The following is a 43,425-nucleotide window of genomic DNA, read 5'->3' as shown; positions in this document are numbered from 1 at the left end:
ATATATCCTTTTTTTTTTTTTCTTTTACGCGGTCACGCCCGCTCTTACTGTAAGGGCGGGGACCTTGGTGGTGCGGGCTTGCCCGCGAAGCTTTTGTATACAAAAACGCTTGATCTGTGGCATCCAATAGACAAAACGCATGGTCATGGCCGTGCCTTTTGCGCTGGCGTCTGAGAAAATGCCCGCACTATTTTTCCGGATGCCGACATGACTGCCCTGAAGAACGATCGTTTCCTGCGTGCACTGCTCAAGCAACCCGTAGACGTCACCCCGGTGTGGATGATGCGCCAGGCCGGCCGCTACCTGCCGGAGTATCGCGCCAGCCGCGCCAAGGCCGGTGATTTCATGAGCCTGTGCATGAACCCGCAGTTCGCCTGCGAGGTCACCCTGCAGCCGCTGGACCGCTACCCGCTGGACGCAGCGATCCTGTTCTCGGACATCCTCACCATCCCCGATGCCATGGGCCTGGGCCTGTACTTTGAAACCGGCGAAGGCCCGCGTTTCAAGAAGGTCATCAGCACCCCGGCCGATATCGAAGCGCTGCCGATCCCTGATCCGCAGAAGGACCTGGGCTATGTCATGGACGCGGTCAGCACCATCCGCCGCGAACTGAACGGGCGCGTGCCGCTGATCGGCTTCTCGGGCAGCCCGTGGACCCTGGCCACCTACATGGTCGAAGGCGGTTCGTCGAAGGACTTCCGCAAAACCAAGGCCATGGCCTACGACAACCCGCAAGCCCTGCACCTGCTGCTGGACAAGCTGGCCCAGTCGGTCACCAGCTACCTCAACGGCCAGATCCTTGCCGGCGCCCAGGCTGTGCAGATCTTCGACACCTGGGGCGGCAACCTGTCGGCGGCGGCCTACCAGGAATTCTCCCTGGCCTACATGCGCAAGATCGTCAGCGGCCTGATCCGCGAGCACGAAGGGCGCAAGGTGCCGGTGATCCTGTTCACCAAGAACGGTGGACTGTGGCTGGAAAGCATCGCCGAAGCGGGTGCCGACGCGCTGGGCCTGGACTGGACCTGCGAGATCGGCGATGCCCGCCGCCGCGTGGGTGACAAAGTGGCCCTGCAAGGCAATATGGACCCGACGGTGCTGTACGCCAAGCCGGAGGCCATTCGCCAGGAAGTGGCGCGTATTCTGGCCAGCTATGGCAAGGGCACGGGCCATGTGTTCAACCTCGGCCACGGCATTACCCCGGAAGTCGATCCGGCGCATGCTGGCGTGTTCATCAATGCCGTGCATGAGTTGTCGGCGCAGTACCACCAGTGAATTGATCGCTGAAAACAGTAAGCCCGGCCATGTGCCGGGCTTTTTGTTGCATTAAGTTTTAATTCAGCGATCGTCGCTAATCTGGTCCCATCGAAACCGAAACAGGACCCGATCCTCATGAAAGCACGTTACCTCGCCCTGATCCTTGCCCCGCTGTTCAGCACTGCTGCCCTGGCGGCTGGCTACACCGGCCCTGGTGCGCAGTCGGTCACCACCGTCGCTGCTGCCAACGATGCCGCCGATGACACCCCGGTGGTGCTGCAGGGCTTCGTGACCAAGAAGATCAACAACGACGACAAGTACGAGTTCAAGGACAACACCGGTACCATTACTGTTGAAATCGACGATGAAGACCTGCCGCCGACACCGTTCAATGACAAGACCAAGGTCAAGTTGACCGGTGAGGTGGAGAAGCACCTGATGAGCCGGGAGGTGGATGTGGATAGGGTTGAGATCATCAACTGAGCCACAGGCCACTTCGCGGGTGAACCCGCTCCCACAGGTACAGCGCCGCCCTCGGATGTTGCGCGGTCCCTGTGGGAGCGGGTTTACCCGCGAAAGGGCCTCAAGCAGTTTTCGGCGGTAACTTGCTCAGGCGCAACGCCACCAGCAACGCCACCGCCAGCAAGCTGCCAATGAACAGCCCGATGCCATTCCAGCCCCACTGGTGCCAGAACACTCCGCCCGCAGTACCAGCCACGCTCGACCCGGCGTAGTAGCTGAACAGGTAAAGCGACGACGCCTGCCCCTTGGCCTTCAACGCCCGGCGGCCGATCCAGCTGCTGGCCACCGAGTGCGCGCCAAAGAAGCCGAAGGTAAACACCAGCATGCCAATGATCACCACCGCCAGCGGGCTGGCCAGGGTCATCAGCAAGCCGCCGGCCATCACCACGATACTGGCCCAGAACACCTTGCGCCGGCCCAGCTTGTCGGCCAGGGCGCCGACCTGCGCGGAGCTGTAGATGCCCGACAGGTACACCACCGACAGCAAACCGACCAGCGCCTGGTTCATGTGGTACGGCTCGGCCAGCAGGCGGTAGCCGATGTAGTTGAACAAGGTGACGAAGGCGCCCATCAGCAGGAAGGCTTCAAGGAACAGCCAAGGCAGGCCGGCATCCTTGAAGTGCATGACAAAGCCATCCAGCAGGCTGCGCGGGTTCATCATCTGCGGGCGGAAGTTGAGTGATTCCGGCAGCACCTTCCAGAACACCAGCGCGGCCACCAGGGCCAGGCCGCCGATGGTCAGCATCGCCGTGTGCCAGCTGACGAAGTCGATCAGCACGCCGGTTATCAGCCGCCCGCTCATGCCGCCAATCGCGTTGCCGCCGATGTACAGGCCCATGGCCAGGCCGATGTGCTGCGGGTGGATTTCTTCGCTCAGGTAGGTCATCGCCACCGCAGCCAGGCCACTTAGCGACAGGCCCACCAGGGCGCGGGTGGCCAGTACCAGCTCCCAGCTCGGCATCACGGCGCTGGCCAGGGTGGAGAGGGCGGCGCACACCAGGGCGAACACCATCACCGGCTTGCGCCCGATACGGTCGGAGATGGGGCCGGTGATCAACAGGCCGAACGCCAGCATGGCGGTGGACACCGACAACACCAGGCTGCTCTGCGCCGCGTTGATGGCAAATTCCTTGGACAACAGCGGCATCATCGGCTGCACACAGTACAGCAGGGCGAAGGTGGCGAAGCCGCCGCTGAACAGCGCCAGCACGGTCTTCATGAAGGCGGGGGTGCCTTTTTCGATCCACATCTCGTTCAGGGGAGCAGCTTCTGGCTCGGCAGGAAGGGGGGCTACAGCAGTTTTCACGGCGGGTACCTCGGGCGCAATGAAAAAAGCATATAGCTGGCTAATGATTAGATCCAATATATTGTTCGACCTATTTAAGACGTTTTTCGACCTGTTCGGAGCCGATCATGGAACTGCGCCACCTGCGTTACTTCATTGCCGTGGCCGAAGAGCTGCACTTTGGCCGCGCCGCCCAGCAGCTGGGTATTTCCCAGCCACCGCTCAGCCAGCAGATCCAGGCGCTGGAGCAGGAGTTGGGCGCGCGGTTGTTCGAACGTACCAATCGTCGGGTCGAGCTGAGCGAGGCGGGCAGGCTGTTCCTTGAAGAGGCACGCCAGGTGCTGGCGCAGGTCGATAAAGCCGCAGATGTAGCCCGGCGCGCTCAGTTGGGCGAGTTGGGCGAAATGAAGATCGGTTTTACCTCGTCGGCGCCCTTCACTTCGAAGATTCCCAAGGCCATCCACGCCTTTCGCCAGCGCTTTCCGGCGGTGCACCTGAACCTCAAGGAAATGAGCAGCCGGGATGTCGCCGAGGGGGTGTTCGACGAATCCATCGAAGTGGGGCTGATGCGGCCGATGCCGTTGCCTGAGGGGTTGCTGGCCACCGAATTGTTTCGTGAGCCGCTGGTGGCGGTGATCAACGCTTCGCATCCGCTGGCCGAAGGCACTGAGCAGGGCGTGCACATGGCGGCTCTGGCCCATGAGCCGTTCGTGTTCTTTCCGCGCAGTTATGGGAGTGGCTTGCATGCGCAGTTACTTAGCCTGGCGCGCCAGGCGGGGTTCAGCCCGCATTTTGCCCAGGAGGCGGGGGAGGCGATGACCATCATCGGCCTGGTGTCGGCGGGGCTGGGGGTATCGGTGCTGCCGGCCTCGTTCCAGCGGATGCGCATTGAAGGGGTGGTGTACCGCACCTTGCTCGACGAAGGGGCCACGTCGGCGGTGTGGCTGGTGCAGCGCGAGCGCGGTGGGTCGGCAATGGCCAGGGCGTTTGCCGAGTTGGTCACTGGGCAGGCCTATGAGTGACAGGCGGCCTGTGCAGGCCACACGGCAAATGGCACTGGCCATTGCTGCGGCGCCGCCACATACTCGGGCATTCGTTGAAACACGGAGGTCAATCATGCGGCGCGTGGTGTTCAATCAGAAGGGTGGCGTGGGCAAGTCGAGCATCGCCTGCAACCTGGCGGCGGTCAGTGCCAATGAAGGCTACCGGACCCTGTTGATCGACCTGGATGCCCAGGCCAACTCGACCCAGTACCTCACCGGCCTTACCGGCGAGGACATCCCCATGGGCATTGCTGACTTCTTCAAGCAGAGCTTGTCGAGCGGGCCGTTCAGCAAGAAGAACAAGGTCGATATCTACGAAACCCCGTTTGACAACCTGCACGTGGTCACGGCTACTGCCGAGTTGGCCGACCTGCAGCCCAAGCTGGAGGCCAAGCACAAGATCAACAAGCTGCGTAAGTTGCTGGACGAGCTGGACGAGGATTACGAGCGCATCTACATCGATACCCCGCCCGCGCTTAACTTCTATGCGGTTTCGGCGCTGATCGCTGCCGACCGTGTACTGATCCCCTTCGACTGCGACAGTTTCTCGCGTCAGGCCCTGTATGGCCTGCTGGCCGAGATCGAAGACCTCAAGGAAGACCATAACGAAGACCTGATGGTCGAAGGCATCGTGGTCAACCAGTTCCAGTCCCGCGCCAGCTTGCCGCAGCAGATGCTCGACGAACTGCTGGCCGAAGGCCTGCCGGTGCTACCGGTGTACCTGGGCAGCTCGGTGAAGATGCGCGAATCGCACCACGCCAGCCTGCCGCTGATTCACCTGGAGCCGAAGCACAAGCTGACCCAGCAGTTTGTCGAGTTGCATGATTTGCTTGAGGAGAATGGTTGAAGATCATCAGCGCCTATGAGATCGAGCGCCGCGCGGGCGGCGCTCAATCTCATAGGCGCCACCTCGCTTAAGGTGTTCGCCTGGTTGCCCTGATGCAGTCCGAAGTGGAGCAAATATTCTGAATATTAAGTTGATTCGAACTGACGACGATCTTCGAGCAGCGTTCCAGCGACTTGAAGCAATTTTTCAGGCAGACGCGGCTACGCAGGATGGTTTGGAAAGGGATGAACTCGTCACCGCAATAGAGCGATATGAAGATGCGCATTACCCTATCCCAACAGAGCCCTAAACCCCCTGCCCACGCAGCCACTCCAGCAACGACTGGAGTGGAAACGCCCCGGCCTGGCGGCTGACTTCGCGGCCGTTCTTGAACAGCAGCAGGCTGGGGATCGAGCGGATGCCCAGTTGCCCGGCCAGGTTGCGGTTGGCTTCGCTGTCGAGCTTGGCCAGGCGGCAGCGGCCGGCCAATTGGCGGGCGGCTTGTTCGAAGGTGGGGGCGAAGGACTTGCACGGGCCGCACCAGTCGGCCCAGATGTCGACCAGCAGCGGCAGGTCGCCCTTGATCTGGCTGGCGTAGTTGGCTTCGCTGAGCTCAAAGGAGCTGCTCAGCAGCACATCCTGTTTGCAGCGGCCGCATTTTGGTGAGTCGCCCAGGCGCTCGGCGGGCAGGCGGTTTAGTCCGTTGCAGTGCGGGCAGGGAATAACCAATGGGTCAGACATGTTGTTACCTCGAGATTTTTGGGGCTGCTTTGCAGTCCATCGCGACACAAGGCCGCTCCCACAGGGTTCGGCGTTAATCAGGAAGAACAGCTGATTTCCAGGTGCTTGCCCCACTCCGGCGGGCGCTCGGCATAGGCCTGCATTCCGGGCTGTTCTTCAAAGGGCTTGGTCAGCACCTGATGCAGCCGCCGCACTTCACTGTAATCCCCCGCTTCTGCCGCTTCGATGGCTTTCTGCGCCAGGTAGTTGCGCAGCACATACAGCGGGTTCACTGCATGCATGCGCTCTCGCCGCCCGTCGGCATTCCCGGACTCCCGGTCGCAACGGGCCAGGTAATCGGTGCCCCAGGCATCGAAACCGGCCAGGTCGATGAAGTCGTCGCGCACCACTTTCAATGCATCGGTGACGGGCTGCTCGCCCAGCTTGCGGAAGAACAGGTTGTAGTCCACACCGCCACTCTGCATGCGCTGCAGCAGGCGCTCGACCAGTGCCATGTCGTCGTCCTCGGCGCTGGTCAGGCCCAGGCGCCGGCGCATCAGGTCCAGGTAATGGGCCTGGTACAGCGGCAGGAACAGACCCAGCGCCTCCTTCAGCGGCTCCACTTCGATCACCGTGGTCAGCGCCTGGGCCAGCGCGCTGAGGTTCCAGTGGGCGATGGGCACCTGGTTGGCGTAGCTGTAGCGGCCACGGTCGTCGGAGTGATTGCAGATGAAATTGGCGTCGAAGTCGTCGAGGAAGGCGTACGGGCCGAAATCGAAAGTGATGCCGAGGATCGACATGTTGTCGGTGTTCATCACCCCGTGGCAGAAGCCATACGCCTGCCAGCGGGCGATCAGTTCGGCATTGCGCTCGACGATGGTGCGGAACATGGCCAGGTAGGGCTGTTCGGCATCGCGGCATTCGGGGTAGTGCTGCTGCAGCACGTGGTCGATCAGTACCCGCTGCTGTTCGGGCTGCTTGGTGTAGTAGAAGTACTCGAAATGGCCGAAGCGCACGTGGCTCTGCGCCAGGCGCGTAAGCATGGCGGCACTTTCACGGGTTTCGCGCCACACCGGGGTACTGGAGCCTATCACGCACAGCGCGCGGCTGCTGGGGATGTTCAGGGCATGCAGGGCTTCGGAGGCGAGGAATTCGCGGATCGACGAGCGCAGCACGGCGCGGCCGTCGCCCATGCGCGAATAGGGCGTCTGGCCGGCACCCTTGAGGTGCAGGTCCCAGTGTTTACCGGCGTCGTTCAGTACTTCGGCCAGCAACAGGCCGCGGCCATCGCCCAAACGTGGGTTGTACGAGCCGAACTGGTGGCCGGAATACACCATCGCCCGTGGGTCGGCTTCTTCCCACAGCTTGTGGCCGCTGAACAGTTCGGCGAACAGCGGCAGCTCGGCCTGTGCCGGGTCGAGGTCGAGCAGGGCCATGGCCGACTCGCTCGCTACCACCAGGCGCGGGTCTGCGATGGGTTCGGGCAGCACCTGGGTGGAGAACGCGTCGCCCAGGCGGGCGAAGCGGTTGTCGAAGGTGAGTTGGTCGAGGGCTTTCACGGGGCCGGCTCCTGGGTATCGGTGGCAAGGGGCCGCTTGGCGGCCCTTCGCGGGTGAACCCACTCCCACAGGGATGATGTTGAGCCGGAAAGCGGCGCGGTCCCTGTAGGAGCGGGTTTACCCGCGAACGAGGGCGAAGCCCTCGCAAGGTATTCGCACAGGATAAAGTATTCGAGCCTATTCAGGCCGAAGCAGTGCCATCCAGTTTCGGCTGTTCCATCGGAATCAATTGCTGCTTGCCGCCTTTCGGGTCCATCAGGAACACCTCGACCTGGCGTACCGAGATCTTGATGTCGTGCGCCTTGAACTCACGGCTGATGTAGCGGTTGAGCTCGTCCAGCGTCGGGTTGCGGTCACCCAGGTCGCGTACGTGCATGCGCAGCTCGTGGTCCAGTGAGCTTTCGCCGAAGTTGAGGAAGTACACGATCGGCTCGGGGTCCTTGAGTACCCGTGGGTTCTCATGCGCGCCCTTGAGCAGCAGGTCGCGCACCAGGTCGAGGTCGGAGCCGTAGTCGATGCCTAGCTTCAGCGTCACCCGGGTAACCGTGTCGGTCAGCGACCAGTTGATCAGCTGGCCGGTGATGAAGGTTTTGTTGGGGACGATGATGTCCTTGCGGTCGAAGTCGGTGATGGTGGTGGCGCGGATGCGGATCTTGCTCACCGTGCCGGACAGGTTGCCAATGGTGATGGTGTCACCAATGCGCACCGGGCGCTCGAACAGGATCATGATGCCGGAAATGAAGTTGGCGAAGATTTCCTGCATGCCGAAGCCCAGGCCTACCGACAGCGCGGCTACCAGCCATTGCAACTTGTCCCAGCTTACCCCCAGGGTCGACAGGGTGCTGACGATACCGATGCCGACGATGATGTACGACAACAGCGTGGTGGTGGCATAGGCGCTGCCCTGGGCCAGGTTCAGGCGTGACAGCACCAGCACTTCCAGCAGGCCTGGCAAGTTGCCAGCCAAGGCGAAGGTAATACCGACGATCACCAGCGCGCCAAGCAGGTCGCCGAGGCTGATCGGCACCATGCTGGCAGCGGCACCGGTGCCGCTGGTGTACTCGTACAGGGTGAAGTTGTTGAGGTAGGCAAACACCGAGATCAGGTCGGACCACACCCAGTACAGGCCGGCGATGAAGCCGCCGAGCAGGGCCAGGCGGATCAGGCGCAGCGACTGCTGGTTGACCTGGTCGATGTCCAGCGTGGGTTCTTCGGTAATGACCTCGCCATCCAGCCCTTCCTTGGCCGCCGCACGCTTGCTCAGTGCACGCTGGTAGGCCAGGCGCCGTGCCGCCACCGACAGGCCGCGCACGAATGCGGCCTCGATCACCAGCCAGAACAGCAGCAGGTAGAGGGTGTAGATCAGTCGGTCGGTGAGCTTCAGCGCGGTGTAGTAGTAGCCGAAGCACACGGCGACGAACAGGGCGATGGGCAGGGCGGTGAACGCCACGCCCACAGCCCTGCGGAACAGTGAGGTGTCGCGGTGTGCCGGGCTACTGAGCAGCAGGCGGCTGAGCAGCCAGGCCATCAATGCGTAGCAGGTCAGTACCACGCCGATACCCAGCACGTCGTCGGCCAGTGCAGAAGGCTGGTGTTCGGCCACCGCCACCACGCCGACCAGCGCCAGCACCACGGTGCCCAGGCGGCGTACCCAGCCGCGCAGGAACTCGACCTGCGGCTTATGCCAGCGGAAGTGGATTTCCGCCACGCCGCCAGGGGCGAGGATGCGGTAGGCGGTGTAGAACACCAGCCAGGCCTGGGCCAGTTGCCAGAGTGCGGCGCCCAGGTTGGCGTTCTGCCCGCGGGCGTCGATCTGCAGGGCATAGCTGCACAGCGCCAGGCCCAGGCTTACTGGCATCGCCAGCAGGATGTTGATGAGGATTGCCTGGGGCGTGTGCCACTGGCTGTCACGGCGGAAGTGGCCGATGTCCTGATGGACTTTGCCCAGCCGTTGGTACAGGTATTTGCGCCGCCACAGCAGGGCGCCGATCACCAGTAGCAGTGGCAGGAACAGCAACGGGCGCTGGCTGAGGCCGTCGGCCAGCTCTTTCAGGCCTGAGCCCCATGGCAGGTTGGCGACCTGGTCGGCCAGGCGCTCTGGCACATAGCGCAGCCAGTCCCAGTCCAGCGGTTTGTTGCTGGGGATCCAGAACATCTGCTCGTCGAGAGTGGTGCGCAGGCTCTGCGCGGTGCTCAGCAGCTGCTTCTGGTTCAGTTGCAAGGTGATCGATTCGTTAAGCAGTGCCGACAGCTCGCGGTTCAGCCGTTCCAGCAGGTCGCTACGGGTGATGGCCACTTCCAGCAGGGCCTTGCGCAGCTGTGGGGTCACCTCTTCCTGCGGCTGGGCGGCCAGCAGCTTGTCGACGTAGGTGACCGGGCTGCTCATCTGCTCGCGTTGCTGGTTGACCTCGAACTGGTACAGGCGGGTGTCGGCGATCTGGTCGGCCAAGTCGCGGTCGACCTTCAGGTGCGGCAGGGTCTGCTTCTGCTTGTAGAGGATCTTCGACAGCAGCAGGCTGCCCTTGAGCACGTTGATCTGCTCATCCAGCGCCTGATCGGCCTGGGTCAGGCTGTCGAGCTGCTGTTTGCTGCGCAGGTTCTGCTGGGTCAGTTCGTTGAGGCGGTCGGTACTTTTGAGCAGGTAGTCGGAGAGCTTGAGGTTGACCGCGCTTTCGGTGGCCAGCAGGCTGCTGCCGCCAGCCTTCTGGGCTTCGATCGACTGCTGGGTTACCGCCTCCTGGGACTGGGCCAGACGCTTGTCGTTGATCAGGGTCTGCAGGTCCTGGATTTCCTGCTCCAGGCGCGCGGCGCGCTCGATCAGCAGGTCGTGGCGGGCGTTGCCCAGGTCTTGCAGCAAGCTGTTGCCGGCCAGTTCCTGGCGGCGTAGCAGGGTCAGCGCGTTGAGCGAGGCGAGTTCGGCATTGAGCTGGTTGCGCTGATCGGCGGTGATCGGTTTGCCAGCATCTTTGCCGGTCTTGAGGATGTTGTTGATCTGCTGGGTGCGTGCCTGGCTGTTGCTGATTTCAGCCTGGGCGCGTTCCGGGCGGGTTTGCGAATTGATGATCAGGCTGTTGGCTTCGGACAGCGCCTTTTGCAGCTCGCCCTGTTGGGTGTTGCGCTCGCTGAGCATCTGCTCGAGCTGCGGCACTGTGAGGTTGGCGTAGCGCTGGGCCACGGGCTGCGCCTTGCTTTCCTGGAGCCTGGCGAGTTCTTTCTGGCTGTCACTGGTTTCTTTGGGGGCACCGGTCAGCTGCTGCTTCAGCGCAGCGAGTTTCTTCTCGTTGTCTTCCTTGCTGGCCAGCAGGCTCAAGGTTTGTTCAAGCACCTGCTGCAGGGCCTTCTGGTCGGCTTCGGGCAGCTTGCGCTCGGCGATCTTGTCGAGGCTGTTCTGGATGCTGGCGGTGGTCGGGGCTTCTGCCGCGTTGGCGGCAAAAGTGAGGGACAGGCACAGCCCGAGCAGGGCTGTGCGGAGGTACACGCGCAGGGACATAGGCAGACTACTTGTGGATCCGGCAGAAACGAAGTTTAGAGGAACAATCCTGGTCCGGGTCGCGTTCCTTCGGGGAATCTGACGCCTACTTTCTGGATCTTGTTCCCGTCCATGGTGGCCACGGTCCAGATCGTGCCATGCCATTCGACCTGGTCGCCTACTACTGGAGCGCCTCCGACCTTCTGTCGGATGAACTGCGCCAGCGGCATTTTCGCGTCCAGGCCGTCGAGTTTCAGGCCATATAGCGCTGCCACCGCGCCAAGTTCGGCATCGCCTTCGAGCACGAAGTCGCCGAAGAAACGCAGGTCCAGGCCTCGCTGGGGGGCCTGGCTGAACAGTTTGCCCAGGGCCGGCAGGTTGTGCTCGTGGCCGATCACGCAGAGCATGTCGTTGACTTCCAGCACGGTACTGCCCGAAGGGTGTAGCAGTTGCTCGTTACGGAACAACGCGGCAATTCGCGTGCCTTCGGGCATTTTCAGCTCACGCAGGGCGGCGCCGATGCACCATTTTTCCGCACCCAGGCGGTAAACGAACATTTCCCACTCGCTGGTGACGTGCACTTCCAGGGCGGAGCGGGAGATGGGTGCCGGGTCTGGCGGAACGGTAACTTTCAGCAGCTTGGCCATCCACGGCAGGCTGGTGCCTTGCACCAGCAGCGACACCAGCACGATGAAGAAGGCCAGGTTGAAGAACAGTTGGGCGTCCGGCAGGCCGGCCATCAGCGGGAACACCGCCAGGATGATCGGTACTGCGCCGCGCAGGCCGACCCAGGAAATGAAGCCTTTTTCCCGGCCGTGGAAGGCCTTGAACGGCAGCAGCGCAGCGACCACCGACAGTGGCCGCGCCACCAGGATCATCCACAGCGCCAGGCCCAGCGCCGGCAGGGCGATGGGCAGCAGGTCGTGGGGCGTGACCAGTAGCCCCAGCACCAGGAACATGCCGATCTGCGCCAGCCAGGCCATGCCGTCGAGCATGTGCAGGATGCCGTGGCGGCTGCGGATTGGCTTGTTACCTAGCACCAGGCCGCACAGGTAAACGGCGAGGAAGCCGCTGCCGTGCAGGGCATTGGTCAGCGAGAACACTACCAGGCCGCCGGCGACGACCAGAATGGGGTACAGGCCGCCGGCCAGGTTGATGCGGTTGACCAGTTGCAGCATCAGCCAGCCGCCGCCCAGGCCTAGCAGCCCGCCGATGCCGAACTCGCGCAGCAGGTGGGTGAGCAGGCTCCAGTGCAGGCCGGTCTGGCCGCTGGCGATCATGTCGATCAGGGTGACGGTGAGGAACACTGCCATCGGGTCGTTGCTGCCCGATTCGATTTCCAGGGTGGCGGTAACCCGTTCGTTCAGGCCTTTGCCGCCCAGCAGCGAGAAAACTGCTGCGGCGTCGGTGGAGCCGACGATGGCGCCGATCAGCAGGCCCTGGATCAGGCTCAGGTTGAACAGCCAGGCGGCGACCAGGCCGGTGAGGGCGGTGGTGATCATCACCCCGACGGTGGCCAGCGATAGCGCCGGCCACAGCGCTACGCGAAAGCTCGCCACCCGCGTGCGCAAGCCGCCGTCGAGCAGGATCACGGCCAGTGCCAGGTTGCCCACCAGGTAGGCGGTCGGGTAGTTGTTGAAGATGATGCCGCCACCATCGACACCGGCGACCATGCCGACTGCGAGGATGATGACCAGGATAGGGATGCCCAGGCGCGACGACAGCGAACTGACCAGGATACTTGCACCCACCAGCAATGCGCCGATCAGGAACAGGCTGTTGATGGTGCTTGCATCCAAAGGCAGGTACTCCGGGACAGCGGGGAAAGGAACTCGATAGCATCTCGCTAGCAGGTCGCGTGCCAATCGATTCTAACCTGATGAATTGGCAGCATGTAAAGCGTTTCTGCAGATGTGCAAAAGGCACCGCGGTGGGTGCCTTTTGATGTGTTGCCTATGCGGGCCCTTTCGCGGGTGAACCCGCTCCTACAACGGCCCTTGAGGGCGGTGCGGGCTTACGCCTGCTTCACCTCACGCATCGGCTTGCCTTTCACCGGCGCATCACCTGCCACGTAGTACTTGGCGGTGCTGCGCGGCAACGGCTTACGGCCACGGATCTTGTCCGAGATTTTCTCGGCGATCATGATCGTGGTGGCGTTGAGGTTGCCGGTGATGATCAGCGGCATGATCGACGCATCGACCACACGCAGGCCTTTCATGCCGTGCACGCGGCCTTCGCTGTCGACCACTGCCATGTCGTCGGTGCCCATCTTGCACGAGCAGGACGGGTGGAAGGCGGTTTCGGCGTGCTCGCGGATGAACTTGTCCAGTTCTTCGTCGGTTTGCACGTGCGCGCCTGGGCTGATCTCGCGGCCACGGTACGGGTCCAGCGCCGGCTGGGCCATGATTTCGCGGGTCAGGCGGATGCCGTCACGGAATTCCTGCCAGTCCTGCTCGGTGGACATGTAGTTGAACAGGATGCTCGGGTGCTGGCGCGGGTTCTTCGACTTGGCCTGGATGCGGCCACGGGCAGGCGAACGCATCGAGCCCATGTGCGCCTGGAAGCCGTGTTCCTTCACGCCATTGGAGCCGTTGTAGTTAATCGCGACCGGCAGGAAGTGGTACTGAATGTTCGGCCACTTGAATTCAGGGCGGGTACGAATGAAACCACCGGCCTCGAACTGGTTGCTGGCGCCGATGCCGGTGCCTTTGAACATCCACTCGGCACCGATGGCCGGCTGGTTCCACCACAGCAGCGATGGGTACAGCGACACCGGCTGGGTGCAAGCGTATTGCAGGTACAGTTCCAGGTGGTCCTGCAGGTTTTCACCAACGCCCGGCAGGTCGTGCACCACCGGGATGTCGAGGCTTTCCAGCAGGGCGCGCGGGCCGACGCCGGAGCGCTGCAGCAACTGTGGCGAAGCGATGGCGCCGGAGCTGACGATTACTTCCTTGCGAGCGCGGGCTTCAACGCGTTCTTCGCTGTCACCGACCAGGTAGGTCACACCAACGGCACGCTTGCCGTCGAACAGCACGCGGTCGCTGAGGGCGTGGGTGACGATGGTCAGGTTCGGGCGCTTCTTGGCCTGGTCCAGGTAGCCACGGGCGGTGCTGGAACGGCGGCCGTTCTTGGTTACCGAGCGGTCCATCGGGCCGAAGCCTTCCTGCTGGTAGCCGTTGAGGTCTTCGGTGCGCGGGTAACCGGCCTGCACGCCGGCTTCGACCATGGCGTGGAACAGCGGGTTGTTGCCGGCTTTCGGCGTGGCCACGCTGACCGGGCCTTCGCCGCCGTGGTAGTCGTTCGGGCCGATGTCGCGGGTTTCGGCTTTACGGAAGTACGGCAGGCAGTCGAGGTAGGTCCAGTCTTCCAGGCCTGGCAGTTCTGCCCAACCGTCGAAGTCCATGGCGTTGCCGCGGATGTAGCACATGCCATTGATCAGCGACGAGCCACCCAGGCCCTTGCCGCGGCCACATTCCATGCGGCGGCCGTCCATGTACGGCTCCGGGTCGGTTTCGTAGGCCCAGTTGTAGCGGCGGCCCTGCAGCGGGAAGGCCAGGGCGGCTGGCATCTGGGTGCGGAAGTCGAAGCGGTAGTCGGGGCCACCGGCTTCCAGCAGCAGTACGGTAACGCCGGCGTCTTCGGTCAGGCGGGTAGCCAGGGTGTTACCGGCGGAGCCTGCTCCGACGATGATGTAATCGAATTCTTGGGACATGGAAGTACCCTCGTGTTGGCGGTGATCAGGGAGCGGAAACGCCCGTGCACGGCGGCACGGGCGTGGCTGGACAGGGCCTTAGAAGACCGAGTTGTAGCCGCCCAGCTCGACCTGGACCGACTTGATGCGAGTGTATTGAGCCAGCGAGCTGATGCCGTTCTCACGGCCGACGCCCGACTGCTTGTAGCCACCCACCGGCATTTCGGCCGGCGATTCACCCCAGGCGTTGATCCAGCAGATACCGGCTTCCAGCTTGTGGATGATGCGGTGGGCACGGGTGATGTCGTTGGTGCAGACACCGGCGGCCAGGCCGTATTCGGTGTCGTTGGCACGACGGATCACTTCTTCTTCGGTTTCGTAGGTGAGGATGCTCATCACCGGGCCGAAGATCTCTTCCTTGACGATGGTCATGTCGTCGCTGCAGTCGGTGAATACGGTCGGGGCGACGAAGGCGCCCTTGGCGAAATCACCTTCGGTCAGGCGCTCACCGCCGCACAGTACGCGGGCACCTTCTGCCTTGCCCTTGGCGATGTAGCCGAGCACGCTTTCCATGTGCTGGAAGCTGACCAGCGGGCCGAAGTTGGTGTTTTCGTCTTCTGGGTTGCCGGCACGAATGCGGGCAACGCGCTCGACGATCTTGGCTTCGAAGGCAGCCTTCATTTCAGCCGGGATGAACACGCGGGTGCCGTTGGTGCACACCTGGCCCGAGCTGTAGAAGTTGGCCATCATGGCGATGTCGGCGGCCTTGTCCAGGTCGGCGTCGGCGCAGATGATCAGTGGCGACTTGCCGCCCAATTCCATGGTCACTTCCTTGAGCGACGAGCTCGAGGCGCTGGCCATGACCTTCTTGCCGGTGGTGGTACCGCCGGTGAAGGAAACTTTTTCGATGCGCGGGTGCTCGGTCAGCCAGGTGCCGACTTCGCGGCCGCTGCCGGTCAGGACGTTGAATACGCCGTTCGGCAGGCCGGCTTCGGTATAGATCTCGGCCAGTTTCAGGGTGGTCAGCGAGGTGACTTCCGACGGCTTGAAGATCATTGCGTTGCCTGCGGCCAGGGCCGGGGCGGATTTCCACAGGGCGATCTGGATCGGGTAGTTCCACGCGCCGATACCGACGGTCACGCCCAGCGGTTCGCGGCGGGTGTAGACGAAGGACGATTCGCGCAGCGGGATCTGTTCGCCTTCGATGGCCGGTACCAGGCCAGCGTAGTACTCCAGCACGTCGGCGCCGGTGACGATGTCGACGTAGCGGGTTTCCGAGTACGACTTGCCGGTGTCCAGGGTTTCCAGCATGGCCAGCTCGTCGTTGCGCTCGCGCAGGATGTCGACGGCGCGGCGCAGGATGCGCGAACGCTGCATGGCGGTCATCGCGGCCCAGACTTTCTGGCCACGCTCGGCGCTTTCGACGGCTTTCTCGACGTCAGCCTCGGTGGCACGTTGCACGTGGGCGAGGACTTCGCCGGTAGCCGGGTTGATGGCTTCGAAAGTGGCATCGCTGCCAGCGTCGACGTAAGCGCCATCAATGTAGAGTTTTTGCGTTCCGAAACGGGCCATAGTGTCCTCGCAAGTGCAGTGTGTGGTTTGGCTTGCGCGTCACGCTCCTGCCGGGTTGGCAAGGGCCGTGCGCGCTTGGTCAGCGGCCTGGTCGTTTGTGCCCAGGGTGTGCTGCTTAGCCAGTTGTAGATCCATGTATTCGTAAGCAATCCGTATCGCCTGGTCGGTGTCGAATGCATCACCCGACAGGGCGCCACGCAGCCACAAGCCGTCGATCAGGGCTGCCAGGCCGCGGGCTGCCTTGCGCGCATGGTAGAGCGGCAGGGTGCGGCGGAACTGGCAGCACAGGTTGGAATACAGGCGGTGGTCGTTGATCCGCTGCAACCTGTGCAAATCGGGCTGGTGCATGCTGGAAGCCCAGAAGGCCAACCAGGTTTTCATTGCCGGGCCGTTCACCTGGCTGGCATCGAAGTTGCCCTCGATGATCACTTTCAGGTGGGCGCGCGGGCTGTCGTCCGTCAGGGCCTGGCGACGTGCTCTAACGCCCTCGTTGAGCATGTTCATGATGTAACCCATCGTCGCTGCGATCAGGCCGTTCTTGTCCTGAAAGTAGTGACTGATGATGCCGTTCGACACACCGGCCAAACGGGCAATCAGCGCAATGCTGGCGTCCCCCAGACCGACCTGATCGACCGCCTGCAACGTGGCTTCGATCAACTGCTGGCGGCGGATGGGTTGCATACCGACCTTGGGCATCTTGCTATCTCCTCAGGCCTGCGAGCAGACGACGGGCGGCTGACTCGGCGAAGGCCAGTCTATTTTGTTTTGATTGAACGTTCAATCAATAAAGAATAAGCTCTGCGACAATTTGTGCCATTGACAGTTTTCAGGCGGTCGAGAAGGCACGGATTGACACCCCAGGAAATCGCGTAACCCCCGGAATACAAGGCGTTGACGGGCAAGAGCGATGCGAAATGCAGATTCTGCCGTACGGTCTTTGACCCTGCGGCGGGCCCTTGGAGCGGGCGGGGTGATCTGTGACGAATGCGCGCACCTCAGCTGAGGTGTGGCATTTTCAGCAGGCCACCTGTCTGTTTTTTGCAACGTATCGATTCGGGATCACGGTTTCCAGGGTGCTTTTATAACACCTGATGCAGTGGGGATATTCCACCAATTGCTCGGGAAAGACTGATTAGCCTCCACAGCCGTACTGCCCGGAGCATTCGTGCAATGAGTTCTGCCTCACTTACCAAGCCCCCCGCCGAGAGGGTACGGGTCAACCGCGTGGTGTTTTTCACCTCCGCGCTGATGATCCTCGTTCTGACTGCCTTGTTGATCGCTGTACCCGAAACCGCCGGCCAGGTGCTGGGCGTGGCCCAGAAATGGCTGACGCGCACCTTCGGCTGGTACTACATGCTGGTGATCTGCGGTTACCTGCTGTTCGTCGTCTACCTGGCCTTCTCCGACTACGGCAGCCTCAAGCTGGGCGGCAAGGACGACCAGCCTGACTTCAGCTACGGCGCCTGGGCCGGCATGCTGTTCTCCTCCGGTATCGGTATTTCGCTGCTGTACTTCGGTGCTTCCGAGCCGCTTGACCATTACTTCAACCCACCGGAAGGCACCCCGGCCAGCCTCGAAGCTGCGCGCCAGGGCCTGCAGCTGACCTTCCTGCACTGGGGCCTGCATGGCTGGGCGATCTACGCCCTGGTCGGCCTGGCCGTGGGTTACTTCGCCTACCGCCACAACCAGCCGCTGGCGCTGCGTTCGGCGCTGTACCCGCTGGTCGGTGAGCGTTGGGTCAAGGGCGCTGCCGGCAATGCTGTGGACATCTTCGGCATGTTCGTCACCTTGCTGGGCCTGGTGACCAACCTGGGCATCGGTTCGATGCAAGTGTCGTCCGGCCTGGAATACCTGTTCGGCATGGACCACAGCAAGACCAACCTGCTGGTGGTGATCCTGGTCATGGCCGGTGTGGCCACCGTGGCGGCGGTTTCGGGTGTGGAAAACGGCATTCGCCGGCTGTCCAACCTGAACATCATGCTGTTCAGCGGCCTGTTGATCTTCGTGCTGCTGGGCGGCGAAACCCTGCACCTGCTCAATGGCTTCGTGCAGAACGTCGGCGACTACCTGAACGGCATCGTGCTGAAAACCTTCGACCTCTATGTGTACGAAGGCGAGGCCGGCAAGTCCGAGCGCTGGCTGGGCCTGTGGACCGTGTTCTACTGGGCCTGGTGGATTTCCTGGGGTCCGTTCGTCGGCATGTTCATTGCCCGTATCTCCAAGGGCCGCACCGTGCGCCAGTTGGTAATGGGCGTGCTGCTGATCCCGCTGGGCTTCACCCTGGCCTGGCTGTCGATCTTCGGCAACACCGCGTTGGACCTGGTGATCAACCAGGGCGCTGTGGAACTGGGCAAGACCGCGCTGGAACAGCCGTCGATGTCGATCTACCAGCTGCTGGAATACTTCCCGGCGGCGAAGATCGTGATCGGTGTGGCGGTGTTCGTCGGCTTCGTGTTGTTCCTCACCCCGGCCGACTCTGGCGCGGTGATGATGGCCAACCTGTCCTGCAAAGGCGGCAAGGTCGACGAAGATGCCCCGCACTGGATGGTGGTGTTCTGGTCGGTGGTCATCACCCTGGTCACCATCGGTTTGCTGTTTGCCGGTAACTTCGAAGCCATGCAGACCATGGTGGTGCTGGCAGGCCTGCCGTTCTCGGTGGTGCTGGTGCTGTTCATGTTCGGCCTGTACAAGGCCATGAAGCAGGACGTGGCGGTCGAGCAGGAGCGCGCCGAACTGGCCGCCCGTGGCCGTCGCGGCTTCAGCGAGCGCCTGACCCAGCTGGAGCTGCAGCCGACCCAGGCCGTGGTGCAGCGCTTCATGGACAAGCAGGTCAGCCCGGCGCTCAAAGACGCGGCCGCGCAGTTGCAGACCCTGGGCTTCGAGGTGGAAACCCGTGTGGGCCAGTCGCGCAACATGATGGGCCTGCGGGTGATGATGGAAGAGGGCAACCCGTTCGTTTACGAAGTGAGCCTGGACGGCTACATGGCTGCGCCGAGCGAAGCACCGGTGGAAGGCGAGCCGGAAGTGCGCCAGCGTTTCTATCGTGCCGAGGTTTACCTGCACGATGGCAGCCAGGAGTACGACCTGATGGGCTTTGCCCCAGAGCAGATCGTGCGTGACGTGCTGGACCAGTTCGAAAGCCACCGCCAGTTGCTGGGGCGTGTTTACAGCTGATTGTTGCAGCGCTGGGGATGACACCTCGGCTTCGAAGGGGATGGCGCCAGCCCCGATGCTGGCGCCACCTTTGCAGCAGCTGCACTCCCGCGACTGCTGTTGACCTGATCTATCTACCACGTTGCCTGGGCACTTATGGCCTAGGGTCGGCATCCCTTCAACAAGGATGCCCATCATGCCCAACACCTCTGCACCATCACTCGACTTCAAGTCGCTCGTCGCGTCTCAGTTTTCCAGCCGTCCGACTCTGCGCCAGGTCGCCAGCAAACGGATCATGGCGTTGCTGCACGAGTACTACCCACTCCTTGCCAGTTACCGTCCTGAGCTTACTGATGCTGATCGGCTGAAAGTGGCGACGCCACCTGCCGATGGAGGTTTAGTGAAAGTGCGCCCGCTTGTCGATGTGGTTCTACAGGCCTACCTCGATCACACGGTGCTGGATTTTGCCCCGCTGGGCATCTATCCACAGTTCCTGATGCTCGACCAAAAGCGCTTTTTCGTGAACCCGGATCCGTTTGCAAGCGCGCCAGGAGACAAGATAGAACTTGAAACATTGACCCAGCCGCTCAATGAGCTTGTCCTGGCGTTGTACGTCTATTTCAGCCAGGCCCTGATTGATTACTGGCGCGCACCAGGCAGCGTGGGGGTCAGTCGCGATCGCTGGCTGCAGCAAACCATCAAGTCGGCCTTGCTGCAGAACCTGCCGTTACAAGGCCTGGATGCTCAGCAGCAAGCCTGTGTTCTTGGTCTCTTGCAGGGTGGGGAAAAGCGGCCATCGATGTACCTGCTGCAGCTTGAGTCGACCGCTCACGGCCAGACAACCCAGAGCTTTCTGAGCGACCTGTTCATATACGGAAGTTGGGACCAGCAGGAAACGGTGCTTTGGTGCAAGCCGTCGGGTGTCATCTGGGCTTACCGCGGGTTCGACGAACTCGGGCTTGCCCTGCAGCGCGAACATGGCGAGCAGACGGGTTACGATAGCCTGGTCTGGCATCGTCATGAACTGGAAGGTGACCCGTTCCCCCAGCTCACGGCGATGCTGCAAGAGTGCATGCTTCAGAACGTACTCAACCTCTGGCGCCTACCCCTCGCCAGCATTGCCGACCTGGAGCAGGCTTGCCATGCCTGTACCGAGCCTGCGCAATGGTTCATCGAGGGTTACGCCGCTCAGCCCGATGTGAAAGGTAGCCTGCCGCCCTGGTTGTCGTCTCTCCCTGCCCGGGACAGCTTCGCGTACCAGGTCGGGCTTTTCGAGTTGGCACTGGCGCAAGCGGAGTCTGGCGGTATTGGTGCGCTGGACGGGGTGCTTAACCTGTACGACTACGCCAGCCAGCGGCTACGCCGTGAGTTGTTGGCGGACCATCCGGTTGACGCCAACTACTTCCCGGACGACCTGCAACTGGAGCTGACATCGGCCGTGGGCGTGCCGGGTGGCGCGGCCATAGGCACCGGTGACGGCGTGGTGACCAGACGCAGCGTCAGCCTTACCGAGTTTGCGATCGCCAACCTTAGCTCCCTGCAGGGGGCGACGATCACTGCCATCTTCCATCGTGACGGGCAGCTGATCATGGACTGGCTGACCGCCGACTACGTCAAAGCGCTGGTCACGCGCGTAGATATCGGTCGCAACTACCCAGCCTATGTTGCCGAGCAACTCAACGAACCGAAGGGACTGGAACAGCGTGTCATCCGGTTCGGTCGCGAGTGGCGCTGTTCGTTTTTGCTCAGTGCCTTGCAGGCAAAGCGTGACGGCAAGCTCGGTGACGCCAGCCTGCAGGCGATCTGTGACTATTGCGCAGGGCATATCGACACTGATTTGCCTGCCAGCATGCTGATGCCGTTTGCTCTGCGGCGCGAACCGCTGGGCAAGGACTACGACCTGGTACGTGGCATGTATGTGTTGTTCAACGCATCAGCTGGCTGTGTGGTGCTGTACCGGCCGCTCTACGGCGAAGCGGCGATACGTGAATTCGACACAATCGGCTCGATGATGAAGGCGGTACGCTCGGAAACGAGCCTGCAAACCAGCATGCTGGACTGGATGTCGCCGCAAGTACGTCCGGTATATGCCCACGGTGGTTTCAGCGAGCCGCATCTGGGGCGGCCTATTGTCGATACATCAATACTCCCGGCACCCGTTTCGCCAGCGCAATTCTGGCCACGGTACTGGCGCACCGAAGTAGACCTGCAGCTCTACGCTGCCAATCGTGATTTGCTGGTCGAACTGGCCGAGCGCAATTCGGTGTCGAATGCCGAAAGCCGCTGGGCAATCCTTACGCGAGGTGCCTGGCTGTTGTTCGATGTGGCAACCTTGCTGTTGCGCGGCCCGGTGGCCTCCGCGGCGTGGCTGGTTCAGATGTTCAGCGTAGCAAGTGCCGATATCCAGGCCATTCGCGATGGTAGCCCGTTCGAGCGTTCTGCTGCAGTCGTCGACATGCTGCTCAACCTGGTCATGGTCGTTAGTCATGCGCATGCGCCGAGGCCTGTTACCGGGGCGGCCGTAGACCGCCGGCCTGCTGCGGCCTGGCCTGAGGGCCTGGTGCCAGAGCCGGTGATACCTTCAGGGACGCAGGCAGCTTCGCTAAAACCCGGAGAGGTGTATTTGCCAGGGAGTCCAGGGATGAAGCAGACGCTGCTGGACTTCTCTTTTGTGGGTGGTGAAGGCTTCAATGTTTTACCGATCGAGCAGCGCAAGGCGCTTGAGGCCATGCGCTCGGCCGTAGTGCTCGATGGCGTAGTGCCGGAAACGACAGGCCTGGCCGCTGGTCTGTATCACCACGGCGGCCAGTATTACGCAGCATTGCGCGGCGATAACTACAGGGTGGCCGTCGACGAGCAAGGCGTTCGTATCATCGATGCTCACGGCAAACCAGGGCCTTGGTTGCAGGAGGTAAACGGGGCATGGCGCATCGATGGCGGCCAGCGCTTGTTGGGTGGAATGCCGAAAAGCCGGGTCCAGAAGCAGCGAGAAGCAAACAGCGCTCAGGAAGAGAAGATCAGAGAAATGGACAGGGAAATGGTAGAGCAGCGCCGGCCTCTGTCAGACACCTATAAAATGCATTTCGACAAAGTCGAGGAAACGACAACAAAAATTGAAAGCTTGCAGCAAGCCGGTGGTCGCGAAGAAGAACTCAGCCTGCAGCTACAGCTCAGGAGGGCTCAAAGGCAATACCTGCTCAACGATACGAAAGCACTGATCGATCACGATATCGCTCACGAAGAAATACTGAAGCAACTTGGCGCAGTCAGGCTGTCCAGTGCAGATATGACGCAGGCGCTGGCCGAGCAACGCAGCATCATCAGGGAGGGGGTGGTCGCTACCTGCGAGTATCGCTACAACCTGCTGGCCACAATGATCAATGAGGAAGACATCGCCAGCCAGCGTAACGCCATCGCGGTATTACCCGAGACCGAGGAGGAAATACAGCAGTATCGACGGCTGGTCGATTCTCTGGAGCGGGTCCGGAAGTGGGGCGCCGACCTCGTTTCATTGGCGGCCCAATTCGACCCGCTGCTTGAAAGCACGCTCAACGATAACGATATCGTGTTCAGGGACAACAACGGGCGGGTGACAAATAAACACGCCGAGCTTGGTCTGATAATCAGACAGCGCCGTTTGAACGCTGTTGACCTTGAGTTCCGGCTGCTGGAGAACCTCGGTGAACTGAGTCTGGATCGTTTAAAAGGGACCAGTGAAGCGCAGGTGGCAGATTACGACGAACGGCTGGTTGGGGCTGCGCTGCGCAGTGCCGGCAGTGCACATGGTGATCTGGCTAGCAGCATCTCGGATGAGGAGCGGGGGGCTGTACTAAGTGATGTGATCAATGCGTATGAAGAAAGCATCGGTCGCGCCGAGTACTTGGCAAGCAGCCAGCCTATTGAAATTCGCCTGGATAAGCTGGAATTGTTCCTTCAGGTGTTGCGCAAGCTCAAATCCCGGGCAGTCGAGGAGCTTTCAGCCATCGAGCGTGAAAAGGCCTCGGTCGAAGTGCGCCCCCAGCGTACGCCTGTCTACGCCCCTCGCGGCGGTACTCGTCGTGTCGTCAAGACCCACCAGGGACATAATGTGGTGGGTGTTGAGTCTGTGGACAACGACGGCGTTGCAGTAGTTCAACAGAAGGACAGCTACGACAACGTCATCAGGACGTTCCGTCGCCAGAACAGCCAGTGGCAAGAGGTGGGCGCGCTTGATAGGGAGGAGCCGGCGCCTATACCGACGCCTCTGCCGAAAGTGCTGCGAAGAAGAATCAGGGAGCTGATTGGCAAAGTCGACGATACCGTTAAAACAGCCCAGCGCTTTTTGAGCAACGATGAACCGCTCGGCTTCGCCACCATAATCGATCAGCATGTTGCTGACCTTGAAAAGGCTTTGTCCTATTTACCCCGCAGCGGCACAGATGCAGACCTGGCAGCGACGGGTAACACAGCCATCAGGAGGCTAGAGAACACCAAAGCCGAGTTTCTCAAAGCCTATTACCTGACCACGAAGACACCGACCTTGAATGCATTGAAGTTTCTCCACCGTGCAGGGGAAATCAGCATCTTGCGAAGTGAGCGGCGGGTACAGCTATCGGTAGCCGACTACCTGGATGTCTATGAGGTCAAGCGGATATCCGGTGGGCCGCTATGGGAGGCGCACTTCCATTATCCTGCAGAAAACAGCACTGACCGGGACTTCCTTAGGGGGCACCTGAAGCTGTGGAGCCAGCGCAAGTTGGGGCTGCAGGCCCAGTTGCGTGCGGCGAGGCGTAACGAGGTGCTGAATATCTATCGCGGGCAACTGCGTGCAGAGGATGTCGAGGGTATCATCCCGTTCACATGACGGTCGTCAACGGTTGCTGTAGCGGCCATGCTTACCATGCGCAGGCATGGCCTGATTGCTGCGCTCGGCGATCATCTGTGGCAGTTTGACCAAGGTGATCCCTTGGCTTTTCAAGCGTGGCAGCTCGCGTGCCAGCACTTCGAGCGTCTGTGGGTAAGGGTGCCCGATCAGCACCGCCGAACCTTGCTTGCGCGCCAAGGCAATACCCTGCTGCAGCTGCCCGGTAATTGCCTCGGTGGTGCGCACGTCATCGAGAAACACATCGCGCGAAACATGCGCCAACCCTAGTGCCTGTGCTTCGGCTGCCGCCACCGTGGCGGCACTGGTACGGCTGTCGACGAAGAACATATGGCGCCGCTGCAATTCGGCCATCAACCAGGCCATCGGTTCGCGCTGTGCTGTCATGCGGCTGCCCATGTGGTTGTTGATGCCGGCAGCGTAGGGCACCTTGAGCAGCGCAGCGTCCAGGCGCCGGGCCAGTTCATCGATGGGTAGGCCGGGGTGCCAGGCGTAGGGCCCGGTGGCCGGGTCCATGGGCATGTGCAGTATCACCGTCTTGCCGGCTTTGTGCGCCTGGCGGGCAAAGTCGGTGGCGTGCGGGGTGTCGGGCATGATTGCCATGGTCACTGGGCCTGGCAGGGCCAACGTGCGGCTGTCACGCTCGGGGCTCTGGCCCAGGTCGTCGATGATGATGCTCATGTAGGCCTTGCCAGCCGGCGCCGCTTGCGCGACCCCGGCCAACAGGCAGAACAACAGACACAGCAGATAACGCATGGGGTGGATCAGTCGCCCTTGGTGATGTTCAGGCCCTTGAGCAGGCTCAGTGCCTGGCTCAGCTGGAAGTCGTCATCCTGCGGGCGCTCCTTGCGCTTGCTGCTGCCGGTTGGGCGGTCGGCACCGCCGTTGCCGTTGCCCAGGTGGCCCTGCAGGTCGGCTTCCTTGAAGTTGTCGGTGTCGGCTTCGGCAGTGAGCTTGGCCGGGCGCACTTCGATGTCGGGGACAATGCCCTGGGCCTGGATAGAGCGGCCATTGGGCGTGAAGTACAACGCGGTGGTCAGCTTCAGCGCTCGGTCGTTGGCCAGCGGCAGCACCGTCTGCACCGAGCCTTTGCCGAAGCTGTCGGTGCCCATCAGCACGGCGCGCTTCTGGTCCTGCAGGGCGCCGGCGACAATCTCCGAGGCCGAGGCGCTGCCGCCGTTGATCAGCACCACCAGTGGCACGCCGTCGCTGGCATCGGCCGGGTCAGCGGAGAAACGCAGCTCGGAGTTGGCGATGCGGCCCTTGGTGTAGACGATCAGGCCCTTGGTCAGGAAGTGGTCGGCCACTTCCACTGCCGATTGCAGCACGCCGCCCGGGTTGTTGCGCAGGTCCAGCACCACGCCGCGCAGCTTCTTGCCGTTGTCCTTGCGCAGCTTGGCCAGGGCCTTGCCCACTTCGTCGCCAGTCTTGACCTGGAACTGGGTGATACGGATGTAGCCGTAATCGTTCTCCAGCAGCTGGCTTTTTACGCTCTTGACCTGGATGACCGCGCGGGCCAGGGTCACGTCAAACGGGTTGCCGCCATCGCGCACCAGGGTCAGGGTGATTTTCTCTCCAACTTTGCCGCGCATCTTGTCGACCGCTTCAGTCATGGTCTGGCCGCGGGTCGGGGCACCGTTGATTTTGACGATCAGGTCGCCAGCCTGCACGCCGGCACGCGAGGCCGGAGTGTCGTCGATTGGCGAGACCACCTTGATGAAGCCGTCTTCCTGGCCCACTTCGATGCCCAGCCCGCCGAACTCGCCGCTGGTGCTTTCCTGCAGCTCCTGGAAGTCCTCGGGGCCGAGGTAGGCCGAGTGCGGGTCAAGGTTGCTGAGCATGCCCTTGATGGCGTTTTCCAGCAGGGTCTTGTCGTCCACCGGTTCGACGTAGGCCGCCTTGATGCGGTCCATGACCTCGGCGAAGGTGCGCAGCTCTTCCAGCGGCAGCGGCGCCTTGGCGGTTACCTCGGTGGCCGGGACTGCGGCGGCCTTGGCCGGCTCTGCGGCAGTGGCCAGGGGCGCGCCGACCGCCAGGGCGATGGACAGGGCCAGCTGGGTGAGACGAGGCGAGTGCAGCATGTCGAACGAACTCCTGATCCTGTAAGCGCTCCCTGGGGAGCATCGGCGTAGCACTCAGGCTACCCCGTATAAATTGACTAGCCCCGGCACCACTGCGAAGGGTCGGTCGGCCGGCCCTGTTGGCGGATGGCGAAGTACAAGCCTGCTGCGTCCTGGCCACCGCTGTCGCCAACGGTGGAAATGGCTTCACCGGCCTTGACGATATCACCGGCGCTCTTGAGCAGGCTCTGGTTGTGGCCGTACAGGCTCAGGTAACCGTTGCCATGGTCCAGAATGACCAGAAGCCCGGCGCCGCGCAACCAGTCGGCGAACACCACGCGGCCGCCATGCACGGCGCGTACCTGGGTGCCTGGGTTGGCGCTGATCATCACCCCGTCCCACTTGGCACGGGCATCGCTGCCGCGGGCATCACCGAAGCGTGCCAGCAATCGACCATTGACTGGCCACGGAAGTTTGCCCCGTGCAGCAGAAAAAGCGCCGCCGTAGTTCGCGCCGTCGCTGGAAACCATCGGGCCGAGGGTAGTACGGGCCTTTTTCGGCGGCTCTACAGGCTCGGCGGTCTCGCGGGCCCGGTCGCGGGCAGCGGCGGCGGCCAGGGCTTCCTGCTGGCGGCGCTTTTCTTCTTCCTGCTTCGCCAGCAAGGCCTTTTGACGTGCCTCTTCAGCCTCGCGGGCCTGGCGGGCCAGGGTTTCTTCGATGGTCTTGAGGACTTTGGCCAGGTCGGCCTGATCCTGCTCGCGCGATTGCAGCTTCTGGTCGCGGTCTTTCACGTCGCTGTTGAGCTTGGCCAGTACCTGCTGGCGCTTGCCGCGCTCGGTTTCCAGGGCCTGGCGGCGGCTGTCGAGGTCGGCACGCTGGGCCAGCAGCTGTTGCTGCTGGGTGGCGCTTTCCTGCTCGACGTTGGCCAGTTGGCGCAAGGTTTCATTGAAGGTGCGCAGTTGCTCCAGGCGCGCCTTGCTCAGGTAGTCATAGTAGGTAAGGGTGCGGGCGAACTTTTCGGGGTTCTGCTGGTTGAGCAGCAGCTTGAGGTATTCCTCGCGGCCGTTCTGGTAGGCCGAACGGGCCTGGATGGCGATCAGTCGCTGTTGTTCAACGCGGGCGCTCTGGAGTTTTTTTTTCTCGGTATCAAGGCGCTCCAGCTCGCCCTCGGTCTTTTTTAGTTCTTGCTGCAGTGCCTCCACCTGCTTTTCGAGGTTGCCGATGTCGGTCTCGGTGGCTTTGAGGTCCTTTTGCACACCGGCCTTTTCTTCCTGGAGCTTGCCCAGCGTCTTCTTGAGCTCGGCAATGTCCTGGCGGGTGGCGTCCAGTTGCTGCTGGGTCTGTGCACGCTCATCGGCGAAGGCCGGGCTGAGCAGGCAAGACAGGGCTAGGAGGATCAGGGCGCGAAGCATGAGGTTTGGCGTACCAAGGATGGAGACTGGCCTAGTATGCCCGCGCGGGCGGGCAAAAAAAACGCCTCGCTGCGGGTGCGGCGGGGCGTTTGTCTGGAATTCATGTGTTATCGGGGGCTGCTGCGCAGCCCGATCGCGACACAAGGCCGCTCCTACAGTCATCACGCGGTCCCTTGTAGGAGCGGCCTTGCGTCGCGATGGGTCGCAAAGCGGCCCCCTTCAACACCAGATCAGGCATCAACCAGGATCGAAGTACCGGTCATTTCCACCGGCTTCTCCAACCCCAGCAGCTTCAGCATGGTCGGCGCCACATCAGCCAGCACGCCGCCATCACGCACTTTCACATTGCGCTTGCCCACATAGATGAACGGTACCGGCTCGGTGGTGTGCGCGGTGTGCGCCTGGCCGGTGCACTCGTCTTCCATCTGTTCGACGTTGCCGTGGTCGGCGGTGATCAGCGCTTCGCCGCCGACCTTGTCCAGCGCTTCGACGATGCGGCCAACGCAGGTATCCAGCGCTTCGACGGCCTTGACCGCTGCTTCGAACACGCCGGTGTGGCCGACCATGTCGCCGTTGGCGTAGTTGACCACGATCACGTCGAAGCGCTGCTGCTCGATGGCTTCGACGATGCGGTCGGTCACTTGCGGGGCGTTCATTTCCGGCTGCAGGTCATAGGTGGCGACCTTCGGCGACGGGATCAGGATGCGCTCTTCGCCTTCGAACGGCTCTTCGCGGCCGCCGGAGAAGAAGAAGGTGACGTGGGCGTACTTCTCAGTTTCGGCGATGCGCAGCTGGGTCTTGCCATTCTTCGCCAGGTATTCGCCCAGTACGTTGTTCAGGCTGGAGGGTGCAAAGGCTGCCGGTGCCGGGATTTTCGCCGAGTACTGGGTCAGGCCGATGTAGGCCGCCATCTTCGGCAGGCGCGCACGGGCGAATTCAGTGAAGTCCGGCTCGACAAATGCGCGTGACAGTTCGCGAGCACGGTCGGCGCGGAAGTTCATGAAGATCACGGCATCGCCGTCTTCGACCTTGACCGCTTCGCCAATGCGCGTGGCCTTGACGAACTCGTCGCTCTCGTCGCGGGTGTAGGCCGCTTCCAGGCCGGCCAGGGCGGTGTCTGCAGTGTATTCGGCGGCGCTGTCGACGATCAGGTTGTAGGCGGCGCTGACGCGGTCCCAGCGATTGTCGCGGTCCATGGCGTAGTAGCGGCCGATCAGGCTGGCGATGCGGCCCTTGCCCAGCTTGGCGAAGGTGGCGTCGAGCAGTTCGATGGACGACTGCGCACTGCGTGGCGGGGTGTCGCGGCCATCGAGGAAGGCGTGCAGGTAGATCTTGTCGGCACCGCGCTGTGCGGCCAGTTCGGCCATGGCCACCAGGTGGTCCTGGTGGCTGTGTACGCCGCCATCGGACAGCAGGCCGAGGATGTGCACGGCCTTGCCGGCACCGGCGGCCTTGTCCACAGCGCCGGTCAGTACCGGGTTCTCGAAGAACTCGCCGTCGCGGATGGCCTTGGTCACCCGGGTGAAGTCCTGGTAGACGACGCGGCCTGCGCCGAGGTTCATGTGACCGACTTCGGAGTTGCCCATCTGCCCGTCCGGCAGGCCGACATCCATGCCTGAGCCAGAAATGAGGCCATGCGGCAGGGTAGCGCGCAGGCGATCATAGACCGGCGTATTGGCGGCATAGATGGCGTTGTGTTCGGGGATTTCGCTGTGGCCGAAGCCATCCAGGATGATCAGGACCAGGGGTTTGGGCGTACTCGTCATCAATCAAACTCACGGTTGTTCAAAGATGATAAAGAAACGCATTTTAGGGCAAATGCGCCACCCACGGCGAATATTCGTCCCATTCCCCCGACCGGCGCACCTGTGATAGCAACATGAAGGTGGCTTTGTCGCCGGCCCACCGGGCTTTGGTGGCACCAAGGGGCTGTGTATACTGGCCGGCATTTTCAATCGCCTGGAACACCGCTGATGGTTGCTCACCTGATTCAATTCGCGACAGATCACTACATCCTGGTTGCGATCTTCCTCATTCTGCTGGTCCTGCTGCTCATCAATGAAATCCGCCGTGGCGGCCAGAGCCTGAGCAATGGCCAGCTGACTGCACTGGTCAACGCCGACAAGGCGCTGGTGATCGACATTCGCCCGGCCAAGGAATACTCCGCCGGTCACATCGTCGGTGCGGTGAACATCCCGCAAGACAAGCTGGCCACCCGCATGACCGAGCTGGAAAAGCACAAAGAGAAGACCCTGATCATCGTCGATGCGATGGGCCAGCAGTCCGGTACGCACTGCCGTGAGCTACTAAAAGCCGGTTACAACGCCGCCAAACTGAGCGGTGGCGTTTCCAGCTGGAAAGCCGATAACCTGCCCCTGGTGAAGTGATATGAAGCCCGTCATCGTCTACTCCAGCGACTACTGCCCCTACTGCATGCGCGCCAAGTACCTGCTCGAGAGCAAGGGCGTGGCCTTCGAGGAAATCAAGGTCGACGGCAAGCCGCAGGTTCGCGCCGAGATGAGCCAGAAGGCCGGCCGTACATCGGTGCCGCAGATCTGGATCGGCAGCACCCATGTCGGTGGATGCGATGACCTCTATGCCCTGGAGCGCGCCGGCAAGCTCGACGCGCTGCTGGCGGCCTGATTTGCACTGCATTCAAAAACATTAGGATAAGGATCTGCCATGACTGACCAACAGACCAACGGCGCTGCTGCAGAAGACAACAGCCCTCAGTTCTCCATGCAGCGCATCTATGTGCGCGACCTGTCGTTCGAGGCCCCGAAAAGCCCGCAGATCTTCCGCCAGACCTGGGAGCCGAGCGTTGCCCTGGACCTGAACACCAAGCAAAAGGCCCTGGATGGCGACTTCCACGAGGTGGTGCTGACCCTGTCGGTTACCGTCAAGAACGGTGACGAAGTGGCCTTCATCGCTGAAGTGCAGCAGGCCGGTATCTTCCTGATCAAGAACCTGGACGCGGCTTCGATGAGCCACACCCTGGGTGCGTTCTGCCCGAACATCCTGTTCCCGTACGCCCGTGAGACCCTGGACAGCTTGGTGACCCGCGGTTCGTTCCCGGCGCTGATGCTGTCGCCGGTCAACTTCGACGCCCTGTACGCGCAAGAAATGCAGCGCATGCAGGAAGCTGGCGAAGTGCAAACCGTTCAGTAATCGCTGCCGGTATCAGGAAAGCGCCTCTCGGGGCGCTTTTTTGTTGCCTGTGCCGGCCCATTCGCGGGCGAGCCCGCGAATAGGCCAGCACAGGCGATAATCAGCTCCCGGCAAACCCATTCTGCCGCCACGCCTCATACACCGTCACCGCCACAGTATTGGACAGGTTCAGGCTCCGGCACCCCGGCCGCATCGGCAGGCGCAGGCGCTGTTCGGCCGGCAGGCTGTCCAGCACCTCGGTTGGCAAACCGCGGCTCTCTGGCCCGAACAGGAAGGCATCGCCTGGCTGGTAGGCCACTTCGTGGAACGGGTGCGAGCCCTTGGTGGTAAAGGCGAACAGCCGCGGGTTACCCAGGCTTTCCAGGCATCCAGCCAGGCTCTCGTGGCGCTTGAGCGTGGCATACTCGTGGTAGTCCAGCCCCGCACGCCGCAGGCGCTTGTCATCCAGTTCGAAGCTGATGGGTTCGATCAGGTGCAGGTCGCAGCCGCTGTTGGCGCACAGGCGAATGATGTTGCCGGTATTCGGCGGAATTTCTGGTTGAAAAAGGATGACGTGAAACATGCACGGCTCCAAGCGTGAAGATGACGGGCATTCTACCCCTGAACCGGACGTGCGTTCGAAGGCGTTCCCGCGGGTAATGTTGTCCTTGGCGATTGTCGGCTTGATGGTGGGGCTGATGATTGGCCGCCTGACCACGCCCGACGAGCGCGAGCTGCAGCAGGTGGAGGTAGTGCAGGACGGCCTGGCGCTGTGGTTCAACGAAGAGCCGCAACTGCATGGCGAGAATGTGGATGGCACCGTTGCATTGCTGTTCCAAGCCCAGGGCAAGGTTCAGCAGGGGCAATTGAGCCTGCAGGGCAAGCCGGTGAGCTGGCGGGTGCAGAAGAGCAAGGAAGGTTTGTTGCTGACGGTGGTGGCTGCGCGCCCCCTGCACGGCGAGTGGGCCGGTGCAGAGGACGCGGGGCGCTGGCGGGTGCAGGTGAAACTGCACGAATAAAAGAGGGGATTTCCCGGCCTGCCTGTACCAGGGTCCCCAAAAGGGCTACGGCGTACTGCGTGTAAAGGGGGGATGGCCCGGCCTGCCTGTACCGAGGTCCCCAAAAGCGGCGGTGCTGCAAATAAAAGAGGGGTTCACCCGGCCTGCCTGTACCAGGGCCCCCGAAACGGGTTATGTATGAGTTATTGCAGGGGGCGTGCCAGTTTTGCAAAACCCGCGAATACTGGGCTTTGAGGGGGATTTGGCCGGGTTTGGAGGGGATTTGTGCCTTGAGGCGGTGCGTTGGGCACAGGATCGGTGCATCGGAAGGCTGAAATAGCTGGGGCCGCTTTGCGGCCCATCGCGACACAAGGCCGCTCCTACAGGTAAACGCAATCTCCTGTAGGAGCGGCCTTGTGTCGCGATAGGGCTGCGCAGCAGCCCCAGAGATCTTGTGGGTTAAACTAGAGCTCAGTGCTCATCACCTTCCTCTTCATCCCCCCCAGCCACATTCATCCCCAGCTCCTTGATCTTGCGCGTCAGGGTATTGCGCCCCCAACCCAGCAGCAGCGCGGCATCCCGGCGGCGCCCGGCAGTGTGCTTGAGCGCCGTCTCGATCATGATCCGTTCAAAGCTCGGTACCGCGCTGTCCAGCAGGTTGGTCTGCCCACGCGCCAGCGCCTGGTCGGCCCATTGGCGCAGGGCCTGCTCCCAGTTGGTCACCGGCGCGGCGTCCTGTGGCAGGTTCAGCAGCTCGGGCGGCAGGTCGCCGATCAGTACCTCGCGGCTGGAAGCCATGACGGTGATCCAGCGGCAGGTGTTCTCCATCTGCCGCACGTTGCCTGGCCATGGCAGGTTGCGGATGAACTCTTCGGTCTCCGGCTTGAGGATTTTCGGCTCCACCGCCAGTTCCTGGGCGGCACGGGCGAGGAAGTGGCGGGCGAGGGCGGGGATGTCTTCGCGGCGGTCGGCCAGCCGTGGGATGTGAATGCGGATCACGTTCAGGCGGTGGAACAAGTCCTCGCGGAACTTGCCGGCCTGCACCAGCGACTCAAGGTTCTGGTGAGTGGCGGCGATGATGCGCACATCGACCTTGACCGGCACATGACCGCCCACGCGGTAAAACTCGCCATCAGCCAGCACCCGCAGCAGGCGGGTTTGGGTGTCGGCTGGCATGTCGCCAATTTCGTCGAGGAACAGCGTGCCGCCATCGGCCTGCTCGAAGCGGCCGCGGCGCAGGTTGGCAGCGCCAGTGAAGGCGCCTTTTTCATGGCCGAACAGCTCGGACTCCATCAGGTCCTTGGGGATGGCGGCCATGTTCAGGGCGATGAACGGTGACGCCGCGCGCGGGCTGTGGCGGTGCAAGGCATGCGCCACCAGCTCCTTGCCAGTACCCGATTCGCCGTTGATCAGCACGGTGATGTTGGAGTGGCTGAGGCGGCCGATGGCGCGAAACACCTCCTGCATGGCCGGTGCTTCGCCGATGATTTCCGGGGTGCGCGCCAGGTTCTGTGGCACGTCCAGCCCTTGTTGCTCCTGGGCGTGCTGGTTGGCGCGTTTTACCAGCGAGACTGCTTCGTCGACGTCGAACGGCTTGGGCAAGTACTCGAAGGCACCGCCCTGGTACGACGCCACCGCACTGTCCAGGTCGGAATGGGCGGTCATGATGATGACCGGCAGGCGCGGGTGTTGGTCGCGGATCTGTGCCAGCAGGTCGAGGCCACTGGTGCCGGGCATGCGGATGTCGGAAATGATCACGTCTGGCTGCTGGCGCGCCAGGCGCCCCATGACGCCATCGGCGCTGTCGAAGCTCTGGGTGGTCATGCCTTCCTGTTGCAGGGCTTTTTCCAGGACCCAGCGGATGGAGCGATCATCGTCGACGATCCATACGGTTTCACTTCGGCTCATGAGGCGGTGGCTCCTTGTTCCAGGGGCAGGTAGATCGAGAAAGCGGTGTGGCCTGCATGGCTTTCACACTCGATCAGGCCCTGGTGCTGGCTGATGATGTTCTGGGTAATGGCCAGGCCCAGCCCGGTACCGTCCGGGCGACCACTGACCATGGGATAGAAGAGGGTGTCCTGCAGTTCCGCCGGGATGCCCGGGCCGTTGTCGATGATCTCGACACGCGCCACCAGGCGATGACGCACATGGCCGATGGTGAACTGGCGCAGGGCCCGGCTGCGCAAGGTGATACGGCCTAGGCGCAGTTCGTTCTGCGAGCTGATCGCCTGCATGGCGTTGCGCACGATGTTGAGTACGGCCTGGATCATCTGTTCGCGGTCGATCAGCACGTCTGGCAGGCTTGGGTCGTAATCGCGCACCAAAGTGATGCAGCCTTGGCTTTCGGCCTCCACCAGGCTGCAGACCCGCTCCAGCACTTCGTGGATGTTGGTCATGGCCAGCGACGGCAGCTTGTTCGAGCCGAGCATGCGGTCGACCAGGTTGCGCAGGCGGTCGGCCTCTTCGATGATGACGTTGGTGTAGTCGCGCAGGCCTTCCTCGGGCAGTTCGCGCGCCAGCAGCTGGGCTGCGCCGCGGATACCGCCGAGCGGGTTCTTGATTTCGTGGGCCAGGCCGCGCACCAGCATCTTGGTAGTTTCCTGCTTGCTCAGCTGGGCTTCTTCCTTGGTGATGCGCAGCAGCCGGTCACGTGGGTGCACCTCCAGCAACAGCAGGGTCTGGCCCTGGTGCAGGATAGGCGTTACCGCGTAGTCGACGGTGATGGTCTGCCCGGTCAGCGAGGTGAGCTGCGCTTCACGCTTGGTGAATGGGTGCGCCTGCTCGACCGCCTGGCGCAGCGAGCTGAGCGCTTCGGTCGACTCGGTGAACAGTTCACTGATGAACTGCCCATGGCTGCGCTGGCCACTGACGGCCAGCAGCATTTCCGCGGCCGGGTTCATGTACTCCAGGCGCAGCTCTGCGTTGAGCAACAACGTGGCGGTGGTCAGGTTGTCCAGGAGCAGACGGTGCTGTGCATCGCTGATGGTCATAAGGCGTCGTTGACCTCTTTTGGCGCTTGCCTGGCACTGCTTTGGCCAGGGCCGGACGCGGGTGGGTCCGCTGGTGCGAGACTCTCTACCTCAAGAAAATGCAAGAAACAAACCAAAGCTCCGAAAAGAAGCGGGATTGGCCGATAAAGGCCTGAGTCTGCGCAAATTCGGAACATAAACTCTGGATGAATCGTTTCACTTGAACCAGATTGGGGAGCAAATGGGGGCACGACGTTCAGCTGTGCACCAAGATAGAGCATAGCGTGGCAGTTGAGGTTACTGTGGCCGCTATGTGGAGCAGAAACGAAAACGGCCTCCCGAAGGAGGCCGTCTCGTCTTGATCATGTCAGCGGCGCGAGGCGCCGATCAGATCAGCAGCTGTAGTACAGCTCGTATTCCAGCGGGTGCACGAAGGTACGGACCTTGATCTCTTCTTCGCTCTTCAGTTCGATGAAGGCATCGATGAAGTCGTCGGAGAACACGCCGCCCTTGGTCAGGAACGCACGGCCTTTGTCCAGCTCTTCCAGAGCTTCTTTCAGGCTGCCGCACACTTGCGGGATGTCCTTGGCCTCTTCTGGTGGCAGGTCGTACAGGTTCTTGTCGGCAGCATCGCCAGGGTGGATCTTGTTCTGGATGCCGTCCAGGCCAGCCATCAGCAGGGCCGCGAAGGCCAGGTACGGGTTGGCCGATGGGTCTGGGAAGCGTGCTTCGATACGGCGGGCTTTCGGGCTGCCGACGTAAGGAATACGGATCGAGGCGGAACGGTTGCGAGCCGAGTAGGCCAGCATTACCGGGGCTTCGAAGCCTGGGACCAGACGCTTGTACGAGTTGGTCGACGGGTTGGTGAAGCCGTTCAGGGCCTTACCGTGCTTGATGATACCGCCGATGAAGTACAGGGCGGTGTCGGACAGGCCGGCATAGCCTTCACCCGAGAAGGTGTTCTTGCCGTCTTTCCAGATCGACATGTGCACGTGCATGCCCGAACCGTTGTCGCCGTACAGAGGCTTCGGCATGAAGGTGGCGGTACGGCCGTAGGCGTCGGCAACGTTGTGCACGACGTATTTCAGGGCCTGTACTTCGTCAGCTTTCTTCACCAGGGTGTTGAACTTGACGCCGATTTCGTTCTGGCCGGCAGTCGCCACTTCGTGGTGGTGAACTTCAACGGTCTGGCCCATTTCTTCCAGAGCGTTGCACATGGCAGTACGGATTTCGTGGTCGTGGTCGAACGGCGGAACCGGGAAGTAGCCGCCTTTCACGCCTGGACGGTGGCCTTTGTTGCCGCCTTCCACGTCAGCGTCGGTCATCCACGAGCCTTGCTCGGAGAAGATCTTGAACATCGAGCCGGAGATGTCCGACTTGAACTTCACTTCGTCGAAGATGAAGAACTCAGGCTCTGGGCCGGCGAATACGGTGTCACCGATACCGGTGCTCTTCAGGTACTCTTCGGCGCGCTTGGCGATGGCGCGTGGGTCGCGATCGTAGCCCTGCATGCTCGACGGGTCGACGATGTCGCAGGTGATGATCAGGGTTGGCTCTTCGGTGAACGGGTCCAGTACGGCGGTGTCGTCGACCGGCATCAGGATCATGTCGGAAGCTTCGATGCCTTTCCAGCCAGCGATGGAGGAACCGTCGAACATCTTGCCGACTTCGAAGAAGTCTTCGTCCAGAGCGTCACGCGACGGCATGGTCACGTGGTGCTGAATGCCTTTGGTGTCCGTGAAACGCAGATCAATCCACTTGACGTCATGATCTTTGATGAGTTGAACCGACTTCGACATGTTGTCCTCCGGATGGTCTAGAGCGCGGTGGGCCGCTGCCCTGGAAAAAGGGTGTTGCCGGGCGCGGATAGTCGGCCAAGCTTACCTGCCTCACAAGGGAGCAAATTGCATGCCAGTGCCCGAAAATGGCGAGCGCGGGATAAAAGGGGGCGTTTGCGGGCATTTTGCGCTGGGCTATGCGGGAAAAATGCACCCTTAAGATGCGAATTTTGGTATCAGTGCACCGCTATGGTGCACGGCTTGAGTGGTGTGCTTTTTTTGAGGGCCTCTTCGCGGGTGAACCCGCTCCCACAGGAATTACACCCCTTCGAAATCTGTGCGGTCACTGTGGGAGCGGGTTCACCCGCGAAAGGGCCGGAACAGGCGGTACAAAAACCGGCCCCTGCATTTATCTGAAAGCTTCTGATCAAAAGTTGGTCAAATCCTGAGCAATTTCCGCTATAATTCGCGCCCCTCATTTTCGGCAGGCCCTGCGCGCGCTGTTAACCAATGAAACTTATCGTCAAAGTCTTCCCAGAAATCACCATCAAGAGCCGGCCGGTGCGCAAGCGCTTCATCCGCCAGCTCGGCAAGAACATCCGCAACGTGCTCAAGGACCTCGACCCTGAGCTCGCGGTCGATGGTGTCTGGGACAATCTCGAAGTGGTCACCCGCGTCGAAGACGAAAAAGTCCAGCGCGAAATGATCGAGCGCCTCACCTGCACGCCGGGTATCACCCACTTCCTGCAGGTAGAGGAATACCCGCTGGGCGACTTCGACGACATCGTCGCCAAGTGCAAGCACCACTTCGGCCACTTGCTGGCCGGCAAGCGCTTCTCGGTGCGCTGCAAACGCGGCGGCCACCACGACTTCACCTCGATGGACGTCGACCGCTACGTCGGCAGCCAGCTGCGCCAGCAGTGCGGCGCCGCCGGCATCGATCTGAAGACGCCTGAAGTCGTGGTGCGCATGGAAATCCGCGACCAGCGCCTGTACGTGATTCACAACCAGCACAACGGCATCGGCGGCTACCCGCTGGGTGCCCTGGAGCAGACCCTGGTGCTGATGTCCGGTGGCTTCGACTCCACCGTGGCGGCCTACCAGATGATGCGCCGCGGCCTGATGACCCACTTCTGCTTCTTCAACCTTGGCGGCCGTGCCCACGAGCTGGGCGTGATGGAAGTGGCCCACTACCTGTGGAAAAAGTACGGCAGCAGCCAGCGCGTGCTGTTCATCAGCGTGCCGTTCGAAGAAGTGGTCGGCGAGATCCTCAACAAGGTCGACAACAGCTACATGGGCGTGACCCTCAAGCGCATGATGCTGCGCGGTGCCGCGCACATGGCCGACCGCCTGCAGATTGACGCGCTGGTAACCGGCGAGGCGATTTCCCAGGTGTCCAGCCAGACCCTGCCGAACCTGTCGATCATCGACTCGGCCACCGACAAGCTGGTATTGCGCCCGCTGCTGGCCAGCCACAAGCAGGACATCATCGACCAGGCCACCGAAATCGGCACCGCCGATTTCGCCAAGCACATGCCAGAATACTGCGGCGTGATCTCGGTAAACCCGACCACCCACGCCAAGCGTCACCGCATGGAGCATGAAGAGAAGCAGTTCGACATGGCCGTGCTGGAGCGCGCCCTGGAACGTGCCAAGTTCATTTCCATCGACCATGTGATCGATGAGTTGGGCAAGGACATCGAGATCGAGGAAGTGGCCGAGGCGTTGCCAGGCCAGATCGTCATCGACATTCGTCACCCCGATGCCCAGGAAGACGAACCTCTGGTGCTGGAAGGTATCGAAATCCAGGCCATGCCGTTCTACGCGATCAACAGCAAGTTCAAGCACCTGGACCCAACGCGCCAGTACTTGCTGTATTGCGACAAAGGTGTGATGAGCCGTTTGCACGCACACCACCTGCTCAGTGAGGGACATGCCAATGTGCGTGTTTATCGTCCGACATAAGACGCCGGGGCTGTATGGCGGCAGTATCCGCCATCGCCCTCCCGACCGCCGGGCCCGCTGAGCCTTAAACAGTACATATTGGCCGCCTACACTGGGCGGCAACCGAATCCTCTGATCGAGATACACTTGTGATCGAAAATCTGCGTAACATCGCCATCATCGCCCACGTTGACCATGGTAAAACCACCCTGGTCGACAAACTCCTGCGTCAGTCCGGCACCCTGGAGCGTAACGAGCTCAACGACGAGCGCGTCATGGACTCCAACGACCAGGAAAAAGAGCGCGGTATTACCATTCTGGCGAAAAACACCGCCATCAACTGGAACGGCTACCACATCAACATCGTCGACACCCCCGGCCACGCCGACTTCGGTGGCGAAGTTGAGCGTGTAATGTCGATGGTCGACTCCGTGCTGCTGCTGGTCGACGCCCAGGACGGCCCGATGCCGCAAACCCGCTTCGTGACCAAGAAGGCGTTCGAAGCCGGCCTGAAGCCAATCGTCGTGATCAACAAGGTTGACCGCCCGGGCGCGCGTCCTGACTGGGTTCTGGACCAGATCTTCGACCTGTTCGACAACCTCGGTGCCACCGACGAACAGCTGGACTTCAAAGTCGTCTACGCCTCGGCCCTGAACGGCATTGCCGGTCTGGACCACACCGAGATGGGCGAAGACATGACCGCGCTGTACCAGTCGATCGTCGACAACGTACCAGCACCGTCTGTTGACCGTGACGGCCCGTTCCAGATGCAGATCTCTGCACTGGACTACAACAGCTTCCTCGGTGTTATCGGCGTTGGCCGTATCGCCCGTGGTCGCGTGAAGCCGAACACCCCGGTTGTCGCCATCGACACCAACGGCAAGAAGCGTAACGGCCGTATCCTGAAGCTGATGGGCCACCACGGCCTGCACCGTGTAGACGTCGAAGAAGCCCAGGCTGGCGACATCGTCTGCATCAGCGGTTTCGACGAGCTGTTCATCTCCGACACCCTGTGCGCCCCGGACGCGGTCGAGGCGATGAAGCCGCTGACCGTTGACGAGCCAACCGTTTCGATGACCTTCCAGGTCAACGACTCGCCGTTCTGCGGCAAGGAAGGCAAGTTCGTCACCAGCCGTAACATCAAGGACCGTCTGGACAAAGAGCTGCTGTACAACGTAGCCCTGCGCGTTCAGGAAACCGATTCCCCTGACAAGTTCAAGGTATCGGGCCGTGGCGAGCTGCACCTGTCGGTACTGATCGAAACCATGCGTCGTGAAGGCTTCGAGATGGCTGTAGGCCGTCCTGAAGTGATCATCCGCGAAGTCGACGGCGTCAAGCAGGAGCCGTTCGAGAACGTCACCATCGACATCCCTGAAGAATCCCAGGGCAAGGTCATGGAAGAGATGGGTCTGCGTAAGGGCGACCTGACCAACATGGTGCCGGATGGCAAGGGCCGTGTTCGCCTGGAATACAACATTCCAGCCCGTGGTCTGATCGGTTTCCGTAACCAGTTCCTGACCCTGACCAACGGTGCAGGCATCCTGACCTCGATCTTCGACCGCTACGACACCATGAAGTCGGGCCAGATGTCCGGCCGCCTGAACGGTGTACTGGTTTCGGTCGAGACCGGCAAGGCGCTGACCTACTCGCTGGAAACCCTGCAGGCTCGCGGCAAGCTGTTCGTTGAACACGGCCAGGAGATCTACAACGGTCAGATCATCGGCCTGAACAGCCGCGACAACGACCTGGGCGTGAACCCGACCAAGGGCAAGAAGCTGGACAACATGCGTGCTTCGGGCAAAGACGAAGTCATCGCCCTGGTACCGCCAGTTCGCCACACCCTGGAACAGGCCCTGGAATTCATCCAGGACGACGAGCTGTGCGAAGTGACGCCTAAGTCGATCCGCCTGCGCAAGAAGATCCTGGACGAAGGCGAGCGTACCCGCGCTGCCAAGAAAGCCAAGAACTGAGTTAGCTCAGGCTGAATGAAAACGCCCCCGGTCGAAAGGCCGGGGGCGTTTTTTTGCCTTGGGATTTTTGGGGCTGCAAAGCAGCCCCAAAATCTCAAGCAGGAAACATATTCAGCGCCCAACCACCTTGGGCTTGTAAGCACAATACCCTGGCCGTGGCCCGACCTTGGGGTGGTTGCGGCAGGTATCCGGGCGCTTGTCATAAATGGTGCACAGCCGGCTTTTACGATCCAGGTACAGGCAGTCGTCGTTGCTCATCCGGGTCAGGGTGAAGATCCCCGACTTCTGGTTGAAGCGTTCGATGATGCCGTCCTTTTGCAGGCGCTTGGCGATGTTCTTCGGCGGTTCGTCTTTTTCGAACTCGTCGACCACGCCGATACGGATCAGATCCTTGATCTTCACCTCCACCGGCAGGGTGCAGCAGGTCGAATGGCAGCCATGGCACATGTTGCTGGTGTAGCGCTGCCAGGTCTCCAAGCGGTCGACTTCGGCCGCGGCGATCAGGGTCGTTTTCATCTTTATAGGGGGGTGAATCACGGTCTTGGGGCGCGCGATCATACCGGAATTGCTCAATTAATGAACAACCTTTTGACCGAATGCGCAAACGATCATGAAAACCACGAACCCAGGCTTTCGCTCTCGGTCGAAGCGTCTAGGCTGAACAATCTCCCTCCGCTTTCGTCAACTTGCCCGAGGATGCCGCATGTCCCAGGAACCCAAAGCACGTGACGCCGAAGTCGCGGATTTTCGTGCCGCTGTACTCAACAAGCTGACCTATGCGGTTGGCAAGGACCCGGAGCATGCCTTCGATCATGACTGGTTCGAAGCCATCGCCCTCGCTGCGCGCGATCACATGGTCGACCATTGGATGGACCACACCCGTCGGGCCTATCGACGTAGCCAGAAGCGGGTCTACTACCTTTCCCTGGAATTCCTCATCGGCCGCCTGCTCTATGACAGCCTGAGCAACCTGGGCCTGCTGGACATCGCCCGCGACGCGCTGGAAGGCCTGGATGTGGACCTGGAGCGAATCCGCCTGCTCGAGCCAGACGCCGCGCTGGGCAATGGTGGCCTGGGCCGCCTGGCGGCCTGCTTCATGGAGAGCATGTCGACCCTGGGCATCGCCGCCCATGGCTACGGTATCCGCTACGAACATGGCTTGTTCCGCCAGGCGGTAGTCGATGGCTGGCAGCAGGAGCAGACCGAGAACTGGCTGGACTTCGGCAACCCCTGGGAGTTCGAGCGGGCCGAGGTGATCTACCCGATCAGCTTTGGCGGCAGCGTGGAAACGCTGCACGACAGCCACGGCAATCAGCGTCAGGTGTGGTGGCCGGGCGAGACCGTGCGAGCGGTCGCTTACGACACGCCGGTGGTCGGCTGGCGCGGGGCCAGCGTCAACACCCTGCGCCTGTGGCGGGCGCGTGCGCTGGAGGAGCTGCACCTGGAGCGCTTCAATGCCGGTGATCACCTGGGCGCGGTGGCCGAGGTAGCGCGGGCCGAAAGTATTTCGCGGGTGCTGTACCCGGCGGACAGCACCGAAGCCGGCCAGGAACTGCGCCTGCGCCAGGAGTACTTCTTCGTGTCGGCGTCGCTGCAAGACCTGCTGCGCCGCCACCTGAACATGCATGACAACCTGCTCAACCTGCCTGACGCGGCGGCCATCCAGCTCAACGACACCCACCCGTCGATCGCCGTGGCCGAGTTGATGCGCCTGCTGGTGGACCAGCACGAAATCCCTTGGGACACGGCCTGGGCGCTGACCGTCGGCACCCTGGCCTACACCAACCACACCCTGCTGCCGGAGGCCTTGGAAACCTGGCCAGTGGCACTGATGGAGCGCATGCTGCCGCGGCACATGCAGATCATCTACCTGATCAACGCCTACCACATCGACAGCCTGCGCGCCAAAGGCCTGCACGACTTCGATGTACTGCGGGCGGTGTCGCTGATCGAGGAGGACAACGGCCGCCGGGTGCGCATGGGTAACCTGGCGTTCCTCGGCTCGCATAGCGTCAACGGCGTGTCGGCGCTGCACAGCAAGTTGATGAAGAGCACGGTGTTTGCCGAGTTGCACAAGCTTTACCCGCAGCGCATCAACAACAAGACCAACGGCATTACCTTCCGCCGCTGGTTGTACCAGGCCAACCCGCAACTGACCGGGATGCTGGTCGAAGCGCTTGGGCCGGAGCTAAAAGACGACCCCGAGGGGCGCCTGGCCGGCCTGGTGCCGTTCGCCGGCAAGGCCGATTTCCGCAAGCAGTTCGCTGCCCAGCGCCTGCACAGCAAGCGTGCCCTGGCCAGCATCATCCAGGACCGCATTGGCGTCACGGTCAACCCCGAGGCGTTGTTCGATGTGCAGGTCAAGCGTATACACGAGTACAAGCGCCAGCTGCTCAACCTGCTGCACACCGTGGCGCTGTACCAGGCCATGCGCAACGACCCGGGCACCAACTGGGTACCACGGGTGAAGATATTCGCCGGCAAGGCGGCGGCCAGTTATCACCAGGCCAAGCTGATCATCAAGCTGGCCAACGACATAGCCCGTGTAGTGAACAACGACCCGACCGTGCGCGGCCTGTTGAAGGTGGTATTCCTGCCTAACTACAACGTCAGCCTGGCCGAAAGCATCATCCCGGCAGCGGACCTTTCCGAGCAGATTTCCACCGCCGGTTACGAAGCTTCCGGTACCAGCAACATGAAGTTCGGCCTCAACGGCGCGCTTACCATCGGCACCCTGGATGGCGCCAACGTGGAGATGTGCGAGCAGGTGGGTGCCGACAACATGTTCATCTTCGGCCTTACCGCGCAGCAGGTGGAGGCACGGCGGCGTGCCGGGGACTTCGGCGCCAGCGCGGCGATTGCGGCCTCCAGCCGCTTGGCCGACGTGCTGCAGGCCATCCGCAGCGGGGTGTTCTCGCCGGACGACCCTTCGCGCTACACCGCGCTGATCGACGGCCTGGTGGCCCATGACCGCTTCCTGGTGTGCGCTGACTTCGATGCCTACTGGGATGCCCAGCGGCGGGTCGAGGAGCTGTGGCACACGCCGCAGGAATGGTGGCGCATGGCGGTGCTGAACACGGCGCGGATGGGCTGGTTCTCGTCGGACCGGACCATTCGCGAGTATGCGACCGATATCTGGAAGGCGTTGGATTGACAAGGGGGGCGCGGTCCTTGTGGGAGCGGCCTTGTGTC

At 61.9% G+C, this 43,425-nt stretch carries 29 protein-coding genes and 1 pseudogene; 13 read left to right on the top strand and 17 right to left on the bottom strand.

Annotation, left to right across the window (positions count from 1 at the left end):
* Positions 1-207 precede the first annotated feature (207 nt).
* Positions 208-1,272 (top strand): uroporphyrinogen decarboxylase, encoded by a 1,065-nt coding sequence (gene hemE / locus ABE456_RS18180; RefSeq protein ID WP_346645139.1) that lies wholly within the window; start codon positions 208-210, stop codon positions 1,270-1,272.
* Between the two features lie 117 nt (positions 1,273-1,389).
* Positions 1,390-1,737, top strand: a complete 348-nt coding sequence (locus ABE456_RS18175; protein WP_063912051.1) for a NirD/YgiW/YdeI family stress tolerance protein — start codon at positions 1,390-1,392, stop codon at positions 1,735-1,737.
* A gap of 100 nt (positions 1,738-1,837) precedes the next feature.
* On the opposite strand, the gene ABE456_RS18170 is transcribed toward ABE456_RS18175, so the two are convergent.
* On the bottom strand, positions 1,838-3,025 hold the full coding sequence (locus tag ABE456_RS18170) for an MFS transporter (RefSeq protein ID WP_346645140.1): 1,188 nt from the start codon (positions 3,023-3,025) through the stop codon (positions 1,838-1,840).
* Positions 3,026-3,189: 164 nt separating this feature from the next.
* Here ABE456_RS18170 and ABE456_RS18165 point away from each other — a divergent pair, with 164 nt between their 5' ends.
* Together ABE456_RS18165 and ABE456_RS18160 are read left to right on the top strand one after the other, a co-directional pair.
* Positions 3,190-4,083, top strand: coding sequence for a LysR substrate-binding domain-containing protein (locus tag ABE456_RS18165; RefSeq protein WP_346645138.1), 894 nt, complete (start codon positions 3,190-3,192; stop codon positions 4,081-4,083).
* Positions 4,084-4,177: 94 nt separating this feature from the next.
* Entirely contained in the window at positions 4,178-4,951 is a 774-nt protein-coding gene (locus tag ABE456_RS18160) for a ParA family protein (protein ID WP_346645137.1), read from the top strand.
* Positions 4,952-5,236: 285 nt separating this feature from the next.
* Here ABE456_RS18160 and trxC read toward each other — a convergent pair whose 3' ends face one another.
* The 7 genes from trxC to betI all read right to left on the bottom strand — a co-directional run bounded on the left by trxC (position 5,237) and on the right by betI (position 16,637).
* Positions 5,237-5,671: a thioredoxin TrxC gene (gene trxC / locus ABE456_RS18155; RefSeq protein ID WP_346645136.1), complete on the bottom strand. Its 435-nt coding sequence runs from the start codon at positions 5,669-5,671 to the stop codon at positions 5,237-5,239.
* Positions 5,672-5,748: 77 nt separating this feature from the next.
* Complete coding sequence (locus ABE456_RS18150; protein WP_346645135.1) at positions 5,749-7,209, bottom strand: protein adenylyltransferase SelO; 1,461 nt, start codon at positions 7,207-7,209, stop codon at positions 5,749-5,751.
* A gap of 181 nt (positions 7,210-7,390) precedes the next feature.
* A complete protein-coding gene (gene mscK / locus ABE456_RS18145; protein ID WP_346645134.1) occupies positions 7,391-10,699 on the bottom strand; it encodes a mechanosensitive channel MscK in 3,309 nt (1,102 codons plus the stop codon).
* Between the two features lie 35 nt (positions 10,700-10,734).
* On the bottom strand, positions 10,735-12,477 hold the full coding sequence (locus ABE456_RS18140) for a potassium/proton antiporter (RefSeq protein WP_346645133.1): 1,743 nt from the start codon (positions 12,475-12,477) through the stop codon (positions 10,735-10,737).
* Between the two features lie 215 nt (positions 12,478-12,692).
* Positions 12,693-14,390, bottom strand: a complete 1,698-nt coding sequence (gene betA, locus ABE456_RS18135) for a choline dehydrogenase (protein ID WP_346645132.1) — start codon at positions 14,388-14,390, stop codon at positions 12,693-12,695.
* Between the two features lie 78 nt (positions 14,391-14,468).
* The gene (gene betB / locus ABE456_RS18130; RefSeq protein WP_346645131.1) at positions 14,469-15,941 is read right to left on the bottom strand and encodes a betaine-aldehyde dehydrogenase; all 1,473 of its coding nucleotides are present in this window, start codon (positions 15,939-15,941) and stop codon (positions 14,469-14,471) included.
* Between the two features lie 39 nt (positions 15,942-15,980).
* Complete coding sequence (gene betI, locus ABE456_RS18125) at positions 15,981-16,637, bottom strand: transcriptional regulator BetI (protein ID WP_346645130.1); 657 nt, start codon at positions 16,635-16,637, stop codon at positions 15,981-15,983.
* Positions 16,638-17,168: 531 nt separating this feature from the next.
* Here betI and ABE456_RS18120 point away from each other — a divergent pair.
* Together ABE456_RS18120 and ABE456_RS18115 are read left to right on the top strand one after the other, a co-directional pair.
* Positions 17,169-18,694 (top strand): annotated as a pseudogene (locus ABE456_RS18120) (BCCT family transporter); the annotation flags it as partial.
* 596 nt (positions 18,695-19,290) lie between these two features.
* Positions 19,291-23,937, top strand: coding sequence for a DUF6543 domain-containing protein (locus ABE456_RS18115; protein WP_346645129.1), 4,647 nt, complete (start codon positions 19,291-19,293; stop codon positions 23,935-23,937).
* A gap of 6 nt (positions 23,938-23,943) precedes the next feature.
* Here the strand turns inward: ABE456_RS18115 and ABE456_RS18110 are convergent, their stop codons facing one another.
* The 4 genes from ABE456_RS18110 to gpmI all read right to left on the bottom strand — a co-directional run bounded on the left by ABE456_RS18110 (position 23,944) and on the right by gpmI (position 29,193).
* The gene (locus tag ABE456_RS18110) at positions 23,944-24,711 is read right to left on the bottom strand and encodes a divergent polysaccharide deacetylase family protein (protein WP_346645128.1); all 768 of its coding nucleotides are present in this window, start codon (positions 24,709-24,711) and stop codon (positions 23,944-23,946) included.
* A gap of 8 nt (positions 24,712-24,719) precedes the next feature.
* Positions 24,720-26,036, bottom strand: a complete 1,317-nt coding sequence (locus ABE456_RS18105; protein WP_346645127.1) for a S41 family peptidase — start codon at positions 26,034-26,036, stop codon at positions 24,720-24,722.
* 77 nt (positions 26,037-26,113) lie between these two features.
* The gene (locus ABE456_RS18100) at positions 26,114-27,427 is read right to left on the bottom strand and encodes a murein hydrolase activator EnvC (RefSeq protein ID WP_346645126.1); all 1,314 of its coding nucleotides are present in this window, start codon (positions 27,425-27,427) and stop codon (positions 26,114-26,116) included.
* 230 nt (positions 27,428-27,657) lie between these two features.
* On the bottom strand, positions 27,658-29,193 hold the full coding sequence (gpmI, locus tag ABE456_RS18095) for a 2,3-bisphosphoglycerate-independent phosphoglycerate mutase (RefSeq protein WP_346645125.1): 1,536 nt from the start codon (positions 29,191-29,193) through the stop codon (positions 27,658-27,660).
* A gap of 207 nt (positions 29,194-29,400) precedes the next feature.
* Between gpmI and ABE456_RS18090 the strand changes: the two genes are divergently transcribed.
* From ABE456_RS18090 to secB, 3 genes are read left to right on the top strand one after another with little or no spacing between them, the layout of a single operon-like run.
* Entirely contained in the window at positions 29,401-29,814 is a 414-nt protein-coding gene (locus tag ABE456_RS18090) for a rhodanese-like domain-containing protein (RefSeq protein ID WP_346645124.1), read from the top strand.
* Position 29,815: 1 nt separating this feature from the next.
* The gene (gene grxC, locus ABE456_RS18085) at positions 29,816-30,070 is read left to right on the top strand and encodes a glutaredoxin 3 (RefSeq protein WP_003249204.1); all 255 of its coding nucleotides are present in this window, start codon (positions 29,816-29,818) and stop codon (positions 30,068-30,070) included.
* Between the two features lie 39 nt (positions 30,071-30,109).
* Positions 30,110-30,595, top strand: coding sequence for a protein-export chaperone SecB (secB, locus tag ABE456_RS18080; protein ID WP_346645123.1), 486 nt, complete (start codon positions 30,110-30,112; stop codon positions 30,593-30,595).
* 100 nt (positions 30,596-30,695) lie between these two features.
* Here secB and trmL read toward each other — a convergent pair whose 3' ends face one another.
* A complete protein-coding gene (trmL, locus tag ABE456_RS18075; protein WP_025340939.1) occupies positions 30,696-31,157 on the bottom strand; it encodes a tRNA (uridine(34)/cytosine(34)/5-carboxymethylaminomethyluridine(34)-2'-O)-methyltransferase TrmL in 462 nt (153 codons plus the stop codon).
* Here trmL and ABE456_RS18070 point away from each other — a divergent pair.
* Positions 31,156-31,593: a hypothetical protein gene (locus ABE456_RS18070; protein WP_346645122.1), complete on the top strand. Its 438-nt coding sequence runs from the start codon at positions 31,156-31,158 to the stop codon at positions 31,591-31,593. The genes trmL and ABE456_RS18070 overlap by 2 nt on opposite strands.
* Positions 31,594-32,043: 450 nt before the next feature.
* Here the strand turns inward: ABE456_RS18070 and ntrC are convergent, their stop codons facing one another.
* From ntrC to glnA, 3 genes are all read right to left on the bottom strand, one after another.
* Complete coding sequence (ntrC, locus tag ABE456_RS18065) at positions 32,044-33,480, bottom strand: nitrogen regulation protein NR(I) (protein ID WP_346645121.1); 1,437 nt, start codon at positions 33,478-33,480, stop codon at positions 32,044-32,046.
* Positions 33,477-34,562, bottom strand: a complete 1,086-nt coding sequence (glnL, locus tag ABE456_RS18060; protein WP_346645120.1) for a nitrogen regulation protein NR(II) — start codon at positions 34,560-34,562, stop codon at positions 33,477-33,479. Before glnL ends, ntrC begins: the two co-directional genes overlap by 4 nt.
* 371 nt (positions 34,563-34,933) lie before the next feature.
* Positions 34,934-36,340, bottom strand: coding sequence for a type I glutamate--ammonia ligase (gene glnA / locus ABE456_RS18055; RefSeq protein WP_346645119.1), 1,407 nt, complete (start codon positions 36,338-36,340; stop codon positions 34,934-34,936).
* A gap of 489 nt (positions 36,341-36,829) precedes the next feature.
* Between glnA and thiI the strand changes: the two genes are divergently transcribed.
* Both thiI and typA read left to right on the top strand, forming a co-directional pair.
* Positions 36,830-38,284, top strand: a complete 1,455-nt coding sequence (thiI, locus tag ABE456_RS18050) for a tRNA uracil 4-sulfurtransferase ThiI (protein WP_346645118.1) — start codon at positions 36,830-36,832, stop codon at positions 38,282-38,284.
* Positions 38,285-38,412: 128 nt separating this feature from the next.
* On the top strand, positions 38,413-40,233 hold the full coding sequence (gene typA, locus ABE456_RS18045) for a translational GTPase TypA (RefSeq protein WP_016712460.1): 1,821 nt from the start codon (positions 38,413-38,415) through the stop codon (positions 40,231-40,233).
* A gap of 111 nt (positions 40,234-40,344) precedes the next feature.
* Here the strand turns inward: typA and ABE456_RS18040 are convergent, their stop codons facing one another.
* The gene (locus ABE456_RS18040; RefSeq protein ID WP_003259873.1) at positions 40,345-40,749 is read right to left on the bottom strand and encodes a YkgJ family cysteine cluster protein; all 405 of its coding nucleotides are present in this window, start codon (positions 40,747-40,749) and stop codon (positions 40,345-40,347) included.
* Positions 40,750-40,936: 187 nt separating this feature from the next.
* Between ABE456_RS18040 and ABE456_RS18035 the strand changes: the two genes are divergently transcribed.
* Entirely contained in the window at positions 40,937-43,387 is a 2,451-nt protein-coding gene (locus tag ABE456_RS18035; RefSeq protein ID WP_346645117.1) for a glycogen/starch/alpha-glucan phosphorylase, read from the top strand.
* Positions 43,388-43,425: the final 38 nt, after the last annotated feature.

This window comes from Pseudomonas sp. TWI929 (assembly GCF_039673335.1).
GTDB lineage: Bacteria > Pseudomonadota > Gammaproteobacteria > Pseudomonadales > Pseudomonadaceae > Aquipseudomonas.
This window is presented reverse-complemented; position numbering and strand designations above follow the sequence as displayed.

Excerpts from the sequence above, each read along its gene's own strand:
- trmL (WP_025340939.1), bottom strand. The coding sequence starts at position 31,157 with ATGTTTCACGTCATCCTTTTTCAACCAGAAATTCCGCCGAATACCGGC.
- ABE456_RS18175 (WP_063912051.1), top strand. The coding sequence starts at position 1,390 with ATGAAAGCACGTTACCTCGCCCTGATCCTTGCCCCGCTGTTCAGCACT.
- ABE456_RS18160 (WP_346645137.1), top strand. The coding sequence starts at position 4,178 with ATGCGGCGCGTGGTGTTCAATCAGAAGGGTGGCGTGGGCAAGTCGAGC.
- gpmI (WP_346645125.1), bottom strand. The coding sequence starts at position 29,193 with ATGACGAGTACGCCCAAACCCCTGGTCCTGATCATCCTGGATGGCTTC.
- trxC (WP_346645136.1), bottom strand. The coding sequence starts at position 5,671 with ATGTCTGACCCATTGGTTATTCCCTGCCCGCACTGCAACGGACTAAAC.
- ABE456_RS18100 (WP_346645126.1), bottom strand. The coding sequence starts at position 27,427 with ATGCTTCGCGCCCTGATCCTCCTAGCCCTGTCTTGCCTGCTCAGCCCG.
- thiI (WP_346645118.1), top strand. The coding sequence starts at position 36,830 with ATGAAACTTATCGTCAAAGTCTTCCCAGAAATCACCATCAAGAGCCGG.
- ABE456_RS18110 (WP_346645128.1), bottom strand. The coding sequence starts at position 24,711 with ATGCGTTATCTGCTGTGTCTGTTGTTCTGCCTGTTGGCCGGGGTCGCG.
- ABE456_RS18070 (WP_346645122.1), top strand. The coding sequence starts at position 31,156 with ATGCACGGCTCCAAGCGTGAAGATGACGGGCATTCTACCCCTGAACCG.
- ABE456_RS18105 (WP_346645127.1), bottom strand. The coding sequence starts at position 26,036 with ATGCTGCACTCGCCTCGTCTCACCCAGCTGGCCCTGTCCATCGCCCTG.
- glnL (WP_346645120.1), bottom strand. The coding sequence starts at position 34,562 with ATGACCATCAGCGATGCACAGCACCGTCTGCTCCTGGACAACCTGACC.
- betA (WP_346645132.1), bottom strand. The coding sequence starts at position 14,390 with ATGTCCCAAGAATTCGATTACATCATCGTCGGAGCAGGCTCCGCCGGT.
- glnA (WP_346645119.1), bottom strand. The coding sequence starts at position 36,340 with ATGTCGAAGTCGGTTCAACTCATCAAAGATCATGACGTCAAGTGGATT.
- ABE456_RS18040 (WP_003259873.1), bottom strand. The coding sequence starts at position 40,749 with ATGAAAACGACCCTGATCGCCGCGGCCGAAGTCGACCGCTTGGAGACC.
- ntrC (WP_346645121.1), bottom strand. The coding sequence starts at position 33,480 with ATGAGCCGAAGTGAAACCGTATGGATCGTCGACGATGATCGCTCCATC.
- betI (WP_346645130.1), bottom strand. The coding sequence starts at position 16,637 with ATGCCCAAGGTCGGTATGCAACCCATCCGCCGCCAGCAGTTGATCGAA.
- grxC (WP_003249204.1), top strand. The coding sequence starts at position 29,816 with ATGAAGCCCGTCATCGTCTACTCCAGCGACTACTGCCCCTACTGCATG.
- ABE456_RS18035 (WP_346645117.1), top strand. The coding sequence starts at position 40,937 with ATGTCCCAGGAACCCAAAGCACGTGACGCCGAAGTCGCGGATTTTCGT.
- mscK (WP_346645134.1), bottom strand. The coding sequence starts at position 10,699 with ATGTCCCTGCGCGTGTACCTCCGCACAGCCCTGCTCGGGCTGTGCCTG.
- betB (WP_346645131.1), bottom strand. The coding sequence starts at position 15,941 with ATGGCCCGTTTCGGAACGCAAAAACTCTACATTGATGGCGCTTACGTC.
- hemE (WP_346645139.1), top strand. The coding sequence starts at position 208 with ATGACTGCCCTGAAGAACGATCGTTTCCTGCGTGCACTGCTCAAGCAA.
- ABE456_RS18170 (WP_346645140.1), bottom strand. The coding sequence starts at position 3,025 with ATGTGGATCGAAAAAGGCACCCCCGCCTTCATGAAGACCGTGCTGGCG.
- secB (WP_346645123.1), top strand. The coding sequence starts at position 30,110 with ATGACTGACCAACAGACCAACGGCGCTGCTGCAGAAGACAACAGCCCT.
- ABE456_RS18090 (WP_346645124.1), top strand. The coding sequence starts at position 29,401 with ATGGTTGCTCACCTGATTCAATTCGCGACAGATCACTACATCCTGGTT.
- ABE456_RS18165 (WP_346645138.1), top strand. The coding sequence starts at position 3,190 with ATGGAACTGCGCCACCTGCGTTACTTCATTGCCGTGGCCGAAGAGCTG.
- ABE456_RS18115 (WP_346645129.1), top strand. The coding sequence starts at position 19,291 with ATGCCCAACACCTCTGCACCATCACTCGACTTCAAGTCGCTCGTCGCG.